This window comes from Bacillus sp. 2205SS5-2, assembly GCF_037024155.1.
In the GTDB taxonomy this organism is placed as follows: Bacteria; Bacillota; Bacilli; order Bacillales; family Bacillaceae_K; genus Bacillus_CI.
Genome location: NZ_JAYKTS010000030.1, coordinates 1 through 47,479, shown reverse-complemented (window position 1 = coordinate 47,479; position 47,479 = coordinate 1). Strand labels below are relative to the sequence as shown.

The 47,479-nt window shown below is 39.4% G+C and carries 45 protein-coding genes, 10 tRNA genes, 1 rRNA gene and 1 other annotated feature; of the genes, 13 read left to right on the top strand and 43 right to left on the bottom strand.

From position 1 onward, the window contains the following. The 12 genes from U8D43_RS17045 to U8D43_RS16990 form a co-directional block, all read right to left on the bottom strand. Positions 1 to 345: ribosomal RNA gene (locus U8D43_RS17045) — 16S ribosomal RNA — on the bottom strand; the annotation flags it as partial. Positions 346 to 451: 106 nt separating this feature from the next. Continuing rightward, a tRNA-Gly gene (locus U8D43_RS17040) sits at positions 452 to 525 on the bottom strand. 16 nt (positions 526 to 541) lie between these two features. Beyond that, positions 542 to 618: transfer RNA gene (locus tag U8D43_RS17035), tRNA-Pro, on the bottom strand. A 53-nt stretch (positions 619 to 671) separates the two neighbouring features. Next, positions 672 to 748 (bottom strand) — tRNA-Arg (locus tag U8D43_RS17030). Positions 749 to 767: 19 nt separating this feature from the next. Continuing rightward, positions 768 to 854: transfer RNA gene (locus U8D43_RS17025), tRNA-Leu, on the bottom strand. An 80-nt stretch (positions 855 to 934) separates the two neighbouring features. Continuing rightward, positions 935 to 1,016: transfer RNA gene (locus U8D43_RS17020), tRNA-Leu, on the bottom strand. Positions 1,017 to 1,093: 77 nt separating this feature from the next. After that, a tRNA-Lys gene (locus tag U8D43_RS17015) sits at positions 1,094 to 1,169 on the bottom strand. 4 nt (positions 1,170 to 1,173) lie between these two features. Further along, positions 1,174 to 1,248, bottom strand: a tRNA-Gln gene (locus tag U8D43_RS17010). A 206-nt stretch (positions 1,249 to 1,454) separates the two neighbouring features. Next, positions 1,455 to 1,526, bottom strand: a tRNA-Glu gene (locus U8D43_RS17005). Between the two features lie 16 nt (positions 1,527 to 1,542). Beyond that, positions 1,543 to 1,633 (bottom strand) — tRNA-Ser (locus U8D43_RS17000). Between the two features lie 9 nt (positions 1,634 to 1,642). Continuing rightward, positions 1,643 to 1,717, bottom strand: a tRNA-Asn gene (locus tag U8D43_RS16995). An 85-nt stretch (positions 1,718 to 1,802) separates the two neighbouring features. Beyond that, on the bottom strand, positions 1,803 to 2,264 hold the full coding sequence (locus U8D43_RS16990; protein ID WP_335872382.1) for a SprT family protein: 462 nt from the start codon (positions 2,262 to 2,264) through the stop codon (positions 1,803 to 1,805). A 94-nt stretch (positions 2,265 to 2,358) separates the two neighbouring features. On the opposite strand from U8D43_RS16990, the gene cmpA reads away from it, so the two are divergent. Continuing rightward, the gene (gene cmpA / locus U8D43_RS16985) at positions 2,359 to 2,472 is read left to right on the top strand and encodes a cortex morphogenetic protein CmpA (protein WP_335872381.1); all 114 of its coding nucleotides are present in this window, start codon (positions 2,359 to 2,361) and stop codon (positions 2,470 to 2,472) included. An 18-nt stretch (positions 2,473 to 2,490) separates the two neighbouring features. Here cmpA and U8D43_RS16980 read toward each other — a convergent pair whose 3' ends face one another. The 14 genes from U8D43_RS16980 to acpS form a co-directional block, all read right to left on the bottom strand. Next, positions 2,491 to 4,671 carry a Tex family protein gene (locus tag U8D43_RS16980; RefSeq protein WP_335872380.1) on the bottom strand — a complete coding sequence of 727 codons (2,181 nt, stop codon included), beginning with the start codon at positions 4,669 to 4,671 and terminating at the stop codon, positions 2,491 to 2,493. Positions 4,672 to 5,391: 720 nt separating this feature from the next. Further along, positions 5,392 to 5,988: a PP2C family serine/threonine-protein phosphatase gene (locus U8D43_RS16975; protein WP_335872379.1), complete on the bottom strand. Its 597-nt coding sequence runs from the start codon at positions 5,986 to 5,988 to the stop codon at positions 5,392 to 5,394. After that, positions 5,988 to 6,782, bottom strand: a complete 795-nt coding sequence (gene sigB, locus U8D43_RS16970; RefSeq protein ID WP_335872378.1) for an RNA polymerase sigma factor SigB — start codon at positions 6,780 to 6,782, stop codon at positions 5,988 to 5,990. The genes U8D43_RS16975 and sigB overlap by 1 nt, the downstream gene beginning before the upstream one ends. Beyond that, entirely contained in the window at positions 6,760 to 7,230 is a 471-nt protein-coding gene (rsbW, locus tag U8D43_RS16965) for an anti-sigma B factor RsbW (RefSeq protein WP_442893628.1), read from the bottom strand. The genes sigB and rsbW overlap by 23 nt, the downstream gene beginning before the upstream one ends. After that, positions 7,230 to 7,565: an anti-sigma factor antagonist gene (locus tag U8D43_RS16960; protein ID WP_335872377.1), complete on the bottom strand. Its 336-nt coding sequence runs from the start codon at positions 7,563 to 7,565 to the stop codon at positions 7,230 to 7,232. The genes rsbW and U8D43_RS16960 overlap by 1 nt, the downstream gene beginning before the upstream one ends. A gap of 80 nt (positions 7,566 to 7,645) precedes the next feature. Further along, complete coding sequence (locus U8D43_RS16955) at positions 7,646 to 8,656, bottom strand: PP2C family protein-serine/threonine phosphatase (protein WP_335872376.1); 1,011 nt, start codon at positions 8,654 to 8,656, stop codon at positions 7,646 to 7,648. A 12-nt stretch (positions 8,657 to 8,668) separates the two neighbouring features. Next, entirely contained in the window at positions 8,669 to 9,070 is a 402-nt protein-coding gene (locus U8D43_RS16950) for an anti-sigma regulatory factor (protein WP_335872375.1), read from the bottom strand. A 4-nt stretch (positions 9,071 to 9,074) separates the two neighbouring features. Further along, complete coding sequence (locus U8D43_RS16945) at positions 9,075 to 9,431, bottom strand: STAS domain-containing protein (RefSeq protein ID WP_335872374.1); 357 nt, start codon at positions 9,429 to 9,431, stop codon at positions 9,075 to 9,077. A gap of 3 nt (positions 9,432 to 9,434) precedes the next feature. After that, entirely contained in the window at positions 9,435 to 10,274 is an 840-nt protein-coding gene (rsbRA, locus tag U8D43_RS16940) for an RsbT co-antagonist protein RsbRA (protein ID WP_442893627.1), read from the bottom strand. Positions 10,275 to 10,484: 210 nt separating this feature from the next. Next, positions 10,485 to 10,835 carry a type II toxin-antitoxin system endoribonuclease NdoA gene (ndoA, locus tag U8D43_RS16935; protein WP_335872373.1) on the bottom strand — a complete coding sequence of 117 codons (351 nt, stop codon included), beginning with the start codon at positions 10,833 to 10,835 and terminating at the stop codon, positions 10,485 to 10,487. 4 nt (positions 10,836 to 10,839) lie between these two features. Continuing rightward, positions 10,840 to 11,121: a CopG family ribbon-helix-helix protein gene (locus tag U8D43_RS16930; RefSeq protein WP_335872372.1), complete on the bottom strand. Its 282-nt coding sequence runs from the start codon at positions 11,119 to 11,121 to the stop codon at positions 10,840 to 10,842. Positions 11,122 to 11,510: 389 nt separating this feature from the next. Beyond that, entirely contained in the window at positions 11,511 to 12,692 is a 1,182-nt protein-coding gene (alr, locus tag U8D43_RS16925; RefSeq protein ID WP_335872371.1) for an alanine racemase, read from the bottom strand. Positions 12,693 to 13,052: 360 nt separating this feature from the next. Next, positions 13,053 to 14,063: a LolA family protein gene (locus U8D43_RS16920; RefSeq protein ID WP_335872370.1), complete on the bottom strand. Its 1,011-nt coding sequence runs from the start codon at positions 14,061 to 14,063 to the stop codon at positions 13,053 to 13,055. Between the two features lie 715 nt (positions 14,064 to 14,778). Then, positions 14,779 to 15,138 carry a holo-ACP synthase gene (gene acpS, locus U8D43_RS16915; protein WP_335872369.1) on the bottom strand — a complete coding sequence of 120 codons (360 nt, stop codon included), beginning with the start codon at positions 15,136 to 15,138 and terminating at the stop codon, positions 14,779 to 14,781. Positions 15,139 to 15,210: 72 nt separating this feature from the next. Between acpS and U8D43_RS16910 the strand changes: the two genes are divergently transcribed. Then, on the top strand, positions 15,211 to 15,810 hold the full coding sequence (locus U8D43_RS16910) for a rhomboid family intramembrane serine protease (protein ID WP_335872368.1): 600 nt from the start codon (positions 15,211 to 15,213) through the stop codon (positions 15,808 to 15,810). A 390-nt stretch (positions 15,811 to 16,200) separates the two neighbouring features. Here U8D43_RS16910 and U8D43_RS16905 read toward each other — a convergent pair whose 3' ends face one another. From U8D43_RS16905 to uvsE, 3 genes are all read right to left on the bottom strand, one after another. Further along, on the bottom strand, positions 16,201 to 17,691 hold the full coding sequence (locus U8D43_RS16905; RefSeq protein ID WP_335872367.1) for a PH domain-containing protein: 1,491 nt from the start codon (positions 17,689 to 17,691) through the stop codon (positions 16,201 to 16,203). Beyond that, complete coding sequence (locus tag U8D43_RS16900; protein WP_335872366.1) at positions 17,684 to 18,166, bottom strand: PH domain-containing protein; 483 nt, start codon at positions 18,164 to 18,166, stop codon at positions 17,684 to 17,686. The genes U8D43_RS16905 and U8D43_RS16900 overlap by 8 nt, the downstream gene beginning before the upstream one ends. A 307-nt stretch (positions 18,167 to 18,473) precedes the next feature. After that, positions 18,474 to 19,433 (bottom strand): UV DNA damage repair endonuclease UvsE, encoded by a 960-nt coding sequence (gene uvsE / locus U8D43_RS16895; protein WP_335872383.1) that lies wholly within the window; start codon positions 19,431 to 19,433, stop codon positions 18,474 to 18,476. A gap of 418 nt (positions 19,434 to 19,851) precedes the next feature. Between uvsE and U8D43_RS16890 the strand changes: the two genes are divergently transcribed. Continuing rightward, on the top strand, positions 19,852 to 19,974 hold the full coding sequence (locus U8D43_RS16890; RefSeq protein WP_335872365.1) for a hypothetical protein: 123 nt from the start codon (positions 19,852 to 19,854) through the stop codon (positions 19,972 to 19,974). 337 nt (positions 19,975 to 20,311) lie between these two features. Here U8D43_RS16890 and cshA read toward each other — a convergent pair whose 3' ends face one another. Then, positions 20,312 to 21,793: a degradosome RNA helicase CshA gene (gene cshA / locus U8D43_RS16885; RefSeq protein ID WP_335872364.1), complete on the bottom strand. Its 1,482-nt coding sequence runs from the start codon at positions 21,791 to 21,793 to the stop codon at positions 20,312 to 20,314. A gap of 267 nt (positions 21,794 to 22,060) precedes the next feature. Further along, on the bottom strand, positions 22,061 to 22,747 hold the full coding sequence (locus tag U8D43_RS16880; RefSeq protein ID WP_335872363.1) for an alpha/beta hydrolase: 687 nt from the start codon (positions 22,745 to 22,747) through the stop codon (positions 22,061 to 22,063). 86 nt (positions 22,748 to 22,833) lie between these two features. Here U8D43_RS16880 and U8D43_RS16875 point away from each other — a divergent pair, with 86 nt between their 5' ends. Next, positions 22,834 to 23,478, top strand: a complete 645-nt coding sequence (locus tag U8D43_RS16875; RefSeq protein ID WP_335872362.1) for an HAD family hydrolase — start codon at positions 22,834 to 22,836, stop codon at positions 23,476 to 23,478. Positions 23,479 to 23,499: 21 nt separating this feature from the next. On the opposite strand, the gene U8D43_RS16870 is transcribed toward U8D43_RS16875, so the two are convergent. Further along, positions 23,500 to 24,870, bottom strand: a complete 1,371-nt coding sequence (locus U8D43_RS16870) for a UDP-N-acetylmuramoyl-tripeptide--D-alanyl-D-alanine ligase (protein WP_335872361.1) — start codon at positions 24,868 to 24,870, stop codon at positions 23,500 to 23,502. Between the two features lie 79 nt (positions 24,871 to 24,949). Then, the gene (locus U8D43_RS16865) at positions 24,950 to 26,023 is read right to left on the bottom strand and encodes a D-alanine--D-alanine ligase (protein WP_335872359.1); all 1,074 of its coding nucleotides are present in this window, start codon (positions 26,021 to 26,023) and stop codon (positions 24,950 to 24,952) included. A gap of 457 nt (positions 26,024 to 26,480) precedes the next feature. Between U8D43_RS16865 and U8D43_RS16860 the strand changes: the two genes are divergently transcribed. Continuing rightward, on the top strand, positions 26,481 to 27,044 hold the full coding sequence (locus tag U8D43_RS16860; RefSeq protein ID WP_335872358.1) for a GNAT family N-acetyltransferase: 564 nt from the start codon (positions 26,481 to 26,483) through the stop codon (positions 27,042 to 27,044). A 195-nt stretch (positions 27,045 to 27,239) separates the two neighbouring features. Next, positions 27,240 to 28,322: an FAD-dependent oxidoreductase gene (locus tag U8D43_RS16855; protein ID WP_335872357.1), complete on the top strand. Its 1,083-nt coding sequence runs from the start codon at positions 27,240 to 27,242 to the stop codon at positions 28,320 to 28,322. 403 nt (positions 28,323 to 28,725) lie between these two features. Here U8D43_RS16855 and U8D43_RS16850 read toward each other — a convergent pair whose 3' ends face one another. Continuing rightward, complete coding sequence (locus U8D43_RS16850; protein WP_335872356.1) at positions 28,726 to 28,938, bottom strand: glutaredoxin domain-containing protein; 213 nt, start codon at positions 28,936 to 28,938, stop codon at positions 28,726 to 28,728. Positions 28,939 to 29,026: 88 nt separating this feature from the next. Between U8D43_RS16850 and U8D43_RS16845 the strand changes: the two genes are divergently transcribed. Then, entirely contained in the window at positions 29,027 to 29,710 is a 684-nt protein-coding gene (locus U8D43_RS16845) for a Crp/Fnr family transcriptional regulator (RefSeq protein ID WP_335872355.1), read from the top strand. Here the strand turns inward: U8D43_RS16845 and U8D43_RS16840 are convergent. The 7 genes from U8D43_RS16840 to U8D43_RS16810 are packed head-to-tail and all read right to left on the bottom strand — an operon-like array spanning position 29,707 to position 36,283. Continuing rightward, positions 29,707 to 31,131 (bottom strand): dihydrolipoyl dehydrogenase family protein, encoded by a 1,425-nt coding sequence (locus U8D43_RS16840; RefSeq protein WP_335872354.1) that lies wholly within the window; start codon positions 31,129 to 31,131, stop codon positions 29,707 to 29,709. The genes U8D43_RS16845 and U8D43_RS16840 overlap by 4 nt on opposite strands. 20 nt (positions 31,132 to 31,151) lie before the next feature. Next, positions 31,152 to 31,733 carry a CDP-alcohol phosphatidyltransferase family protein gene (locus tag U8D43_RS16835; protein ID WP_335872353.1) on the bottom strand — a complete coding sequence of 194 codons (582 nt, stop codon included), beginning with the start codon at positions 31,731 to 31,733 and terminating at the stop codon, positions 31,152 to 31,154. Between the two features lie 21 nt (positions 31,734 to 31,754). Further along, on the bottom strand, positions 31,755 to 32,417 hold the full coding sequence (locus U8D43_RS16830; RefSeq protein ID WP_335872352.1) for a TVP38/TMEM64 family protein: 663 nt from the start codon (positions 32,415 to 32,417) through the stop codon (positions 31,755 to 31,757). Between the two features lies 1 nt (position 32,418). Then, positions 32,419 to 33,411 (bottom strand): ABC transporter ATP-binding protein, encoded by a 993-nt coding sequence (locus U8D43_RS16825; protein ID WP_335872351.1) that lies wholly within the window; start codon positions 33,409 to 33,411, stop codon positions 32,419 to 32,421. Further along, positions 33,411 to 34,205 carry an ABC transporter permease gene (locus tag U8D43_RS16820; protein ID WP_335872350.1) on the bottom strand — a complete coding sequence of 265 codons (795 nt, stop codon included), beginning with the start codon at positions 34,203 to 34,205 and terminating at the stop codon, positions 33,411 to 33,413. The genes U8D43_RS16825 and U8D43_RS16820 overlap by 1 nt, the downstream gene beginning before the upstream one ends. 1 nt (position 34,206) lies before the next feature. Continuing rightward, positions 34,207 to 35,073, bottom strand: a complete 867-nt coding sequence (locus U8D43_RS16815; protein ID WP_335872349.1) for an ABC transporter permease — start codon at positions 35,071 to 35,073, stop codon at positions 34,207 to 34,209. After that, positions 35,051 to 36,283, bottom strand: a complete 1,233-nt coding sequence (locus U8D43_RS16810; RefSeq protein ID WP_335872348.1) for an ABC transporter substrate-binding protein — start codon at positions 36,281 to 36,283, stop codon at positions 35,051 to 35,053. Before U8D43_RS16810 ends, U8D43_RS16815 begins: the two co-directional genes overlap by 23 nt. Positions 36,284 to 36,782: 499 nt before the next feature. On the opposite strand from U8D43_RS16810, the gene U8D43_RS16805 reads away from it, so the two are divergent. Then, on the top strand, positions 36,783 to 37,796 hold the full coding sequence (locus tag U8D43_RS16805; protein WP_335872347.1) for a DUF3231 family protein: 1,014 nt from the start codon (positions 36,783 to 36,785) through the stop codon (positions 37,794 to 37,796). 384 nt (positions 37,797 to 38,180) lie between these two features. On the opposite strand, the gene U8D43_RS16800 is transcribed toward U8D43_RS16805, so the two are convergent. Then, positions 38,181 to 38,948 carry a hypothetical protein gene (locus tag U8D43_RS16800; protein ID WP_335872346.1) on the bottom strand — a complete coding sequence of 256 codons (768 nt, stop codon included), beginning with the start codon at positions 38,946 to 38,948 and terminating at the stop codon, positions 38,181 to 38,183. 148 nt (positions 38,949 to 39,096) lie between these two features. On the opposite strand from U8D43_RS16800, the gene mgtE reads away from it, so the two are divergent. From mgtE to U8D43_RS16775, 5 genes are all read left to right on the top strand, one after another. Next, positions 39,097 to 40,452, top strand: a complete 1,356-nt coding sequence (gene mgtE / locus U8D43_RS16795; protein ID WP_335872345.1) for a magnesium transporter — start codon at positions 39,097 to 39,099, stop codon at positions 40,450 to 40,452. A gap of 130 nt (positions 40,453 to 40,582) precedes the next feature. Further along, entirely contained in the window at positions 40,583 to 41,902 is a 1,320-nt protein-coding gene (locus U8D43_RS16790) for a hemolysin family protein (RefSeq protein WP_335872344.1), read from the top strand. A gap of 120 nt (positions 41,903 to 42,022) precedes the next feature. Beyond that, a complete protein-coding gene (locus tag U8D43_RS16785) occupies positions 42,023 to 43,198 on the top strand; it encodes an FtsW/RodA/SpoVE family cell cycle protein (RefSeq protein ID WP_335872343.1) in 1,176 nt (391 codons plus the stop codon). Positions 43,199 to 43,817: 619 nt separating this feature from the next. Beyond that, positions 43,818 to 44,023: a binding site (T-box leader), on the top strand. Between the two features lie 39 nt (positions 44,024 to 44,062). Beyond that, positions 44,063 to 45,748, top strand: a complete 1,686-nt coding sequence (gene argS / locus U8D43_RS16780) for an arginine--tRNA ligase (RefSeq protein WP_335872342.1) — start codon at positions 44,063 to 44,065, stop codon at positions 45,746 to 45,748. A gap of 115 nt (positions 45,749 to 45,863) precedes the next feature. After that, on the top strand, positions 45,864 to 46,445 hold the full coding sequence (locus U8D43_RS16775; RefSeq protein ID WP_335872341.1) for a YqaA family protein: 582 nt from the start codon (positions 45,864 to 45,866) through the stop codon (positions 46,443 to 46,445). Positions 46,446 to 46,606: 161 nt separating this feature from the next. Here the strand turns inward: U8D43_RS16775 and U8D43_RS16770 are convergent. After that, positions 46,607 to 47,479 (bottom strand): zinc ribbon domain-containing protein (locus U8D43_RS16770; RefSeq protein ID WP_335872340.1); only part of this gene is annotated, 873 nt, incomplete at its 5' end.

Here is a 47,479-nt window from a genome sequence, read left to right as displayed (position 1 = left end):
GTCTGGGCCGTGTCTCAGTCCCAGTGTGGCCGATCACCCTCTCAGGTCGGCTACGCATCGTGGCCTTGGTGAGCCGTTACCTCACCAACTAGCTAATGCGCCGCGGGCCCATCTATAAGTGATAGCCGAAGCCATCTTTCAACACCTCGCCATGAAGCAAAATGAATTATCCGGTATTAGCTCCGGTTTCCCGGAGTTATCCCAGTCTTAAAGGTAGGTTGCCCACGTGTTACTCACCCGTCCGCCGCTAACAATAAGGAGCAAGCTCCTTATTGTTCGCTCGACTTGCATGTATTAGGCACGCCGCCAGCGTTCGTCCTGAGCCAGGATCAAACTCTCCATAAAAGTTAAGTTTGACTTGCTCATAAAACATTTTTGTAAGAATCAAGTTCTTACGTTTAAATTAACGTTGACGTTTCGTCTTTTCAGTTTTCAAAGTTCAATCAAAAATTGGAGCGGGTGATGAGAATCGAACTCACATCATCAGCTTGGAAGGCTGAGGTTTTACCACTAAACTACACCCGCATTTATTAAAAGAAGATGGTCGGGAAGACAGGATTCGAACCTGCGACCCCTTGGTCCCAAACCAAGTGCTCTACCAAGCTGAGCTACTTCCCGTTAGTTTTAACATTACCGTCATAGCATGTTGTAGAGCTTTTTGATGGTACTAATGGCGCGCCCGAGAGGAGTCGAACCCCTAACCTTTTGATCCGTAGTCAAACGCTCTATCCAATTGAGCTACGGGCGCATATTAAAGTGAAATATCTTGGTGCGGCCGAGAGGAGTCGAACCTCCACGGGGTTATCCCCCACTAGGCCCTCAACCTAGCGCGTCTGCCATTCCGCCACGACCGCGTCATAAGCAATGAAGCAACAAGTATTAATCATATCTTCAACTCATTGTTTTGTCAATACTTTTTTAAAAAAGAAAACAATGCGGGTGAAGGGAGTCGAACCCCCACGCCTTGCGGCGCTAGATCCTAAGTCTAGTGCGTCTGCCAATTCCGCCACACCCGCTTAATATGATATTAGATTTTCCGCTTCGCATTCCGATCAAACCTACATGGTGAGATCTTCTACTTTGCAAAAATCTTTGGTGAGCCATGAAGGATTCGAACCTTCGACCCTCTGATTAAAAGTCAGATGCTCTACCAACTGAGCTAATGGCTCGTTATGGCTGGGCTAGCTGGATTCGAACCGGCGCATGACGGAATCAAAATCCGTTGCCTTACCGCTTGGCTATAGCCCACTGTTAACGAATATTACTTCACCGTCTCTCAACAGCGACAAGAACTATCTTAACACATTGTCTCGATGTTAGTCAACGCTTATTTCAAAAAAAATTCACACCAGATTTTCAGAGATTCAATGACATCCATCTCTTCTACCACAGGCATACTATCTTTCTATACCCCAATACAAGCTACGAGAAAATTAGGCTTCCTCAACACTAGATGACCCGTACGGGAATCGAACCCGTGATACCGCCGTGAAAGGGCGGTGTCTTAACCGCTTGACCAACGGGCCAAAATAAAAAAAGACCTGGCGGAGAAGGAGGGATTTGAACCCTCGCGCCGCTTGCGCGACCTACACCCTTAGCAGGGGCGCCTCTTCAGCCACTTGAGTACTTCCCCAAATAAAAATGGCTCCGCAGGCAAGATTCGAACTTGCGACCGATCGGTTAACAGCCGATAGCTCTACCACTGAGCTACTGCGGAATAGTCTAATGTTTGACATCAACAATGTAGATTATATGAAATTTCATATAATCTGTCAAGCCATACAAAATGAAAAATTGATAAATCACTTTTTTCCTAAAAATACAATACTCCCCTTACAACGCCCACAGACATACTTGGTTGTATTCATTTTTTTCTTACGATAATAATTTAGTCCGCATTTTTCACACCGATACCGATATTCCACTTTCCTTTCAGAACGATTATATGAAGGAAGAACAGCACAATGCCTCGGAGCATCAACTTTTTTCATTAGAGATTTAAAATCTTGGTCCTTGTGCCTATATCCTTTCCCCTCAAGATGTAAGTGATAGTGACATAACTCATGCTTAATGATACCGATTAATTCCTTATGACCTAACTCATCATAATACTTCCTATTTAGCTCAATATGATGTTCCCTTAATAAGTAGCGTCCACCTGTTGTTCTTAGCCTCAAGTTGAAATACGCTTTATGTTTAAACGGCTTCCCAAACAAATCAATCGATATTTTTTCTACCGTTTTTTGAAGTTCCTCATTTCTCATCGGAATTCTGCCCTTTCTCTTAGAACATGACAAGCTATTATAGCATAAAATAAGATAAATCTGTCTAACTGACTTCAGTTAAGGAGGTATCTCAATGCCGAATTGGCTTCAAAACCAAATGAAACGAGCCTTCCTCGAAAAAGACCACTACCAAATTAAATTATTGAATCAATGTTGGTTTTTTTACAGAAAAAAACACCGCTCATAAGCAGTGTTTTCACAGAATTCATTTCTCTATTGGAGAAAGCATCGTTAATGACACTCTTCCTTTTTGTACATCGATACTTTCCACCCATACGGTCACAACATCACCCAGAGATACGACATCTAGAGGGTGTTTAACGAAGCCTCTTTTTAACTTTGAAATATGCACAAGCCCATCTTGTTTAACACCTATATCAACGAATGCTCCAAAGTCTACAACATTACGAACAGTTCCCTGCAATTCCATTCCTGTTAGCAAATCTTCCATTTTCAAGACATCTTTTTTCAATAACGGTTGCGGCAAGTCATCTCGCGGGTCTCTACCCGGTTGAACAAGAGACTCCCTTATGTCTAGTAATGTTAACTCTCCTATATCTAGCTTTTCGCCTTTTTCCATCAAATTCACGGTTCCTAATGCTTCACGAAGTTTTTGACTACCTAACATGGAGGACGAGAGCTTAAGGTCTTGCAATAAGTCTTTTACTTTTTTATAGTTTTCAGGGTGGATTGATGTATTATCAAGCGGTTCTTCTCCTTCTAAAATACGTAAAAACCCAATACATTGCTCATACGTCTTCGCACCTAGTCTTGGAATGGTTTTCAGTTCCTTCCTACTCGCAAAACGTCCCTCTTCTTCTCTTTTCTTCACAATATTGTTGGCTACGGTTTTTGATAAGCCCGCTACATACTGAAGCAATGATGATGAAGCTGTATTTACATTAACCCCTACTCGATTTACTGCTGTTTCCACAACAAAATTTAAAGACTCATTTAGTTTTTTTTGCGAAACATCGTGCTGGTATTGACCTACTCCTACCGATTTGGGATCAATTTTCACCAATTCTGCGAGAGGATCCTGTAATCTTCTTGCTATTGAAACAGCACTTCTCTCTTCTACTTGTAAATGTGGGAATTCCTCGCGAGCTAATTCTGATGCCGAGTATACACTGGCTCCCGCCTCATTGACAATCAAGTACGAAACATTTGAAGAAACAGCCTTTAATAGGTCCACAATAAATTGTTCTGTTTCTCTGGACGCTGTTCCGTTTCCGATAGCGACAATTTCCACATTAAAAGCCTTCAGCATATCCGCAACTTTTCTTTCGGCATCCTCTCTCTTAGGTTTTGGCGGGTGCGGATAAATCACATCAATGGCTAGTACTTTTCCTGTATCATCTACAACAGCTAACTTACAGCCTGTTCGATAGGCTGGATCTACACCTAACACTATTTTTCCTTTTAGTGGAGGTTGAAGCAATAGATTCTTTAGGTTTTCCGAAAAAATATGTATCGCTTGGTCTTCGGCTTTCTCGGTCAGTTCATTCCGAATCTCACGTTCAATTGACGGTTGTATCAGACGCTTGTATGAATCTTCAATGGCTTCCGAGATAATAGTTACAGATGTTGAGTTTTCCGTTTTTATTACCTGTCTCTTAAGATAGGATAGAATCACATCGACGGGGGGCTGAACAACAACCTTAAGGATCTCTTCTTTTTCTCCACGATTCATCGCAAGAATACGGTGTGGAACAATCTTTAAAATTGGCTCCTCGTATTGATAGTACATTTCAAATACTTTTTTCTCATCCTTCTCTTCATTTTTCGAGGAGGCTAAGACAATTCCTCTTCGAAACGTTTCTTTTCTGATCCACTCTCGGTAACTTGCCGTATCAGACACTTTTTCAGCGATTATGTCTTTCGATCCATTAATAACATCTTGAACGTGAGAAATCTCTTTTTCTTCAGAAAGATAGACTTGCGCTTCCTTCTCAATTGATACGGTTGGGAAGTTTAGCAACCAATCCGCAAAAGGTTCTAGCCCTTTTTCTTTTGCAACAGTCGCTTTTGTTCTTCGCTTTTGTTTATACGGTCGGTAAATATCCTCAATTAGTTGTAATTTATCGGCGAACTGAATACTTTGTGCCAGCTTCTCCGTAAGTTTTCCCTGTTCTTCTATCAACCGAAGTACTTCTGTTTTTCTTTGCTCTAAATTTAGTAAGTATGTATGTCTATCCATTATTGATCGAATTTGCACTTCATCGAGAGCATCTGTCATTTCTTTTCGATACCTTGCAATGAATGGCACTGTATTTCCTTCAGATAAAAGTGAAATTACATTACTCACTTGCTTTTTTTGAAGACCTAGTTCATTTTTGATTTTCTGTATTAATTCTACATTTTTTTCTTTTAGTTCAACACTCATGATTATAGTCCCCCTATATTTTTCAGTACCTTTTCAAAGTCAAACTATTAGTAGCACTCATCTTTCTACTCAAACATTATTCCCTAATTATGATTCAGATAAAGCACAGGTAAGAGAAACCATCTTGTTCAACTTATTAACATAAAGAAAAAGCAAGAATCTCCCTCTAAAAAGCAGATTCAACACAGCCACTTAAAGACCACCGCGAAAGGATGAAACAAAACCCCAATGAAAGTTTCACCCCATTTTACCACACCCCCTAGCCACTGGAGGATTATTCATTTGCCCCCGAGTCCCTAGCCACTGCAGCTGGATCACGTAAAGCGGAAGTGGCTCGCCCAGCAGCGGCGGGCAAATGTTATCCAACAGAGAAGGTCCTGACCTTTGGAGTTGGATGTTATTTGTCCCATAGCTGCTAGCCACTGCAGCTAGATCAAAAAAGCGAAAATCACTGCTAAAAAAACTCAAAAATTAAACAATAAAATCTAGACTCAAGTAAATTTCTTCTCAAATCTGGTTTTATTCTCTCAAAAATGGCTATTTCCTCAAATTTTATCGCTTTTCGTACCCAATCTATAAACGAGAATATAGCTTGATTTCCAGGCATCCTTTCGTCTATTTTGATAAAAACTCACAGTGAAATGGAGGATCCAATCAAAAATGACACAAATTAAGCACACCCTATACGAGAAGATCCTTAAAAAAACAAAAAGCCCACCCTCAAGAGAGCAAGCTTCCAATGATGAACGTAGAATCATCTGAAATATCTGTTTGTAACTCGAGAATATCCTCCGAAATCGATAATAGATTATCTCGATTATTCATCAACGCTTTAATTCCCATGACTTGAATTCCATCTGAATGCATTAAAAATTTTGATTTATCTTCATAACGAAACCGTTGAGTCTTAAATTTTTGCGGTCTCCCTGATAAATAACCTGTTACCGGTAATGGATAAGTTAGCTTCCCTTGAGGTGAATAGAGGTAAAAACGAATATTCCCTACACAGCTATATTCAAAGGTTTTCTCTACAAAATCAACCTTAAGTATCGCAACAGCTGCGCCCCGCTTATGAACCATTTTCTTATTGGACTCTTTCATTAATTCATCAACAGAATGGGCGTGATTTTCCTCTACATAAGTAATAACCGCATTCGACGATTCATAGGCGTACTCACCACTACCAAGTCCATCCGCTAATACACATATAAAATAGTCTTTTGTCTCTTTAAAGAAATAACTGTCCCCACAAAAAACATTCTCATTTTTAGAAGATTGCTGAACATGAACATCAACACTTGAATGTACTAAAGCCATTATAGCATTCTCTCCGTAGTTTCCGACTCAGATGTTATCGCTTCTCTGAGCTTTTTAATCGCTCTTCTTTGCAATCTAGATATATGCATTTGGGAAATCCCTAACTTTTCTCCCGCTTCTTTTTGGCTGAGGTTCTCCAAATAAGTATATTGCACAATAAGTTTTTCACGTTCACTCAAAACATGAAGTACTTTTTCTAACACTAAACGTTGATCTGTTTTTTCATACCCTTCGTCCATACTTCCGACAATATCCAATAACGTCACTGTGCTACCATCGGAATCCGCTTCAATAGAATGGTCTACAGATAAAGCTTGATAGCTTTTCCCCATTTCCATCGCTTCTAGGATCTCTTCTTCTGTTACCTCTAGGAAATCCGCAATTTCTTCAACACGCGGCGAACGCTGCAACTGAGTAGTTAATTCCTCGACAGTTGATTTAATTTTAGGACCTAATTCCTTGATTCGACGCGGAACGTGAACACTCCAGGTTTTATCTCGCAGAAATCGTTTGATTTCCCCTACAATCGTTGGAATCGCAAATGCTTCAAAACTCTTTCCAAACGAAGCATCATAGCGGCGAATCGCACCTAAAAGACCCATTAGTCCAACTTGCACGATATCTTCATGATGGGATTTCCCTTTTGAATATTTTCGAGCAATAGAATGAACAAGATTATTGTAGTGAAGAACAAGAGAAGTTTGAGCTTCATCGTCTCCTGTTTCTTGAAATTCTTTAATCCATTGTTGAACCTGATCTTTCGTCGATTGATTAGGTTGAGATAGTCTTGGCATTTGCCTCCACCTTCTCTCCTTCAAGGTACTTGGTCATAAAGACAGTTACCCCCGCCTGGTGATGTACTTTCACGTCATCCATAAGGCTTTCAATAAGATATAGTCCTAGTCCTCCTTCTCTTAAGAACTCCACAGAATTATCTGCATGATAAGGACCTACCTCTTCTTTTGTTTTCTTGAAATCAAAGCTCTGACCGCTATCTGAAACCATAACCTCTAATCGGTCTTCATAGAGCCCAAATCCGATGACAACTTCTCCGTTATTTTCTTCTTTATAAGCATGCTGAACAGCATTTGTAATTGCTTCACTGGAAGCAATTTTCAAATCTTCAATTGAATCATACGCAAAACCCATACGGCTAGCAATTCCCGATAGAGTCAATCGAATCACTCCTACAAACTCTGGTTTCGCGGGAATTTTCATCTCGATGTAGTCAAATAACTCCATTATTCCACGCCACCTTTTGTCTCAGAATTGACATTCATAATATCCGAAAGGCCGGTAATTTCAAACAATCTTTTTAGCCTATCTGATAATCCCGTTAAATATAATTCACCATTTTGAGCCTTTAATTGTTTGAACAATCCTACAAACACACCAAGACCTGTACTGTCCATATACGTTACTTCAGATAAATCAACATTCATTACTACCTGTTCTTTTTGATCCACAAGTAATAGCAAATCTTCCCTGAGTTTTGGAGCAGTATAAGCATCAATCTCTCCATTAACTTTAACATCAACTATTTCATCATTTACATTTTTATCGACAACTAAATTCAAGTAGCTCACCTCATTCACACAATTCTTTAGTAGTTATCTTCCCTTTATGATAAATATTAAACATTAATTTCAATTTCTTTTCATATTCTTTTCAAAATGATTAGTGTAAAATCATCCCTTAGTCGAAAATCTTGTAATCGCTCGAGATCTTTATATAGGTTATTTACAATATCTTGAGCGGGCAAGTCCAGGTAGCGCTCGATATAGGATATTAATGTATCTCGTTCAATAAACCCTTCTTCTGTTCGGCACTCTGTAACGCCATCTGACATCAAAATAATCATATCTTTTCTTTCTATCTTTTGTTCATATTGTTTATATTGCACTTTTTTATCAACACCGAGCAAAAGCCCTTTCGCCTCTAAATCTTCAAACGACTGTTCTTTCGCTCGATAATGAAAACCAGGTTCATGACCAGCTGAAGAAAAATAAAAGACATTATTTTCAAGATGGTACATTCCATAGAACATCGTGATAAACATGCTAATGTCCACATTTTGTTCTACCACCCGATTTAGGTTTTCCAATACCAAATGCGGATGATGATGATCTTCCGGAAGAGAGTCCATCGCATACTTAATCATGGACATACATAACGCCGCTGGAATCCCTTTTCCAATAACGTCCGCAATAGCTACACTGACTGATGTATCACCATTTTGGACAAAGTGATAATAATCGCCATTCATCTTCTTCGCCGGAACAGAAATAGCGCCAATATCAAGCTGAGACACTTGTGGAATCTTTGTTTCAAGCAGAGTGTTTTGCATATTTGCCGCTATATCTATTTCATTATTGATTTCTTGTTGCATCGTTCTCAAACTTTGATGCTCTCTATAGGCAAAGCCATATCCGATCATAACCTCTAATAAAATATCAAATGATTGCAATAGTTCTTTTGAAATGTTAGGATACAGCTCCAGCACTGCAGACTTATGAAGATTTATGATTTCTTCTGGAGATATTTTATGTTCTATTGATTTCCTACTGAATTTTTGACTTTGATAGAGAGCTAACTCCGACTGATCAGCAAGATAATTTTGAATGATTTCTCTATATTTTGTATCCATCGAATCCCTAAAAACCTTCATACTTACCCATCCTTAACGGAGCCATTTGACCGAATGAATCTTCGTTCCTTCTCCCGTTGTTGATTCTATTGAAAATTCATCCATCAGCCTTTTCACTCCAGGCAAACCTGCACCTAGACCTCCTGAGGTAGAATACCCATCTTCCATTACTTGTCTAATATCCGCTATTCCTGGACCATCATCAATCGATGAAATCTTTACCCCTTGATTCATACCTTCTGATACCTTTTCAATACTGATTTGACCGTGCCCTGCATACAAATAGATATTTCTAGCTAATTCGCTTATCGCAGTGGTGATTCTCGCTTGGTCAACTGTACCAAAGCCGAGCTCCTTTGCCACATTTCGACCTAACTGTCTAGCAGCAACAATGTCCCACTCATTAATTATCTTTACACAGGATTGGCTATCCATGCGGCTATTCCTCCAATTCCTGCTGTAGTTTCTCCAAGCCTTTTTCCAAATCGAGGGCGGTCATAACATCATTTAGGCGAATACCTAATTCCACCAAGGTAATCGCAACAGCTGGCTGAATGCCTGTGATCACAACTTCCGCCCCCATCAATTTGGACATATCAATTACATCTCCGAGAACTTTAGCAATGAAAGAATCTATGAAATCAATAGAAGTTAAATCTACCACCACACCTCTTGCGCTTGTTTCATGAATTTTGTGAAGCAAGTCTTCTTGAAATTGAAGAGCTGTTTTGTCGTCTAACTCCCACTGAATCGAAACCAATAGACAGTCTTTCAACTTTAAAATCGGTATTCTCATGCCTTACCCCTCCGTCCCGACAATTTTGCGACCGGTTAACTCCAAAGCGGCTTCGACGCCTTTTTGCATCGTACTTTTCGTTATAAACTGATTTAAGTCAATTCCTAAATTGACAATCGTTTGAGCAATTTCCGGACGTATACCTACCAACATCGCTTTAGCTCCCACTAGTCGAACAGCGTCTGCTGCTTGGATAATGTGGTGGGCAACCATCGTATCTACAACCGGTACTCCCGTAATATCTATCAACACCACTTCAGCTCTGTGGTCAACGACACCTTTTAAGAGGTTTTCCATAATTAATCTTGCTCGCTCTGTATCGATAGTTCCTACTAGCGGCATTACAGACACTCTTTCAAACATTGGTATAAGCGGTGCTGTTAATTCTTGTAACGCAATCTTTTGAAGTGTAACCGTTCGCTCCCATGTTTCGGTATAACTTAGTATCACTTCTTTCAGCAGCGGAGAAGTCCACTGATCTAACAGTTCCGATAATTCATCTAAACGGCTTGGTTCAACAGCGTCCTTTTCTTTCATTCTCTTTAGAACGATTTTTTGGAAGTAACCAAGACCTGCCGTTACCATCGTTAAGGGCCAACCTAACCGGATGACTTTTTCTGAAAAATCTTTTAATTTCTCTATATACTGATTGTCAAAGTCTGTTAAATTTGAAATAACTAGATCAACGAACTCATGACTCGTTTTGTCGAACACTTGATTCGAAATTACCTTTACGAACCGCTCATCCGCTTCTTCGATCATAAGTTCCTTCCAATCTTTTTGAATTACTTCATAATGGTTTTCTAAAAACTTCGTCACTTGGCTATACATTTGCTTCACCATTCCTCCTCATGAGCTAATCTACTTCATTATTTTTGCCCATCACAATAAATCTTAATAACATACTATTTTATCAAAGCGGTGTCCCTTATTAAAATATCACACCTCATGTAAGCATATATACATCTATATTAACACAAAAGTGAGTTCGTAGAATTACCCCTTCTTTAATAACAAAAAGCACCCTTCATGATTGTAAGGGTGCGGGAATCTTTAAAACTCTATTAGTCCTAAACTAATTTGTAATGCTTCATCAACCTTATCCATCATTTCATCATCTAAATGCGTGATTTGATCGGTTAAACGTTGTTTATCAATCGTTCGTAATTGTTCAAGCAAGATAACGGAATCTCTTTCAAAACCGTAACGCTTCGCATCAATCTCAACATGAGTAGGCAGTTTTGCTTTCTGAATTTGCGCCGTGATGGCAGCAACGATTACAGTGGGACTAAACCGATTCCCAATGTCATTTTGCAGGACTAGTACCGGTCGTACACCGCCTTGCTCAGAACCAACAACAGGGGATAAGTCTGCAAAATACACGTCACCACGCTTAACTATCAAAGGGCTAGCCTCCGCTTACTAATCGTTCTACAGTATGTTCTGCCTCAAATTCAGCTTGCATGGCTTCTGAAGCAATAGCTAGATTGATTTTCGCCATTTCCATATAGCCTCGTCTCATAGATTCACGGATTTGTCTCTTCTTACGTTCACGCAAGTACATTTTCGTCGCACGATAGATGAACTCGTTACGATTAACATTTTCTAGTTCAGCAAAGCCGTCTAATTCCGTTAGTAGCTGTTGCGGTAAGCGAATTAAGATTTCTGTTGTTGCGCTGGATTCAGACACAAACGACACCTCCACCATCAATACGTACCGATTCTTTTACTTCCCTACCCATCATACCATTTCTCCCTGTAGAAATAAAGTGAAACTTCTATTTAGAAAATTGCGCCATCCATCCCTTTCCTTTTCTTTGTTGGAACAGGAAACAAACCTCATTCTCTTTTCAAGTCTAAATACCCTCTCTATTATTATCAGATACTAGGTTGTATTATGCATTTTTTTACTTGTTTACATAATTTTTAAGAAAAGCGAAAGGTTTCGACTTATTCGCGACAAGCACATGACGAGGAATGACCTGAGGTGTACTTTACCTCGTGACGACTTTCGGCTTATGCCCTCGAGCCGATAGCGCCTGGAGCTAGACATCATTTTAATTCCCAAAAAATTCATGTTCACCCCTTAAGAAATCCACTTGAAGTCAATAATTTATTGGACACTTCTATCGGCTCTCCACTTTGAATATAAATTCTTGGAACCCGATTAGATATGAGACATGGAATTTCATAATTGATGGTGTCCAATTGTTGGGCTACTTCATCTATTGAAATATACTCCGTTCCTTGCTCTCCGATTAAGGTAACTTTTGTCCCCAGCGGAACTTCACGAGGAAGCTTAATCATGCATTGATCCATACATATCCTTCCAACAATTGGCACTCTTTCTCCATTTATCAATACCTCTTGCCCTTGAAGCCTCCTTAACCATCCATCCGCGTATCCAATCGGTAATGTTGCAATCCATTCGTCTGTTTTCGATTCATAGGTCGCTCCGTAGCTCACTTTCTCGCCTGCAGGTAGTTGCTTTATGTGTACAACTCTAGTATGAAGAGAAAACACTTGCTTTAGCTTATAAGGAAGAAGAGGTTTCATCTCTAGTGAAGGAGACAATCCATACATTGCAATCCCTAAACGGACAGTATTATAGTAAGAATCCTCAAACCGAAGCGAAGCAGCACTGTTGGCCGAGTGTATATATTTAGGTGAAATATCTAATACCTCAATCAACTGATTAAATCGCTTTAGTTGGTGGTGAAAATATACGGATTCGGTCTCATCCGAGGTTGCAAAGTGGGTAAAGATCCCTTCAAAAATATATTTATTCGTTTGGCTAATCGCTTCCTCTACTTCTTTTAATTCTTCTTCGGACCGAATACCTATTCTCCCCATCCCTGTATCACATTTCACATGGAGGGAGAGAATTTCTTCTTCTTCAAGGTAAGTGGCCGCTTCAGCTAGCCATTCTTTATTAAAAACCGTTAAAGATATTTCGTGCTCAACAGCAATATGTACATCTTCAGGTCTTGTTGCTCCAAGGACGAGAATAGGAGCAGTAATTCCATTTTCCCTTAGACTTAAGGCCTCGTCTAGGAAAGCCACCGCTAACCCACGGGCACCAGAATTTAACGCGGTCTTAGCGGTCTGCAAATCGCCATGACCATAAGCATTCGCTTTTACCACCGCAAATATATTTATCCCTTCCGGTAAATGTCGTTTGCATTGTGAAACATTATAGGAAAGTTTATCTAAATTAATTTCTACCCACGTATCTCTAAAAAACTGTGTCTGCGTTTCCAAAAACAGGTCACTTCCTTAACTTTTACATTCTATCTATTTCAAATTTCGAAGATTAAATTAATCTTTTTCATGACCTTATACAGAGTAATAATTTTTAACGGTTTTCACCCTGACTTCTACTCTTATCTTTTCTACCATTTTCGACCTATTTTACATTATGGATAAATCGATTATAAATCCCTCTCATGTGTTTTTCTTATTATTGTCCATTATAGCTCATGAATAAGATTTACTAAACTGTTACCCCAAAACAGCGAGAACTAGATGGTTCCACTCTATTTGCCTTTTTGCTCCAGACAGTATGATGGGCAAGTTCAGCACACTCAAAAACAGGCTCTAGTTTAGAGCCTGTTACCATTGTTATTTCACCATTGTACCTTGAACTGATTTAGCTAACGAGACCATTTCATCTTGAGACAACTCAGTCGAAGCGAGCATATAGTCAATTCCGTCATAGGTCCAGTAGATAGAATTATCCGTCATCGCACCCATAGTGAATCCAAGGTCGACCATTTCGCCACTTACAGAGGTTGGTACAGTCACGGTTGGAATAACAGTGGATTTTTCTTGAATTAACGTATAAGATTTTTCTCCATCATACGTTAACACCACTCTTTTTCCATTTTCAATCTTGACTTCTTTTTTATCAACTAGCGTTAATCCTGGCATTTCCATCGGATATTGAACGGTGAATTCTGCGTCTGACACTTCAGCCATCACCGGTATCTCTAATTTAGCACCTGTCATATTTTTTTCCATATCGAAAGAATCAGCATCAAATTTCGCTTTTAAGTCTACTGATGCAAACTCAACAGTGACAAGTGAATTGCGATCTGAATCCATTACCTTTACAGATGCAGGAGCTAAATTCTTTTTATGAAAAGAAATCTCCTGAATTGGTAGCATCTGATTATTCTTGTAACGAGTTTTTGTTTCATAAACGTAATAGTCCTCTGTTTCTGAGAATTTCGCCTCTTTATCCTCTAGAATATCTTGTATTAAAGACTCGTATAAATATGCCTGAGAGCTATTTTCTGGCCAATCACTTTGAAACTTGAAGCTTTTATTAAGCGCTGGCGTTAACACAAAAACCCCTTCCTCATTACGTAGGATCATTTGACTTTGTTCTTTTTCAGAATTTTTCAATTGAACTCGGTAAAAATCCGGTTCATTGTGCCAGACCTCTACATCATACGTTTGAGGCTCCTTCCCTACCTGCACTGTCATTTGCGCCGTTGCTTTATACCCTTTCATGTCATCCAGTTTCGCGCTCAGGTCCTTTGTCACATCTTCTTGTGACTTTGCACCGCAGGCTGTAAGGACTAACATGATTGCAATGGCAAACAAAAGCACGAACCAACTTTTTCTCATATTCCCAACCCCTTTTTTGTCATTTACATAAAAAGGAGAGGAAAGGACAGAAGTATAAAGAGATGAACGAGATCCTATTCGGCAACACGTTCCCTTCTTAATGAAGGAGTCTGAGGCTCAACGACATCTGTTTATCCTCCAATCTTGTCTCTCCTGTTGCACTATGAATATATGAGACAACCATGGGGTTTATGATGAGAGGCGTACAAGTTCTTATTTTTTCTTCTCGAGCTTTTAGACTATTTTTATTTTTAGCCTCTATTCGTATAGGTTATTGCCGCAAGAAAAACAGCCGGCTTCAGCTATTTCCATCCGTAATTTCTCCTTTAATGGATACGAAAAGAGCCTTTGTATTAGACATACGAATTCAAAAAGCAACAATCCATGCGAAGACAGCCTAAAGTTAATTGTCCATGAAATCCATTGTTCTTATTGATTATGTTCAAAAAGTAGATAGACAGATGCCCCGAAGCTGATCTATTTACGAGAATATGTATTGCTGCAAAAAGCGATACTCATTTCAAAAGGTTGTTTTCGCAAAGATTGTTGCTTTTCGAACCAGTCTATAAATGGTGATATCGTTTTGTTTCGGGCATCCTTTCGTCTATTTTTGATGGGAATCAACAGTGAAATGGGCGGTTTAATCAATAATCAGATGAAATAGCCACAATGTATACGAAAAGAGCCTTTTAAAAACAACCTTTTATTGAGCAGACTACATTGTTTCGATGATCACAACAGCGGCAGCATTTTGTTTCGTATGAGTTATCGAAATTTGCACATTTTCACCTAGTGTCGTTGGCTGAGACAAATACGGCCTCCCATTCGGGTCTTTATTTATTTCGATATCTTGAAAAGATAATTCTGCACCAATACCCGTACCTCTTGCTTTGGCATAAGCTTCCTTCACCGCAAACCTACCAGCAAAGTATTCAATTTTTCTCTGTTCAGATAAAGAGGTAAACTCTCGCACTTCCGACTCAGTTAATATTCTATGAACAAATTTTCCTTGTCTATCCAACAATTGTTTTATCCGGTTTAATTCAATAACGTCAAGTCCTATCCCCTTAATCATCGTTTTTCCTCCTTCTAAATGTGTGGTATGGTACATACAATAACTACTGCCAGTAAAGGTTGAGGTGATTGTATGTTTGTTCGTTCTGAAAACTTCTCTCAATATATTCGTTCCTATCCAATCATTTCGTTCATTGTCTCTATTCACTTGGTGATTTTTCTGTTAACCATAATTCCCTTTCTGCCCCATCTCTGGGTGTACGAACAATTCGCAGGTGTGAATTTATACATCCTCCAAGGGGAATGGTGGCGACTGATTACGCCAATCTTTATTCATTTTGGCTTTGCTCATTTATTATTCAATTCCATCGCACTGATTATTTTTGCTCCACCACTTGAAGAGTTTTTCGGTAAATGGAAATTCAGCGTTCTATATGTTATCTCGGGAATCACAGGCAACTTAGCCACCCTGTTACTCGCACCCCCTACTTATAGTCATGTGGGAGCAAGCGGTAGTATTTTCGGTCTATTCGGAGCTTACTTAGCCTTTATCTTAATCCAAAAAAACACCGTCACTCAAGAACTAAAGCAGGTTGTGGTTCCTATTGTCTTAATCGGCTTAATCTTATCTGTCTTCCAACCGAATATCAACTTGATTTCTCATATATTTGGCCTGCTCGGTGGGTTCGGGCTTGGATATCTGTTATTTTCCCGAATACGGTCCAATTCGTAAACAAGCACAAGACGTGGATGGCGCCTGGAGCTAGACACATCGAAATGCGCAAGGCGCCCGATTATCGGCGACCGGCATAAGTCGAGCCGGCTGAAAGGTTGCTCTTTGACCTTTTGGACGGATTGACTTATGACCCCGAGCCGATGGCGCTTGGAGCTAGACACATCGAACTACCAACATTCCACATTGAACCTCCCACTTTCCTGTCAATACCTTTCAAGACCAGAAGAAAAAATGACCCGAAACAAAGCTACATCACAAGTGATAACCTAGTTCGAAAAGCAATAAACTTTGCGAAGATAGCCTTTAAGAAAAAGCCTCGCTGAAGACAGCGAGGCTTTTTCTTATGGAAGGTGGTGCGTGTAGACCGAGTTCCGAGTAGGCAAACCTTTAGGAATATACGGATTTACTATCTGAATTCATCACTCTCTCTTCAGGACTATACCACACTCTCACTTTTTCACCGTCTTGTTCATTCATATAATACACCGTTCCTACTTTCGGACCCGCTCCTGAGGTAGTTACAACTGAAAAGGAATTCAGTTCCTTCCGCTTTTGCAACCAAGATTGCTTTCTCTCAAAACTTTGAATCCGTTTTTTTAGAACAAGCATCGTGTGTTTAGAGACCACTCGATATTGTAAGCTTAACTGATTTCCAATTATATTCCACCCTGCCGATCTGTATTTTAAATAGCCCCAAAAAGCACTGAAAACAAAAACCAGCAAAGAAAGAGTACCTAACGGAAAAAAGATAATGGACAATAAGAGCGTCGGAATCACAAACATCCAAGACTCTCTCATCATATACCTACGTATCGATTTTTTTGGTGCTCGCTGAAATGAAACAGCAACGTTATATTCTGGAAGTAACACCTGAAGGAGAGATCCAATCTTATTCTTTTTGATAAATGGAAACAGTTTAATATTCAGACTTTCCTTATCAAAGACCGATCCCCCCGCACTATCCAAATGGACGGCTGCAAACCCAAACCATTGTCGCAAAGGATTTTCACTCACACGTATCCCTTGAATTCGATTTAAAGGAATGCTTAAGCGCTTTTTCTCAATGATGCCTCTCGTGATGATAATTTCATCAGCTGATTTCTCTACTTTAAACTTCCCGTAAACAAGAAAAACACCCAGGATAGATAGAAGCCAAGCTACAAGTAATACCAAAAAGATTAATACTACGACAAAAAGAACGCCATTTCGAATGATTCCTTCTACTTGCGCAAATATTGCTTGATAAGGAATATACTCAGTAAATTGTGATAACACTACCGCAATCCCAGAAATGAGTACTCCTGCTCCTCCTGACGTTAGTGCCATTAAAAGTAAATCGCGTGAAGTCATTTGATGTACGACTTCATTAACATCTTCTTCACCAATAGGTAAAGCTTCTCCTTCTGAGAAGACCATTTGTTTATTTTTTGTTTTTGCCTCTCGAATCGTTTGCTGAAGTCTTTCTGCTTCTACTTTCGGAATCGCCGATAGTTCTGCTTCTGCTTCCGTTCCTGACGATCCAGCCGTCTCGACTTTGACTTTCACTAACCCAAAAGGTCGCTGGAGTATTCCTTCCGAAAAATTCAAGCTTTGAATTCGTTCAAACGGGATATAGCGCTTCTTTTTTACAAAAATACCGTTTTCAATCCGTAGCTCCCCTTCTTCTAAACGATACGTAAACCGAACCCATCCCAAAATTCCCATCACGAGAAAGATTACTAAAATGACTCCCATAATAAGGATAGGAACGTACTCCCATATCGAATTTTTATCCCCGTTGATAAAGAAGAGAAATACAAATGGCAGGACCATCTCTTTTAATCGTTTAATAAAACTCTCCACCGCTGCAATGGGATGAAGCCTTTTTGGATTAGACATCATCTTCCGCCACCCTTGCTAACGCGGAAATTGAATGACGTAATTGATCCGCCTCAAAGACATCTAATGCCGGAATTTCATGTGGTGTAGCGGCTGTTGAAATCGTAATCGTTGCTAGATTGTATTTCTTTAATAATGGACCTTGAGCTGTGTCCACATGTTGTACTCTAACCATTGGGATAAGAGTCCTCTTCACAATAAACACTCCATGTTGAAGCTCAATTTCCTGTTCTCGCACTTCATACCGCCAGCGTTTCCAGCGAATACCCGGGATAACATAAATAAACACAATCGAATAAATTAACGAAAACAATATAGCAATTGCGATAATCCACACCGGCCAGTTAAATACAATCGTCAATACCGTCGCAGCAATTGCTAAAATGATAACCACTAAAGAATGAAAAAAACCATAGAGCCTCCACACTGGCAATGCTTTCTCCGATATCCTTTTGTTTGGTTCTTTAAATCCCATTCCCTTTCCCCCTTTATCTCAATCTTCTCTCTTTTATACGTACTGAATCTGTATTGGTTTCCCTCTTATTATAAGGCTCTTTTCGTATACATTGTGGCTATTTTATCTGATTTTTGACTAAATACTCCATTTCACTGTTGATTTCTATCAAAAACGGACGGATCTAAAATGGCTAGGGACTCGGGGCAAAGTTATATCATAGATAATAAACTGATCCGACAAGCCACAATCTTTGCGAAAACAACCTACTTTAATCTCTCTGCCCACATTTTGAAAAACTTTTCATCCCTCATATTAAACATAAATCTTATACAGTAAAGGAAGAATCACTCAACCATGTGAACAAGTTCTTTTCCTTTAACTCTTTAACTAAACGAAATAATGCGTCATCTTTTTTCTTTGCCTCGATCATACAGTCCACTTGATCTACCGATCCTGCTACTTGTTTCAAAAACGTTAAAAACATGTCGACATCAATATAATCTGCATGCGCGCGGAACTCTTTGTCAGATCGCGGGGAGGAAATATGCATTTTAAGTGGCAAAGGTGAATGATCCCACGAAGCCACAACCCGTTCCCAATGTGGTTCCCACGGTTCATCGTGATAAGCAAGGTGATGATGATAATCGAACACATGAGGAATTCCTAATTTTTCACACAAATATAAGGCATCTGTCATTGAAAAAACGGTATCGTCATTTTCAAGAATAATCATCTGTTGGATAGCTGGTGGAACGAATCCCCAATTCGCAATGAATTGTTCTAGCGCTTTTTCTTTATCATCATAAGCTCCTCCCACATGAAGCACACATCGATGGATTGGATCAATTTTCATTCTTTTCAATAGTTGTTCATGTAATTTTAACTGGCGTAGACTGTTTTTTAAAATATCGACCTTTTCAGAATTCAATAGCACAAAGTGATCCGGATGAAAATCCACTCTCATAGGATTTTCACTTAAAAATTGCGCGATCTCGTCTAATGGCTCTTTTAAATTCCTCATATATTTCCACTCTTCTAATTCTGGATGATTAGCTAATGGAATCAACTTGGAACTAAATCGAAAAAATTCTATTTCGTTTGCGACACAGTGCTTTAATAGACGTAAACAATTTCTCAGATTTGAGGTCGCAATTCGCTCCAACTTTTCGATGGCTGCTTCCCGATCCTTTAACCCGGAAAATTGCTTATACGTCATAGTTTGTGAAGGTGAGGCGTTCTGCAAATGAACACTCATTGCCACATACCCTAAACGAATAACCGTCATCAAATTCCCCCTTTTTCGTAGTATGCCCAGCGAAAAACCGTTCATCATTAGGACAAGTAATAGAGCAAGATGCCCATTTTCCGCTGGGTACGAGGGAGAGTGAACAATATATCCTTCTAGTTTCATGGCAATCAGTAGCACTCTTTCAGAACCCAATTATTTGAAGACTCTACAGAAAAATCACTGGATATCCATAAAAGAACACCCCTTTTTGAACGGGTAAAATCTAGAAACTACATTTTTACACTTCCAAAGGGCTTTAGTGCAAAGTCTCCACCCTAATTTTTATTAGGTTGTTTTCGCAAAATTGTGTCTTTTTGGATCAGTTTATTTTCTATGATATAACTTTGCCCCGAGTCCCTAGCCACTGTAGCTAGATCACGAAAAGCGGAAGTGGCTGCCCTGCGGCGTCAGGCAAATGAAGAACTCGGAGGTGATGCCTGCATCACAGGAGAGTTATTCATTTGACCCCGAGCCGCAAGCCACTGCAGCTAGATCAAGAAAAGCGGAAGTGGCTCGCCCTGCGGCGTCAGGCAAATGAAGAACTTGGAGGTGATGCCTGCATCGCTGGAGGGTTATTCATTTGACCCCGAGCCGCAAGCCACTGCAGCTAGATCCGTCTGTTTTTGATAGAAATCAACAGTGAAATAGGGGTTTCCATCAAAAATTAGATGAAATAGCCACAATATATAAGAAAAGAGCATTTAATAAAACCTTTCAGACTTGGTGATAAAAGCAATTTTTTCTAGACAATCACTAAGTATCTACTGTTTTTCTTCCATCTTGTTCATTTCTCTAGTAAAAAGACATTGTTCATTCTAAATAACATAAAACCAGTTTAAAAAAAGCTGCCGACATAAGTCAGCAGCTTTCGGTATTTAGTCTTTGCGACGACGATCTTTATCACGGTTGCGATCACGATCTCTATCGCGGTCACGAGTGTTAGATGGGCGACCACGACGAGCACCACCACCACTATTTCCACCTTTTCCTTTTCTGTTTCCAGAACGTTTATCTCCACCACGACCATCACGTCTAGATGGTAGAGGGCGCTCCTCAGAAATTTGTATAGGTGTTGTATCTGGTTCTTTTGTTAACATTTTCAACAACACAGCACCAATTTGCTCTGGTGTGTATTCTTGGAAAAGCTCTTTCGTTAAAGCGGCATACTCTTGAACGTCTGTGCTTTTAATACTTTCGGCAATTGTTTCAAGAGCTAAACGTTGTTGCCCTTCCATTGCTTCGTTTAGGGTTGGTGGCTTTAACGGCATCATACGTTTTTTCGTTGTTTGTTCAACAATACGTAAATAACCCATTTCACGAGGTGTAACAAATGTCATTGCCATTCCTTCTTTACCTGCACGACCTGTACGACCAATACGGTGAACATAGCTCTCAGGGTCTTGCGGAATGTCATAGTTATACACATGAGTTACGCCAGAAATATCAAGACCACGTGCTGCCACGTCAGTTGCTACAAGTACATCAACGCGTCCTTCTTTAAATTGACGAAGAACGGACATACGTTTCGCTTGACTTAAGTCGCCATGAATTCCCTCAGCCGAATAACCACGCATAGATAAAGCTTTTGATACTTCATCAACACGACGCTTCGTACGACCAAATACAATTGCAAGATCTGGTGATTGTACGTCAATCAAACGAGAAAGTGTTTCAAACTTTTCTCTTTCTTGCGTTTTAACAAAATATTGCTCGATATTTTCAACAGTCATTTCTTTTGACTTCACTTTTACTGTTTCAGGATTGTTCATGAAATTCTCAGCAATTTTGCGAATTGGTCCTGGCATGGTAGCTGAGAACAATAGTGTTTGACGCTCTTTAGGAACGTTTTTAAGGATCGATTCAATATCCTCGATGAACCCCATGTTTAGCATCTCATCTGCCTCATCTAATACTAATGAGTGAACAGAATCTAAGCGAAGTGTGCGGCGGTTAATATGATCCAATAAACGTCCTGGCGTACCAACAATAATATGTGGACGCTTTTTCATGGAACGAATTTGTCGTTGAATATCTTGACCTCCGTATACAGCTAAAACGCGAATACGTTTATCTTGACCAATTTTGTATAGCTCTTCCGATACTTGGATAGCTAATTCACGCGTTGGTGCAATGATAAGACCTTGGATACTTTGGCTTTCTTCACTGATTTTTTCTACCATTGGAATACCAAATGCAGCTGTTTTTCCCGTTCCTGTTTGCGCTTGACCAATGATATCTCTGCCTTCTAAACTTAATGGAATTGTTCCTGCCTGGATAGGGGTTGCTTCTTCAAAACCCATTCTTTCAACGGACTTTAGTGTTAGTGGGCTTAATTGTAAATCTGAAAACTTCGTCAATTTTTCATTCTCCTTTTATAAAACATTCATATCTATATGTTAGTCGACATAGTTTACATTTTTGAAAATAGGGAGAACCCGGCGCAGCCGAGCCAATAATCACACATTGGAAATCCGTGTTTTCCTTATATGGCATGTTGGGATTTTTAGTTATCCACAAAAAAATATACTCTTCCGAAGAAGAGTCTGCTCTAAAAAATGCGAACGATGTTAAATTAATCTTACCACTAATGAAGTTGAATATCAATCACAAGGGTAATTTACCAACTATTCCTCTAAAAAAACGAGAATTCGTTGGAATAACTCTTCTCCATCTTCACTATGGCAGATCAAATGCTTCGCAACGGGGGAAAAAAAGAGCTCTTTTCGGTTAGAACTAATTTTCCCATATAAATAATTTGCACTTTTAGGTGGAACAACTCCATCTATCTCTCCCTGAGCAATAAAGGTTGGAATACTAACTTTCTCCAACAAAGGACGTACCTTCAATACCATTTTTCTGAACTCGATTGTTGCGGTAAGAGGTGTGTGTTTTATTTTCTTCTTATAGCGCTGAAATAATTCGTTGGTTTTTAGATTTCCAGCTAAACCATCTTGAATCATTTCTTTCATGTCTAAAAGAAGTTGCTTGGGATTTAAATAATAAGCGGCAGCACTTAAGAGGACCAGCTTTTGAACGGGGTAATGGACAGCCAAATAACTGGCAATTAATCCTCCCATTGAAAAACCGATTACATAGATTTCGTCACACTCTTCTAACAAGGTCTGTACCGCTGTTTCTGCACACGTTAACCATTCTCCTGCTTTAATTCCATTCAGCTCTAGTACCTCTCCATGACCAGGTAAAGTAATATCTTCTATTTTCCATGGTGTGTTTTCCCTTAAAAAAGTGGTTAAAGGCTCTACTTCAAAAGGACTACCTGTGAACCCATGAATTAATAAACAACCTATCATCTTTATCACCTATAACTATGTCTACTATCTATTTTTCCATTTTCTCGATAAAATAACATACATAACAAAAAATTTAGGAGGAAGTTATGAAAGCAATCCTTTTTGACCTAGATTGTACGCTTCATGATCGAAAAAGTTCGATTTCATCTTTTGTTGAAGCACAATACAAACAACTGCTTTCGTTTGATAGTAGTCTTCCCCCAAGATACATCCAACGATTTCATCAATTAGAGAAAAACGGGTATATTTGGAAAGATAAGGTCTACCATTCCCTACAAGAGGAGTTCCGTCTGCCCCTATCTCCTAGTGAGCTGTTAACCGAATACATCACTTTTTTTCATTCCCATTGTAGCGAGACTCCTTATGCTACTGAAGTGCTAACCTCGCTTCGCCAAAGCGGATATCTACTGGGATTAATAACAAACGGAAAAACAACTTTTCAACACGCGACGATTAACGCCTTACAACTAGCTCCTTATTTTGATGTTATTCTCATCTCAGAGGAAGTCGGTTTGAAAAAACCAGACCCAGCTATTTTCTCACTCGCACTAGAAAGACTCCAAATACCAGCAACTGAAGCTGTTTATATCGGCGATTCGATTGAAAATGATGTGTTGGCACCGCAGTTAATCTCGATGAAAAGCATCCTTTTCGCGCCGTTGAACACTAGTCCTCAAAACACATACCCGGTAATAACTTGTTTACGGGAGCTAACGGAACGCTTCCAGTGAAGAAGTGACGGTTCCACGCCGTTATTTCTTCACTTTGTCTACCACGTCTTCTAGTTTCATCCCTCTAGACGCTTTTGCTAGTATCACATCATTAACTTCAATTAAGCTCAACAGTTTTTCAGTTAATTTGTCTTTATCTTGAAAAGCAAACACCTTCTCAGCAGATGCATTTTCCTTTGCTCCTTCAGCAATTTTTTCCGCCAATTTGCCGTAAGTAAACACATAATTCACTTCATCAAAAGGAATCTTTTTTCCTATCTCATAATGAAATGCTTCTTCTTCTTCTCCCAGCTCCAACATATCACCTAATACAAGAATCTTTTTATTATAACCATTTAGAGAAGCAAGAAGGGATATCGCTGCAGATGTCGATGTCGGACTGGCATTATAGGCGTCATTTATCAGGGTTGTTCCGTGGACACCTTCCAAGGTTTCTAATCTCATCCCAGTTAATTTCACTGTATCTAACGCTGGTTGGGCCTGAGATAGTGGTACCCCAAGCTCTCTAGCTACCAACATTCCCGCTACCGCATTCATGACATTATGATGCCCTAAAAGCGGCAAGAAGAAAGTAATCTCGTTTGTTACATTTGTTTGAAAATAGGTACCAAGCCCTTCCGCTTTGAGCATAGTTGGGAACATGGTATTCTGCTTTCCTTTTCCAAATGTCTCTACTCTAATGGCACCTGGAACACGATCAGTTAATAAAGGTTCATCACCCAAATACACCAGTAGACCTTGATCTTTTAATCCAGCTACGATTTCCAGCTTCGCCTCAGTGATGCCTTCACGTGACCCTAAGTCCTGTAAATGTGACTCCCCAATATTCGTAATAATAGCGGCATCTGGCGTAGCAATGTGGGTAAGCTCCTCGATTTCACCTCTTCCACTCATCCCCATCTCTAGAACTGCGACTTCGGTATCCTCTTCTAAGTGTAAAATCGTCAACGGCAGACCAATATGACTATTATAGTTCCCTTCCGTTTTTTGCACTTTATATTGAAGAGACAAGAGACTCGTCGTGATATCTTTCGTCGTCGTTTTCCCGTTACTTCCGGTGATTCCTACAACTTTTATATTGAGCTCTTCCCGGTAGGAACGAGCGAGTTGTTGAAGAGCAGCTAAACTGCTCTCTACAACTAGAATCGGCAAACCAGTTGGTGGTTCACCGGCTGATTTTTCCCACAAAGACGCACTTGCTCCGTCTTCAATAGCTTTTTGAACAAATTGGTGACCATCTACTTTTTCGCCGTTGAAGGGAACAAATAGGTGGCCTTCCTCTATTTTTCGCGAATCGATCGAGACACCTTGAATGGAGACGGATTCAAAGGCAGAAATATCATTTTGGATGGAAATCATGGAACTTACTTGTTTTAGTGTTCGTTGGATCATCTATTCTTCCCCTCTCACATGCATTACTATTTTGTTTAAATGGCAAGAAGACACGAAAATACCTTCCGTGTCTTCGGCTTTAAAACGTGTACTTAATCTGTTGTTTTTCCTCATAGCGTTCAGTCGCTAACGAAACCAGACGTTCAATCAACTCGGCATATTCGACTCCTGTATGCTTCCACAAGAGCGGAAACATGCTGAAAGGAGTAAATCCCGGCATCGTATTCACTTCATTAATCAACAACTCATGATTTTCCGATAAGAAAAAATCTGCACGAACTAAACCTGCACAATCCAGTGATTGATAGGCAATCTTTGCTTTCTTAACTAGGTCCTCGTAGACACCATCAGGTAATTCAGCTGGAATAATCAACCCCGTGTTTCCATCTTCGTATTTAGCTTTATAATCATAAAAATCTTTCTTTGGCACAATTTCGCCTGCTACCGAACACTCAGCTACATCATTTCCTAGCATACCAATCTCAATTTCTCGTGCCGTCACGCCTTCTTCGATAATGATTTTACGGTCATATTGGAAAGCCTCTTTAAAGGCCAGCTTTAATTCTTCGCGGTTCGTACACTTACTAATTCCGACACTAGACCCTAAGTTTGCTGGCTTTACAAAGCAAGGATACCCAAGCTCGTTCTCAACAGACTCGTAAGTGGTTTCTTCATCTTGATTCCATGTACTTCTAAGAAACCACACATACTTCACTTGCGGCAAACCTGCTTGAGCAAAAACATTCTTCATAATGACTTTATCCATCCCTGCAGACGAAGCTAAAACACCGTTGCCTACATAGGGAAGATTCAGAAGTTCAAGCATACCTTGTACGGTTCCATCTTCCCCATTTGGTCCATGTAAGAGAGGAAAAATAACATCATAGTTTTCACTCTTTTCTTCAGAAGTCATAGCCGGTGTCAGTGCGTTTGGTGCAACTTCATCACCATGGAAAAATTGTAGAGCCTTAATTTCTTCAACTGGCCCCTCTAAAACAGGTCCTTTCATCCATTGACCTTTTGTCGTGATATAAATTGGGTGAATTTCATACTTCTCTTGATCTACCGCTTTAATCACAGCTTTTGCTGTATTTAATGAGACATTATGCTCCGCTGATTTTCCACCATATAGTAAACAAAGTTTTGTTTTCATGATTGTCCTCCAATTAGCCAATTAAATTATTTTCATTTTATCATTTTCTATGTCACGCGTAATGCTTCATTCGTCATACGCCTTCATTTATGTTTATGTACCTACCTTTTATTCGCTACTTATTTGTTAAGATACCCTTTTTCACTTGGAAAAGAAACGTTTTTTTGAAAGATTTTCTTAATTGAATTCCTACGCCTTACTCGAACTACCCTCCACCAGATCGCCTTAGAGAAGCTTGGCTCATTCTTTGTACATGGTTGTTTTCGCAAAGGTTGTGGCTTTTCGAATATGCCCTCAATTCATGATGAAGAATGACTACAGGCAACTTTTCTTATCATCAAAAGATGTAATTAATGATAAAATTAATTGAAGCCAGCTACTTTTTTGATTCAATAGCAACAAACTATATGAAAAGTGCCTAATAAATAGATAATTCGATACGAAAGAGGAATGATTGATGAGACTAGACGGAAAGAAAATTCATTTACAACCGCTAAAAGAAAAGGACTTACCTACTCTTCACCATTATCTTTACGGAGAAGAACAGCCTGAATGGAAAAAGTGGGATGCTCCATACTTTGAGCATAAACAAATTGATTATGAGACCTTCTATCAAAAAAATATTCAAACGATACAAGAAACGAAACCTAACCGGTTAGGGATATTCACCGGAAACCAACTCATTGGTACCGTGGGCTTTTACTGGGAGCACGAACCTTCTCGTTGGTTAGAAGCCGGCATTACCATTTTCGACCCAAACTACTGGAACGGCGGATACGGAACAGAAGCCCTTTCTCTCTGGGTCGATTATATCTTTCAGCAGTATGAGGTAGCTCGTGTCGGAATTACGACATGGTCTGGCAACCATCGTATGATGAAAGCTGCTGAAAAGATTGGCATGATTCTAGAAGGTCGAATGAGAAAATGTCGTTACTATAATGGCGAATATTACGATTCCATTCGAATGGGCGTTTTGCGCGAAGAATGGCAGTCAAATAAAATCCCAAATAATACAAAATAAACTAGAACAAGCGACGACTATTTTCTCTCTGTTCCAGCAAACTTCGTGCTCTTTCGTGTACATTGTTACGAATGAATAGATCATTTTGAGGGAACATCTATTTTGCAGAGGTTGCATTCAAATAATGACGAAGAGACGACCAGAGAAAAAGCCAAACTATAAGACTTAACGACATAATGAAAGGTTCCTTATCCTATGAAAACAATTGTATTAGTTGGCGGTGGCCATTCTCATCTATATTGCATTAAACAACTTCAAAAAAACAAACATCCGGATATGAAATGGATTTTGCTCTCTAGTTCAAAACTTCAATACTATTCTGGCATGTTTTCAGGCTATGCAGAAGGCTTATATACAGAAAAGGATATCTCTATCGATTTAGAGAAATTAACGCGGAATTCAGCGGCATCCTTTATCGAAACAACCGTCCTTTCCATCGACACTCACAATCAAAAAATCCTCGGTTCTAACGGGGAAGTCATCGATTATGACGTAGTATCATTTGATATCGGCTCAATCAATAAGGAACCTTCGATTGAAGGATTGTCTCACCATAATGTAAAAATAAAGCCAAATTATCAATTTCCACGGCAAATCAAACCGCTCCAACAAAGTCAAAACTCTGTTGTAATTGGAGGAGGGGCCGCTGGAATTGAAATGGCCCTTTCTCTTCTCGCTTGGCGAAAAAAACAACCAAAAAAGACAAGTGTTACACTTATTCATTCTTCACCTTTATTAGCATCAGCGGGTAAAAAAGCATCAAACCGTATAACAAAACTTGCAGCAGAACATGGGCTAACATTGGTTCACGACCGGGTGAACAAAGTCACTGAATCACTTCTTTCCACTGAAAACGGGCTAGAAATTCAATATGATGGTTTATTATATTTAGGTGGCCCCAAGCCGCCCTCCCTCTTAGTGGCATCAAAGCTACCAACCGACCGGAATGGTTTTTTGCTCGTTAATGCTTCCCTACAATCCGTAGGGCATCGAAATCTGTTTGGAGCAGGTGATTGCATTACCATATCTGACCATGAAGACACACCTAAAAACGGAGTCAATGCCGTGAGACAAGGACCCGTTCTTTTCGAAAATATAACAAATCATGTGCTTGGATACCCGTTAAAAACCTTTACTCCCCAGAAATATTTCCTTGCCATCCTTTCTACTGGGCATCAAAAAGGCTTTCTTACGTATGGATCATTCGTCGCCTATGGGAAATGGGCTTGGCATTTAAAGGATTGGATTGATCGTCGTTTTATGGGCAACTATCAGTAAGAAAGAAAAATCGGTCAGGATCTAGACACCAAAACCATTTTCACATTTATACTATCTTATTTCGGGACAAAAACAGGAGTGAGGTCTATTCAGCAATGGAAACGACCTCACTATTGTTTGTCTGAGCACCTTTCATATCAACACCCGGTGCTACTAGCACGGTAACACACGTCGTTGGGCATCAGTTCTCACTTGTCATTCTCAAGCCCGGTTCCTATATTCATTCGTTGCACTGAATGTCGTTATTTTCAGGGGAAATCTTGCTTTTAGCACTAATCTATATACCTTCAAAAAAGGGGTTCAGGGGTATCCTTTATTCCATTTCAGATGGAATCAACTGTCACATGGTAGATTTATCATAATTAAAGTGAATTGCAACATATTATACGTAATGAGCCCTCCATCAAGAACGAAACTGTAACACTTCTTCCCACGTGTATGATTTCCCATTTTCATATAAAATAGGTACAATTAAATACGAAAGGGAAGAATACTTCATGGCTTCTTCTGGTTTTTCTAGAACATTAATTTCTTTAAAAGGAAAACCAGACTCTATCAAATGACTCTTTACTTTTGCACAACGTGAACAGCCATCCATCATGAGTAATACTGCCACTGGGTCCCCCTCCTTTCATCCTACATCATACTAAAAACATGTGATTGCAGCTGTAAGACAGCTTACACTAAAAATAGGGGTGTTGTTCTTGGAAGAGAAATTATTTTTACTTTCGCAAATTAGCCTATTTGAAGAATTGCCTCAAGACGAATTGATGCAGATTGAAGAAATGACTGATATGAAGCCGATTAAAAAAGGCTCTATTATTTTGTCCCCCTCTTCTCCTTTAAAATCATTCTTTTTATTAAAAAAGGGACAGGTTCGACTTTATCGAATGAATAGCGCCGGGAAGCAATTTACCGTTGATGTGTTGACGGATGGAAATGTATTTGGCGAAACCTCTACTTTAATACTGACGGATAATGATATGTATGTCGAAGCGATGACCGATACCTATTTATGCATTTTAAGTCCTCAGGATTTTGAAACCTTTCTGGTCCGAAATCCTATCATCGCTTTAAAATTCATCAATATTCTATCGACACGACTGAATGACCTCTATAGTTTAAGTGAAAAAATTGCATTAGCTGATGTGAAATATCGAATTCTCTACCTCTTGTTAAAACTGAGTGAGAAAACAGGCGTCCGTAAAAAAGAGTGGCAATCCATCAAACTAAAGTTAACACATCAAGATATTGCAAACATGGTTGGGTCCACCCGCGAAACCACAAGCAGTCTTATGAGTCAGCTCAAGAAAGACGGCTTCATCAAAAAAGGCATACACTTTTCTGTGCATGCCGATCAAGTAAAGAAAGAATTAGAAGCACTTTAGCGGAACCATTGAATATATTTTTTGGTTATCTTTGGTAGCATCCCGTCAAATAATTTTTCACGCCAATATTGATCAGCCGTCCGTTGAATGGCGGCTGCATGGTTTGGGTAAGGGTAGATCATCGTGGAAAGCTCTCCAATCTTTGCCCCTTTTTCCATGGCAAAAATCACAGTTTGCATCCAATCTCCAGCACCCTTCCCTACTGCGTGTGCTCCAAGTATTTTCCCTCTTTTATTCGTAATGATTTTCACCGTTCCGGTCACATTTGCATCCGCCACAAACCGATCTACTTCTTCTAAACCATTTTGATACACGGAAATCTCGTCTTCACTTTCTCTCGCTTCTTTCTCTGTTTTACCAACATGAAAGATTTCAGGCGATGTATACGTCGTCCAAGGCAACGTATCGTAAGACACCTTTCTTCTCAAGCCAAGAACCGCATTTTGCACAATCAGCTTTCCTTCCATCCCTGCTCCGTGTGTAAAAGGAAAGGCTCCATTTATATCCCCAATCCCATAAATATGGGGAACAGAACTCTGCAATCGATCATTCACCACAATATGGCCGCGCTCATTTACTTCTACACCAATCTTCTCCAAATTTAACGTATCCGTATTTGGTTTTCTGCCGACACCAAGAAATAAAGCGTCGCCTATTACTTCCTCTATTTTTCCGTTTTTTTCGTATAGGACGATTTTATTCTTGCCATCGACTTTTACTTCTTTCACTTCAACCTCCGTCCGAATATCAATTTCTTTCGACAGAAACTCAATCGCCAGCTGTTGAATCTCTTCATCTTCTTTTCCTAAAACAGCTTCACTTCTTTCTAGAACAATTGTTTTCGTTCCCAAACGAGAATAGGCTTGTGCAATTTCCAGCCCAATCGGACCACCTCCAATGAAAATCATTGTCTCAGGGAGTTCTTCGCGGTCAAAAATGGTTTCGTTGGTTTCAAACCCAGCTTCCTTCAAACCAGGAAAATTTGGGATCACTGGACGCGAGCCTGTAGCAATAATGATTCGTTTTCCCGCTATTTTCTCTTGATTTCCAATAGTAACAGTATGAGCATCTTCAAAACTTGCCGCTCCGAAAAAGACATCGACGCCCATATTTTCAAACCTCTCTGTTGAATCGTGTTCTTGTATATGAGCAACAGCTCCTTTGACGCGTTCTTTTACTTTTTTCATATCTACAGATCCTGTTACATGGAAGCCGAAATCAGGCAATTTACGTGAATGGTATACCTCATTTGCTGCAGCAATCAGCGACTTAGAAGGCACACATCCATAATGGAGACAATCCCCACCTAAAGATGAATTCTTTTCAACCAACGCCACTTGGGCACCAAGAGAGGCTGCCCCTGAAGCAACGGTTAAGCCACCTGCTCCTCCACCTATTACGATCAAATCGTATTTCTTCATCACTCATCACTTCCCGTCTTTTATGATAACAATCGTTTAGCTTCCCAGAACCGCTGAAAGGCTGTGAATATTTCCACCACAAAAAAGAATAAGGTAATCCACAAAAGCCATTGCGGGAGGAGCATCATTAGCGTGAATAAGATAAACCCTTCCGTTCGTTCTGCTAATCCAGCTTGGTAGTAAAAGGATTTCATTCCTTGTTTTTCCGAAATTGCTCCAACAGTTAAGAAAATCGTCATTGATATAATGATCGACACACTTAACAACAGTAGGGCCCACATTACCTCAGGATGGAAGAAGGCAATTCCTAATATGACACTAATTTCAACCAGTCGATCAAATGTAATATCCATCACTGTTCCAAAAGCAGAGGGTTTCGTTAACCGAGCCATCGTTCCATCTACTGCATCTAGATATCCAGAAAACCATAACACGAAGACCGCTAATATTGGCTGTTCAAAATAGTAGAAAACACCGCTACTTACGCCAATAAAGAACGCGGTGATCGTCATCTTATTCGCTGAAAGTCCGAGTCGCAAGCTGAGTCGCGCTGTTTTATCAATAGTTGGTTGTACATATTTCCGAGCGTGGGTATCTAACAATTTTTTTCCCCCTCTCGTGTATTATTTGGGACGATTTGTCGATAATCCTAACAAAGTCTTCACCTTGTTTCTAGCAAATATCGGAATAAGTAACACAATCATAAATACGCCAATTGCAAAGACAATAATAGTTTTACTACCCGATACAATGCTTGATCCTAAAAAGCTAAAAGCAAGTGTTCCAGGGATAATCCCTAGCGCAGTTGCAAAAATAAAGGATCGATACTTTACAGATGCAAGTCCTGCTAGATAGCTAATCAAATCATAGTTAAGAAAAGGAATAAAACGTAGTATTAGAACTATGAAAAATCCACTTTCCTCCATTTTTTTTCGAATGGTTAACGTACGTTCCGATTGTTCAATTTTAATAAATGAATTTTGAAAAATAGCCGAAATATAGTAAGCTACCGTAGCGGATCCTAGTGCACCTAAAAAGATATATACAAACCCCCAGAATGTACCGAATGCTAATCCGCCAGCCAAGCTTAAGACAGACGCAGGAAACAAAACAATTGGTCTTACAGAATATACTGCAACAAATAAGGCAGGTGCAATCCACCCGAACGACAAGATCCAATCACGGATTTCTAGCGGTGTAAAGCTTAAATAAGAACGACTAAACCAAAGTAACAGCAGTAACACGACAACAAATGCGATCACTTTCCAAATTGTTCCTTTCTTCACGTTACCCCTCCTTTTCATTTTTAAAATAATTGATAAAGTGCTTCTTCGTATAGAGGTGTAACGTCTTAAACGTCTCAACTTTTTCTGACAACGTATTTGGGAGAGACAATCTAGGATTTGAACCTTCTAGTCCCTCCATATGGATGATTTCTTGCCCTTGTCGAATCGAAATGCCTTTAATAACTACTTCACCAAGGTACACATCATTCTCCAAGATTTGCTCACGACTTGTCGTTAAATGAAGATTCATCATATCCACATATGAGTCTTCATTCATGACCCATTTTTCACTAAAAAATGTCGCGACAAAGGGATTATTTGGTCGTTCATACAACTCTCTGGGTTCACCAATTTGTTGAAGCGTTCCGTTGTGTAAAACACCAACCCTATCCCCCATCACCATCGCTTCCTCCAAATCATGTGTTACAAACATAGCTGTCACATTTTCATCCTTTAGTAATTGATGAACCCAATCCCTCATTGAATAACGAAGTTCAGGATCCAGTGAAGAAAAAGGTTCATCTAATAACAATAGCTTTGGTTTTACGAGCAATGTTCGAGCAAGCGCAACTCGCTGCTGCTGACCGCCGGATAGTTCGTTGGGATAATAGCCGCTGAAATCGGCCAAGCCAATCTTCTTTAAATAAATCAGGGCCTGTTGTTTTGCATTTCTCTTCCCTACTTTTAGACGCAGACCATACATCGCATTTTCTAAAACCGTCAGATGTGGAAATAACAAGGATTGCTGAAAAACCATCCCAATCTCTCGTTTTTGTGGTTTCTGTTTGTTGATTTGTTTTCCGTCTAGTACTATCGATCCGTCACTGAACGAGTCCAGACCGGATATACACCTCAAAAGCGTACTTTTCCCCGTTCCCGATGGACCAATGAGGGACAGGATTTCTCCCTTCTGTAAAGAAAGGGATAAACCTTGAATGATTTTTTGCTGATGATACTCTTTTGTAACATTATCTAGTTGAATATATGAGGACATTACACGATTCTCCTTATACGAATTGGAATAACAAAGAATGTCCGTAACAGAACTTCAAATAGGAAAATTCCGACTAAAGGTAGTACGGCGAATAGCAATGAAAAAGCTGCCATAAGGGTATCATTGGCACTTTGGGTATAGGGATAGTAAATCATAGCTAAGGTAATGACATTTCCACCACCGATTATCGCCGTTAAAACATATTGACTTAAACTTATAACAAATGTTAAAAAAACAGCACTCCGAACACTAGGCATTAAATTAGGCAATTCAATCGTTCGAAATAAATGCCATATGTTTCCACCTAATAGATAGGCTTCATCTAGCATCTTCTCTTCTAGTCTTTCGTATGCAGAAGTGAAGATCTTTATTGAATAAGGGACTGTCGGAATCAAATGCACAAGACTCACCCCAACCCAACTATCCGCTAATCCTAACCGAATGATAGATATATGCAAGCCAATCGCCGCCGCTAACGTTGGAAGGAACAGAGGCATCAATAGCAATGTTTCGACGATATTCTTCCCTCTAAATGATGTAAATGCAAGTGCTTTTCCAGCAGAAATTCCAATGACAAGATTCAAAATCGCCACTAATATGGCGATACTCAAGGAAATAATCATGGCACTAAAAATACTTTCATCCTTTATCAACACATTCCATCCTCTTATACTTAGATCAAGGGGAATACCTCTTCCCCATTTGAACACCGTTGTTACGCTCTTTAAGATAAGAAAGAAAATCGGTGTCAAAAAAAAGAGGATAATAAGACTGATAAATAACGTTTTTCTCATATTAAACCCCTCTTCTCTTTCCGTGTGCTACTAACCAACGCTTTCGCTGAATAATGGTAAAGAGGATAAAGGCTACCGCTCCAACACAAACGGCTAATAACGTAAGTGAAGCAAAGGCAAGAGGACGATCACTCCATTCACCACTATAAAACCAATCATAGGCGAGTACAGAAACCATTTTGGGATACGTAACACCTAAAAGGAACGGAACCTCAAACGCCGTTAATATAAAAGAAAATAAGATAAGACCTACTTCTAATAAAACAGGTAGTACCCATGGCCATTCAGCGGTTCGGAATATATGAAACTTTCCTCCTCCTAACAATTGCACTTCTTCTCGAAATTGAGGATTCAACGTGCTATAGACAGGAAGAAGCATTAATATGACAAACGGAACTTCCTTCCACACATAAGTCAAGATTACGCCTATCCCCCATTGATCCTGAACTAGCACTGGAAATTGACTTCTTTCTTCAATGATTCCTACTACATACGCTACATGTGAAAGTAAGCCGCTTTGACTAAAAAAGAAAAAAACCAGATAACCACCAACGAAGTGAGGAAACAGCATCGGTAGCCATACTAACAACTTCCCCCATGTTTGAAATAGATAGGGAGCAAAACTCTTTGTCATCACAAGACCAATTATTAACGATAGGCATGTAGATATGAACGTAATCGACAGGCTATAAATTAAGGAAGAAACCCACTCTGGGCTGTACAGGATGTATTTGTAATATTCGAAGGTGATCCCATCCTGCCCACCAATGCTTCGATAAAATGCCTGCCAAAAGCCATAACCGGCAATCAGCAGTAAAAATATAAAAGCTGGAAGTAGAAGTGCTCTACTGCCTTTCCACCACTTCATCTAACCACTTCTCCTTTACCCACTCCACATAAGCTGCATCTATTTCCGGCACAAGACTTTGGTCTAACACCTCTTTGCTTAGTACAGAATTCCCTCGATTTATGGCGTCAAACTCGTTTTTATCTTGGGATGATAGTTTTTCAAGCGATATCGGGGTGCTTTCTCCCCAATACTCGCCTCCTAGCTTCATTAACTGAGCTTCTGGAGAAAGAAGAAAATCGATAGCCACCATCGCCCCTGCTTGATTTCCACTATTAAAGGGAATCGCAAGGAAATGAGTATTGCCGATCGAACCAACATCCTCTAACACAAAAGATTTAGTCGTTTCAGGGAAAATTCGATCTTTTATCATATGCTCTGCTCTTGCTTCATTGTAGCCCATTGTCATCCACACTTCTTCTTGACTAAACAAACGATCAAGCTCTGTTAAAGAATTAGGATACGTTTGACCTTCTCTCCATAAAAATGGTTTGATCTCGCGGAGTGTATCCCACATCTCTTCGCTTTTTTCAGCCGCTAGCTCTTCTGAAAATCCATTTTCGAGTAACTCTTCATACCCTCCAGCTGATGCGTAGAGAACATGTCGTAAAAAGGCATTACCAGAAAAATCACTGGCCTCTGGATAAGTGAATTTCCCAGGATTGTCTTTTATCCAAGCCACGAGCTCGGTGAATGTTGCCGGTGGAGTTTGAATTTTTTCTTCGTCATAGAAAAACACATATTGTACCTTCCCCCACGGGGCTTCTAAGTCGTTGGTTTCGGTTCCAAAATCATATTGAAATGAAACATTATCACTGTCATAAAAATCATTGAAATTTGGGAGTTTTTGAACAAATGGTTTTGACAATAATTCACTCTTTTTCGCATTTTTAAAATTCTCTCCATTGAGCCAGATAATATCAATTGTTCCTTCATTCTTTCCAGCTTCTTTCTCTGTACGAAGCTTTTGCAGAATTTCACCCGTATCCACGGGGACACGTTCAAAATCAATACTATACAGTTCTCTCAGTCGAGGAGCTACCCAGTCGTCCATATAGGAATTAATGCCATCATCTCCGCCCCACATAAACATTCTCACTTTTGTTCCCTCTCCCGCTTGAACAATTTCTTCCCAGCTTTGGTCGACAACAGAATTTTGTTCGCTTTCCTTAGAAGAGCACGCAGCAAGTAACAAGATAGCCACCAGTATAATCAACCCACTTTTTTTCACCTTGCATCTTCCTCTCTTATCTCCATAGTCTTACTTTACTAAACCCTCTTGCAAGCTTCAGTAGGCTAGCTTACATTTTTTTGATCTTCCCTATAGGTTAAGTTCATTTGCGGACTGAGCTATTCCAACTCATTTTTAATTGAACTCTTCTTTCACTGTTGATTTCCAACAAAGACAGACGAAAAGATGACCCGATACAAAGCTATATCACCGTTTATAGACTGGTTCGAAAAGTCACATTCTTTGCGAAAGGCTCTTTTCGTATCCATTGTGGCTATTTCATCTGACTTTTGACTAAATCCTCCATTTTATTGTTGATTTCTATCAAAAACAGACGAAATGATGCCCGAAACAAAGCTATATCACAGATGGTTAACTGATACGAAAAGCCACATTCTTTGCGAAAACAGCCATAGCTAAAGAGTTTTCATGTACATAAAAGTTTGGTAAATAGCTTACCCTAAAGAATAAATAAATAATTTTACAATTGGAGGAAATCATGGAGACAACAGCAAAACTTACCTCCTCAGAAATTGGTGCCTTGTGGACCACCTATATTGAGGCTTCTATGTCTACTTGTATGTTGGAATATTTTATAGCTACCTGTGAATGCCAGCAAACACAGGACTTACTCAAGAAGGATTTATCGTTTAAAAAGAATAACTTACCTCAAAAAATCCAGCAAATTTTACTGAATGAACAGCTTCCTACCCCAAAAGGTTTCGGGAAAGAGGACATAAATGTACTAGCACCTCCTCTCTTTTCCGATAGTTATATTTTAGAGCATCTACTCTATTCATCTAGGCTTGGTTCCGCGAATTCTAATACCTTATTAGTACTTATGAGTCGGCGTGATGTGCGTGATTTGTTTACAGAGGGGGTACAACATTTTCTTACCATCTTCAACGAGACAGCGAATCTCCTTCTAGAAAAAGGGCTTTATATTCGTCCACCTTATGTCACTACGCAACAATCGGTTGAATTTATCTCTACAAATGATTACTTAGGAGGGGGCGGAATCCTTCATGAGCTGCGTCCATTAAACACAATCGAAATCTCTCACTTATTCATGCATTCTCAAACGAATACACTAGGTCTCATGATTATGACCGCCTTTAGTCAAGTCGCACAAAATGAAGATGTCAAAAAGCATTTCATAAAAGGAAAAGAGCTATCAAAGAAAATCATCCAACACTGTTCTGACATTCTAAGTCAATCGGAAATTCCATCTCCCAAGACATGGGACGCAAATGTGTCTGATTCCACAATCGCTCCTTTTTCCGATAAATTAATGCTTCAAATCGTCAGCGGTCTTAGTGGATTTGGAGTTGCCATGATGGGCGCTTCTATATCGGCAACCATGCGTACCGATGTTCAAGCTACCTATTTTCACCTGTTAAAAGCCATCTCTACTTTTGCCAAAAAAGGGCTTGAACTTATGATTGAGCATGAATGGTTAGAAAAACCGCCAACAGCACCGAATCGTCAGAATTTGATTAAATCCAAGCACTAAACGTTAAGTGATAATACTAGTAAGGCCCCTCCTTCACAAGAGGGGCCATTCTGATGAGAAGCTGTATGATTAAGGCGGTTTTCGCACAGATAGTCGATTTTCAAGTAGGAACGGTGCCCTTTTCTAAACGCCTGTTTCATCTTCATACAATAGGTAGGAAACTCCAAAAAGCTTACTACCTGTTTTTTCTGTTGTCTCATTTCGTACACATTGTGGTTATTTAATCTGTTTTTTGATTCAATGCTCCATTTCACTGTTGATTTCTATCAAAAATAGACGATATGATGCCCGAAACAAAGCTCAATCATAGATGATAAACTGATACGGATAGCCACAAACTTTGCGAAAACAGCCTTTCTGTTTGACAGCATTAAATAAAACTCGTTAAGTTAAAAACAGATGCCATTCCTTTTCACGACGATCATATAAAAGCATTCCCGACGGGTCTTGTTTAGCTAGCTTCACGTATTCGTCTCGCATTTCGTTCATATCCTGGTAATCTCCGATTGTCCAGAAAGGAATCTGAACCTTACCTCTACTAACCGTTGAGTTTAGAATAGAGAACACGACCCCTTCATTTAGCCGTTCTTCAATTAGCTTTAGAAGGTCGATAGGGATAGGCGCCACTTCTACTGATTTTTTAGAAAAAAGTTTCTTTTCACTTTTTTGAGCAAACAATTTATTTACCACTACTCCTGAAAGCATCGAGTAAAAATCATTAAAGTCACGATAGTAGGTTTGCGTGATTAATCCCTCATGATAAGAAAGATACATATAGTGGTTGTTAAGACGGTTAAAAAATGGACCATGAAGAGGTTTCTTCATATGAGATAAATATAATAACTCAGCAACTTCCTCACCTGAAAGCTCGTCTAGACCAACTAAATCTTCAAAATCAATCCATGAAAAATCCATTCTTTTATCTGACTCTTGAAATAAAAGCGGAAAGTCCTCCTTCATCAAATAGTCAAAATGGGTAGAAAAATGAAAGGAGGGAAACTCTACTTGGTGTTGAAGTAGCAAAATATGTTGAAGGTCTGTGGGAATTGTGGCTGCGAACTCAGAAAAATTAATACCCGAAGTAACAGCGTATTTTTCTGCAGATTTTGTATGTACGTAAAGAAAGTCAGAAGCTTGTCCGTTGTTTTTCAATCTTATTTCCTCCATCTTTTCGTTAAATCTATTTTATCAAAACATCGAAAAATCACATACTATAATGATTACTTATTTTGTCGTTTTCAAGCTGAATTCAATCCAGCTATAATGAAATAGCGACTACCCTAGAAAGAGGAGGGTATCTATGATTCCCCTTTCAGAAGATCAGTTAATTTTACGCACGATTCAATCACTCAAAGAAGGAAAGAAAAAAGAGTTGGAAATTTTTCTAGCTGAATTACAACCCTATGACATGGCTGTTATTTATTCAGCATTACCCTTAAAGCATCGCGCTCGGTTTTTACTACATCTAAGCATCCCCACTTTAGCTGATATGATTCAAGAGCTTGAACGTGACGAGCAATTAGATGCCTTAAAACAACTTGGAAAAGAGCGTTCTGATCAAGTTCTAGATGATATGGATAATGATGATATAGCCTCCTTATTAGACGATATGTCCCCTGAGGGCATATCGGCCTTTCTCTCCGGTATGAAAAAATCAGAATCGACCATTGTTCAGTCCATTCTCGCTTACCCACCAGAAACAGCCGGAAGACTGATGACAAACCGTTTTGTCTGGATACGAAATGATTTCACAGTTCGCGATGCAGTCGATAAGCTTAAATCATTTGCGGACTTTGCCGAAACCATCAACTACTTGTACGTTACGAACGAACAGCGACATCTTGTTGGAGTTGTCTCATATCGGGACCTGCTCATTGCTGACATCAACGACACTATTCAAAACATAATGTTTGAACGCGTCATTTCGGTTTCTGCCCTCACCGACCAAGAAGAAGTAGCTCGTATCATTGAACGATACGACTTTCTTGCGATACCGGTTGTTGAGGAAGACCTGCAACTGGTCGGAATCGTTACTGTCGATGATATTATCGATGTCGTTATTCAAGAAGCGAATGAAGATATCGAGAAACTTTCAGCCTCCGGTAAATCGATTGATTTTGATACTTTGGCTACTGTCGCGACGTATCGCCGCTTACCCTGGCTTATTCTCCTATTGTTTATTGGGTTGGTGTCTGGAAGCATTATCTCCCTATTTGAAGACACTCTTCATCAAGTCGTGGCCCTGACCTTTTTCATGCCCATGATTGCCGGAATGACTGGAAACACAGGCACTCAATCGTTAGCCGTCGTAGTGCGAGGACTTGCTTCGAAAGACATTGATTCCACCATTGTCAAAAGGTTAATCCTGCGCGAATTTGTCGTTGGCTTACTTATTGGGTTAATATGCGGGACTCTGATTGCCCTCATTGCCTATTTGTGGCAGGGCAGCCTTGTGCTTGGTTTTGTAGTTGGAAGTTCACTTATCTTGACCTTAATCATTGGAACGTTGGCCGGAACCGTTATTCCATTAATTCTATACAAATTCAATATCGACCCTGCTGTGGCATCTGGACCGCTAATTACAACCATTAATGATATTTTTTCTCTCATCACTTATTTCACTATCGCTTCTTGGTTTCTTCACGCTCTGATGTAAGAATAAGGCTAGAATAAGAAGCAAACAATAGTGGTAATTAATTGATGTCGCCCTACTTAATACTATATAGTGAAAGATAGAATTCTCTTAACTAGGAGGTGTATGTTCTACCAGTATGTAGAACTGCCCATTGATTACTATAAAAATAATTGCATTAATTCTCTTAATTGCTTTAACCGCTTTTTTTGTGGCTTCAGAATTTGCCATCGTAAAAGTTCGTTCATCAAAACTCGATCAACTAGTGGCTGAAGGAAATAAAAAAGCGATTTCTGCCAAAAAGGTCATTTCAAACCTTGATGGTTACCTATCTGCTTCACAGCTCGGTATAACCATTACCGCGCTAGGACTCGGTTGGCTTGGGGAGTCGACAATCGAGGCCTTGCTAGAACCAGTATTTGAACAGTTTGAATTCCCCTCCTCCATTACCGATACATTATCTTTTGTGATTGCTTTTGGATTAATTACGTTTTTGCATGTCGTCATCGGAGAGTTGGCTCCTAAAACGGTAGCTATTCAAAAAGCGGAAAGTGTTTCGTTAGCTTTATCACGACCACTAATCATATTTTATAAAGTGATGTACCCATTTATATGGGCGTTAAATGGTTCTGCGCGTTTTATCGTTAGTCTTTTCGGTTTAAAACCCGCCTCCGAACATGAAATGGCTCATTCTGAAGAAGAATTACGAATTATTTTATCGGAAAGCTATAAATCCGGCGAAATAAATTCTTCCGAGTACAAATATGTAAATAAAATTTTTGAATTTGATAATCGTGTTGCCAAAGAAATCATGGTGCCCCGGACCGAAATTGTGAGTTTCGAGAAAGACACGAGCATTGATGAAGTTATGAGCACGGTTAGCATTGAAAAATTCACGCGTTACCCCATTACCGAAGGCGATAAGGATAATATTATTGGAGTGATAAACATTAAAGAGGTATTAACCGATTGTTTACAACGTAAACAATCCGAATCACATCCTCTTACTCACTATATCAAACCGATTAGATCCGTTATTGAAACCATCCCGATTCATGACCTTCTTTTAAAAATGCAAAAAGACCGAATGCATATGACCATCTTAATGGACGAGTATGGTGGAACCGCCGGGCTCGTAACAGTTGAGGACATTCTCGAAGAAATTGTTGGTGAAATTCGAGACGAGTTTGATGCTGACGAAATTCCACTGATCCAAAAAAAGGGAAGCCATCATTACATCCTTGATGCAAAACTACTCATTACAGAAGTAAATGATTTGCTCCATTTGGATTTATCTGATCAAGATGTGGATACAATTGGAGGCTGGATGCTCACCCAAAAGTATGACCTACTAGAAAGCGATATCCTTGATGAAGACGGTTATGAATTTAGAGCCATCGAAATCGAAGGCCATCACATTTCCTACGTTGAAGTAAAAAAAAGGGATCAAGTCAAACAACCTCATCCTGATTGATCGAGGTTGTTTTTCTCTTCTGTGGAGATCATCATTGTCCAAACGGAGTATCTTTGATAGATTATAAAGAGTACGTTGATTTTAGTTTTGTGAAATACATGAAAAGTATAGGTGATATAGATGGAAGATCGCCATCGTTTTACAGATAAATTTGATTGGGGTTTGCTACTGCTGATCCTCTTATTTTTTGCAGCAAGTACGATGGGCATTTCAAGTGCCCAAACAACAGGACAATATATAACCAACTTTGTCTATAAACAAGGGGTTTGGTATGTCGTTGGTTTAGGTATTATTGCTGTCTCCCTATTTTTTGACCCTGAACAATTTAAACGACTTGCATGGTATCTTTACGGATTCGGTATATTCTTGTTGGCTTTTTTGCTTATTGCTCCAGAAAGCATTGCTGAAGAAAGAAATGGAGCAAAAAGCTGGTTTATCCTTGGACCACTAGGATCCATTCAACCGTCTGAATTTATGAAAGTTTTTTTGATTTTAGCGCTAGCCCGGGTCATTTCTAATCACCATGAACAACATATAGATAAAACCATACAAACAGACATGCTTCTGCTCGTAAAAATTGGTATTACTTCTCTTTTCCCATTAGCCTTGATTATGCTCCAGCCAGACTTAGGTACATCTCTAGTACTGATCGCCATTATTACAGGAATCATCCTTGTATCGGGTATCACTTGGAAAATCCTCATTCCCATCTATGGATTGATCACGGCAGTCGGTGTTGCTGTATTTTCCTTGGTAATTTGGGCACCAAATGTACTAGATAAGTATCTTGGGGTAAAATCATATCAATTTGGCCGGATATATTCTTGGCTTGACCCTTATAGCTACCAAGATCGAGAAGGATTTCACCTCGTAAAATCCTTAAATGCGATTGGATCTGGACAAATCTCCGGGAAAGGGTACCAAGACCGTGAAGTCTATTTGCCAGAAAGTCACACAGACTTTATCTTTAGTATTATCGGGGAAGAATACGGATTTATCGGTTCGAGTTTTGTAATTAGTTTATTTTTTATGTTGATTTATCATTTAACCAAAACAGCCTTAGAAACAAAAGAACCGTTTAATGCCTATATTATTGCCGGAATCATCAGTATGATCACATTCCATGTATTTCAGAACATCGGCATGACTATCCAACTTCTCCCGATAACTGGTATTCCTCTTCCGTTTATTTCATACGGTGGCAGTTCGTTAATGGGGAATATGCTGGCACTCGGATTAGTCTTTAGCATGAGATTTTATCATCGAACCTATATGTTCTCGTCTGACGATAATTGATTTAATTAGCAACAAAGCATACAAAGAGAGCCTTATCAATTGAAAAGAAAAATAGCACAACGAAATAACGCTCCTAGAAGGTGATTCTTGAAGCGTTTTTTTGTTGCTTTAAACAAGGGCTGCATTCGCAAAGATTGTTGCTTTTCGAATCAATCTCTACACGTTGCTACAGCTTGGTTTCAGGGCATTTTTTCGTCTATTTTTGAAAAGTATTATACCAGCAAAGTGGAGGATTCCATCTGAAATTAGACTAATGAGCAACAATATATCTGAAAAAGCCTTGTCAATAGACGGATGAAAATTATATAGGCTTTCATCATTCTTCTCTCTTGGTACCGATTTTAACGGTAACTCTGTTTAAGAAATAGAGATTTTCAAAGGGTTTTTAAGCTTTTCGCGAAAAAACTTGCAACTTCTTCTAGAAATTGTATAATAGTCATAATATATAGCTCTTTTCGTATACATTGTGGCTATTTCATCTGATTTTAGAGTGAATCGCCCATTTCACTGTTGATTTCCATTAAAAATAGACGAAATGATGCCCGATACAAAGCCATATCACCGTTTATAGACTGGTGCGAAAAGCAACACACTTTGCAAAAACAGCCTAATATATTGAAAAAATTCATGGATGAAGACAGTAGCTAAACTGATTACTCAAGCGAGTCGGGGATGGTGTGAGCCCGGTGGAGATCAGATAGTGAAACGCACTTCTGAGATATCATACTGAACTCGAGTAGGTATGATCGGATCTTCCGTTATCGATTAGAGTGCCCACCTATCGTGGGAACGAGAGTGGTACCGCGACAAAAGTTCGCCTCTTTTTATAGAGGCGGGCTTTTTATATTTTTAGGAGGAGATAAAATGGATTTCAAAAAACTGATTTGTGAAAGTTTATTGCCGCTACTACCAGAAGGAATTGACGAAGGGACCCTTCACTCACTGATTGAAACACCTAAACATGCTCAACAAGGTGATTTTTCCTTACCGTGTTTTCAGTTCGCTTCGTCTTTACGTCTTTCACCTACTGTCATTGCCGAAACTTTAGCCGAAAAGATTGATGATCCACTTTATCAAAAAGTTGAAAATAAAGGTCCTTATCTAAATTTCTTTTTATCGTCTCATCAACTGAGTCAACCCATTATTCAAACCATCTTGTCACAAGGAATCCATTATGGCTCCTCGAGTGTTGGAAAAGGAAAAGTCATTGCTCTTGATATGTCTTCTCCGAACATTGCTAAACCCTTTTCTATGGGGCATTTACGTTCTACTGTCATCGGGAATTCGATCAGTTTACTCGCTGAAAAACGCGGCTATAAAACCGTTAAAATAAACTATATCGGAGACTGGGGTACACAATTCGGAAAATTAATTGTTGCCTTCAAGAAATGGGGAGATTCTGAAAAAGTCAAAAAAAATCCAATTAGCGAATTATTCTCTCTTTACACAAAATTCCATGACGAGGCCGCCACTCAACCAGATTTAGTAGCAGAAGGTCGAAAAGCCTTTAAGCTACTTGAAGACGGAGATGCTGAAATTATCCAGCTTTGGCAATGGTTCCGCAACGAATCTTTACAAGCATTCCAAAAAATCTACGCATTACTTGGAATCGAATTTGATTCCTATCAGGGAGAATCCTATTATAACGAGAAAATGGGAGAATTCATTTCCCTGTTACAAAAAAAGAATTTATTGCACTCCTCTGAGGGAGCAACCATTGTACCACTAGAAACGGAAGGACTTCCTCCTTGCCTGATTCAAAAGTCCGATGGCGCTACCCTTTATGCAACTCGGGATCTTGCCGCTGCATTAGACCGATACCATATGTATGAATTTTCACACGCTCTGTACATTGTCGGCCAAGAACAACGTATCCACTTCCAGCAAGTCTTTTCTGTTTTGAATCAGCTTGGCTACTCTTGGGCGACCCGTTTGAAACATATACCGTTTGGTTTGTATTTAATGAACGGAAAGAAAATGTCCACAAGAAAAGGTCATGTCGTTTTGTTAGAAGATATGTTGAAAGAGGCGATTTCCCTTGCAAAACATAATATTATGGAGAAAAACCCTCAACTTCCTAATGCAGAAAGCGTCGCTGAAGCGGTCGGAGTTGGAGCAGTTATTTACCAAGACCTTAAAAATGAGCGAAAAAATTCCGTTGATTTTTCGATGGAGGACATGTTGAGATTTGAAGGGGATACTGGTCCTTACTTGCAATACACCTTTGCAAGAGCGCAATCCATCCTCAGAAAATCGGCTAGTGGTGTTGGTGGGTTTTCAGGACTAAGCGACGAATACAGTTGGGCATTAGTGAAGAAGTTAAACTTATTCCCATCTATCATTCACCAATCTCATGACCAATCTTCACCTCATTACTTAGCAAAGTATTTATTTGAAACAGCTCAAACATTCAATAAGTACTATGGAAAAGTCCATATTTTGGCTGATGATATCGAACGTTCTTCAAGACTAGCCTTGCTCTCTAGTTTCACTACCGTATTGGCTGAGGGCTTGCGACTGCTTGGTATCCGCGCTCCCGAAAGCATGTAAAACAAATTCCTTCCTATTTCCCAAGAAATTTTAAAAAGATTGGTTGATATATGACGTTAATGTCGAAAAATGGTATACTCTTATTTACTTGAATCGAAAAAGGAGTATTGTATTTATGTCTGAAATGATATCCGCAGTCGAAACTTGGTTTATGAATTACGGGGTATGGGGACTGATTTTATTATCTTTTACAGAGTCTTCTTTCTTTCCCATTCCTCCCGATGTATTAATAATCCCAATGGCGCTTGCGAACCCTGATAGCGCCCTTCTATATGCTTTTTATACAACGCTAGCCTCTGCACTTGGATCCATTTTCGGCTGGTATATTGGAAAAAGACTAGGACGACCTGTCTTACAAAGATTCATTTCTGAAGAACGTATCCTAAAAGTAGAAGAATACTTTAATAAATACGGACCGCTTGCGATTCTAATTGCAGGATTCACACCTATTCCTTATAAGGTATTTACCGTTTTTGCAGGTGTATCCAAGATGAAAATTCGCGTCCTTTTCCTTTGGTCTCTAGTCGGTCGAGGCATTCGTTTCTTCTTAGAAGCTTTTCTCATCATCCGTCTGGGTGAACAAGCGCTACCTTTTATTGAAGAAAACTTGACCACCCTATCTATCGGAGCTGCCGTTCTGATCCTCTTCGTTTATGGGGGTTACCGCTATTTTCAAAAAAAACAGCAGACATCTTAAAACACTAAATTGACACTCCCACCCCTAAAGGGACAAGCTGAGCACCTTTCGGTATCAGTGGGATTCTTAAGTGATTAAACCGAAGTGCATTTCTGCTATCGGAGTATGACCTTAAGATGAGGGTATGCCATTACCCCTCCTAAGACAGTGCCTATAGCATCTTAGGCTGATCGACTATTACCGTCAATCACAGGTGCATATCGAATATTCATTGCACCGACCTTATCTCTATGTGTTTCAAACCCACAAGAACACTTATATTTTCTGTCTTTTGCTTTGTTCTTTTTAGAACAATTAGGACAGGTTTGAGAAGACCATGTTGGTAGATTCTTTTCGTTTTTACGGCTTGTTCTTGCCGTCTGTCTTATGTTGGTCAATTGTTCTAACCGAATGACAGAAATATGATTATCAATTGCGAAATCAACAATGGCACGACTTAGTTTGTGGTCTTGGTCTTTCATATATCGTTGTTCCTTATCATTGAGATTACGGATAGCATTTAGTTTTTTACCCATGCCTAGTTTTTTTCTTTTTGTTCTGAACACTCGCTTTACAAATTTATTTTTTCTTCCGTTCCCAAAGAAACGGGTTTTACCAGCATCCGTTACTGCAACGGCAGGCACTTTTAATCCTAAATCAACGCCCATAATCTTTGTACCTGTCTTATATTCTGTGGGAATAGTGACAGCTATTTGTGCAATCCATTTATGTGATTTTCTAGTTATACGCAATGTACCAAGCTTATGCTTTAATAATTCAAAGTTACGGTTATCTTTATCCGTTAATAAAGCACGAACGGGAACTTTTTTAGATTTTCCCTCAACCATTAAAGGTAGATAGATTTTTTGAAAGTCAAACGAGTAGTTTTGATTGTTCCAGACACAAACAGATTTTTTAAGAATAGGGACAATTTTATATTTACTTTTCTTCACTTTTTTTGAGAATACACTCCTTGCATCTTTAATCGCTTGATTTTTGATTGCACTAGGAAGAAAAGCATCTACATGCTTACTTGTTTTCTTTGTACTTTTCTT

What these genes read in the sequence shown, in the direction of transcription:
- U8D43_RS16890 (WP_335872365.1), top strand. Translation starts at nt 19,852, where the DNA reads ATGAAGAACTCGGAGGTGATGCCTGCATCACAGGAGAGTTATTCATTT.
- U8D43_RS16815 (WP_335872349.1), bottom strand. Translation starts at nt 35,073, where the DNA reads ATGAAGTGGTGGAAAGGCAGTAGAGCACTTCTACTTCCAGCTTTTATA.
- rsbW (WP_442893628.1), bottom strand. Translation starts at nt 7,230, where the DNA reads ATGGAGTTATTTGACTACATCGAGATGAAAATTCCCGCGAAACCAGAG.
- argS (WP_335872342.1), top strand. Translation starts at nt 44,063, where the DNA reads ATGGATTTCAAAAAACTGATTTGTGAAAGTTTATTGCCGCTACTACCA.
- uvsE (WP_335872383.1), bottom strand. Translation starts at nt 19,433, where the DNA reads ATGACGGTTATTCGTTTAGGGTATGTGGCAATGAGTGTTCATTTGCAG.
- U8D43_RS16920 (WP_335872370.1), bottom strand. Translation starts at nt 14,063, where the DNA reads ATGAGAAAAAGTTGGTTCGTGCTTTTGTTTGCCATTGCAATCATGTTA.
- U8D43_RS16950 (WP_335872375.1), bottom strand. Translation starts at nt 9,070, where the DNA reads ATGGATAGCCAATCCTGTGTAAAGATAATTAATGAGTGGGACATTGTT.
- U8D43_RS16775 (WP_335872341.1), top strand. Translation starts at nt 45,864, where the DNA reads ATGTCTGAAATGATATCCGCAGTCGAAACTTGGTTTATGAATTACGGG.
- U8D43_RS16900 (WP_335872366.1), bottom strand. Translation starts at nt 18,166, where the DNA reads ATGGGATTTAAAGAACCAAACAAAAGGATATCGGAGAAAGCATTGCCA.
- acpS (WP_335872369.1), bottom strand. Translation starts at nt 15,138, where the DNA reads ATGATTAAGGGGATAGGACTTGACGTTATTGAATTAAACCGGATAAAA.
- sigB (WP_335872378.1), bottom strand. Translation starts at nt 6,782, where the DNA reads ATGCCAAGACTATCTCAACCTAATCAATCGACGAAAGATCAGGTTCAA.
- U8D43_RS16870 (WP_335872361.1), bottom strand. Translation starts at nt 24,870, where the DNA reads ATGATCCAACGAACACTAAAACAAGTAAGTTCCATGATTTCCATCCAA.
- U8D43_RS16910 (WP_335872368.1), top strand. Translation starts at nt 15,211, where the DNA reads ATGTTTGTTCGTTCTGAAAACTTCTCTCAATATATTCGTTCCTATCCA.
- cmpA (WP_335872381.1), top strand. Translation starts at nt 2,359, where the DNA reads ATGCCGAATTGGCTTCAAAACCAAATGAAACGAGCCTTCCTCGAAAAA.
- rsbRA (WP_442893627.1), bottom strand. Translation starts at nt 10,274, where the DNA reads ATGGTGAAGCAAATGTATAGCCAAGTGACGAAGTTTTTAGAAAACCAT.
- U8D43_RS16975 (WP_335872379.1), bottom strand. Translation starts at nt 5,988, where the DNA reads ATGGCTTTAGTACATTCAAGTGTTGATGTTCATGTTCAGCAATCTTCT.
- U8D43_RS16980 (WP_335872380.1), bottom strand. Translation starts at nt 4,671, where the DNA reads ATGAGTGTTGAACTAAAAGAAAAAAATGTAGAATTAATACAGAAAATC.
- U8D43_RS16820 (WP_335872350.1), bottom strand. Translation starts at nt 34,205, where the DNA reads ATGAGAAAAACGTTATTTATCAGTCTTATTATCCTCTTTTTTTTGACA.
- U8D43_RS16880 (WP_335872363.1), bottom strand. Translation starts at nt 22,747, where the DNA reads ATGATAGGTTGTTTATTAATTCATGGGTTCACAGGTAGTCCTTTTGAA.
- U8D43_RS16945 (WP_335872374.1), bottom strand. Translation starts at nt 9,431, where the DNA reads ATGAGAATACCGATTTTAAAGTTGAAAGACTGTCTATTGGTTTCGATT.
- U8D43_RS16865 (WP_335872359.1), bottom strand. Translation starts at nt 26,023, where the DNA reads ATGAAAACAAAACTTTGTTTACTATATGGTGGAAAATCAGCGGAGCAT.
- U8D43_RS16825 (WP_335872351.1), bottom strand. Translation starts at nt 33,411, where the DNA reads ATGTCCTCATATATTCAACTAGATAATGTTACAAAAGAGTATCATCAG.
- U8D43_RS16875 (WP_335872362.1), top strand. Translation starts at nt 22,834, where the DNA reads ATGAAAGCAATCCTTTTTGACCTAGATTGTACGCTTCATGATCGAAAA.
- U8D43_RS16805 (WP_335872347.1), top strand. Translation starts at nt 36,783, where the DNA reads ATGGAGACAACAGCAAAACTTACCTCCTCAGAAATTGGTGCCTTGTGG.
- U8D43_RS16855 (WP_335872357.1), top strand. Translation starts at nt 27,240, where the DNA reads ATGAAAACAATTGTATTAGTTGGCGGTGGCCATTCTCATCTATATTGC.
- U8D43_RS16840 (WP_335872354.1), bottom strand. Translation starts at nt 31,131, where the DNA reads ATGAAGAAATACGATTTGATCGTAATAGGTGGAGGAGCAGGTGGCTTA.
- U8D43_RS16860 (WP_335872358.1), top strand. Translation starts at nt 26,481, where the DNA reads ATGAGACTAGACGGAAAGAAAATTCATTTACAACCGCTAAAAGAAAAG.
- U8D43_RS16955 (WP_335872376.1), bottom strand. Translation starts at nt 8,656, where the DNA reads ATGAAGGTTTTTAGGGATTCGATGGATACAAAATATAGAGAAATCATT.
- mgtE (WP_335872345.1), top strand. Translation starts at nt 39,097, where the DNA reads ATGATTCCCCTTTCAGAAGATCAGTTAATTTTACGCACGATTCAATCA.
- U8D43_RS16785 (WP_335872343.1), top strand. Translation starts at nt 42,023, where the DNA reads ATGGAAGATCGCCATCGTTTTACAGATAAATTTGATTGGGGTTTGCTA.
- U8D43_RS16990 (WP_335872382.1), bottom strand. Translation starts at nt 2,264, where the DNA reads ATGAGAAATGAGGAACTTCAAAAAACGGTAGAAAAAATATCGATTGAT.
- U8D43_RS16905 (WP_335872367.1), bottom strand. Translation starts at nt 17,691, where the DNA reads ATGTCTAATCCAAAAAGGCTTCATCCCATTGCAGCGGTGGAGAGTTTT.